The following is a 57,671-nucleotide window of genomic DNA, read 5'->3' as shown; positions in this document are numbered from 1 at the left end:
AGTGGAATCTTGATTCCACTGTCTGACTACGGCCAAGAAGGCGCCTCCGTCCTTTTCAAAGCCTGGGTGTGTATCAACCCCGACTGTGGCTTCTCGCTCCGCGTAGACAAGGGCGAGGTCAGCTACGGCAAGAAGATCGAACACAAACACTAGTAAAGCGGCGCCTGGGGCTGCCAACCCGTACGGAGATCGGGGCGATATCGAGGTGCCGGCCGGGTCAGGCAGTTCGGCCGTGGTGCGGCTTGCCGGTTCGGCTTCCGAGGCCGGGGGCGAGATGCTAACACGGCGCCATGGCAACCTTACTGCTAACCAATGATGACGGGATCGACTCGCCTGCGCTGGTGCCGTTGGCACGGGCTCTGACCAGGCTGGGTACGGTCAGGGTTATCGTTCCCGACTGCGAGCGCAGCTGGATCGCTAAAGCCATCAGCCGCTTCGAGCCGCTGCGGGTGCGCCGGGTCGAGCGCGACGGCCTGGCCATCGACACCGTCAGCGGCTCGCCCGCCGATTGCGTCAACCTGGCGGTACATACGCTGCACCGCGAGCGCCCGGCCTTAGTCGTCTCGGGCGTGAATCTGGGGCTCAATTATGGCACCGCGTTTCTGTGGTCGAGTGGGACCGTCGGGGCCGCGATCGAGGCTTCCATCGCCGGGCTGCCCGCGGTGGCGTTTTCCATGGCAGTTCCGGCCGACGCTTACGGACTGAGCGGTGCGCACCGGGCGGAGCTGCTCGGTTCGCGTGTGGAGGCCATGGCCGAGATCGCGGCCGAGGTGGTGGCGGACTTACTCGGGCGGGAGTTTCCGCCCGGCATCGACTGCTTCTCCGTGAACATGCCGGCAGAGGCAACGGTCAAGTCGGCGCGTGTGGTGACGCAGGTGACGCGCTGCCGCTACGGGCGGCTGTTTGTGCCGGGCCCGGAAGGTGACTACCTCCACCGTTTTAGCTCGCTCGAAGACATCAGGCCGGGCGGTGACATCGCCGCCGTCCAGAGCGGTGCGGTGGCGATCTCACCGCTGTGCCTCGACCCGTCAATTGCGCTTCCCGACGGCTGGCGGGCTCGGCTGGAGCGGTAAGGGAAGACCGCCGTCTCAGCGAGATCGCCCGGACTACAAACGTTCTACCGCGAACGCGCAAGCCGCCAGCGTCTGGTCGATGTCCTCGTCGGAGTGTGCCGTCGAGACGAAGAATTTCTCGTGAGCTTTGACCACTCCGGCGTCGAGTAGGTGGTCGATGAAGTGGAGGTTGCGCTGCCAGTCGGCAGTCAGCGTGGAGCGGTGGTCGGTGATTTCGCTGCTGGTGAACCAGGGCTGGAAGACCGAGGGCTCGCCGCAGACCCGGGCGGGAATGCCGGCGTCGTCGAGCTGCTGCTGCAAGCCACACATGAGGCGCCGGCCTTTGGCCGCCAGGCGATCGTAGCACCCGGGCGCGCGTAGCTCGTTGATACAGGCGAGCGCGGCACTGGCCGAGATCGGGTTGGCGCTGAACGTGCCGGTCAGCATGACCGCCTCGCTGCTGCCGAGTCGCTCGGGCCGAGCCAGGTCCAGGATTTCAGCCTTGCCGCACAAGACCCCGAGCGGATGCCCGCCGCAGATGCTCTTGCCCAACGCGCACAGGTCCGGGATGACGCCGTAGTATTCCTGCGCGCCCCCGAGTGCGAGCCGAAAGCCGGTAACGACTTCATCGAAGATCAACGGGATCCGGTAGTGGGCGGTAATACTGCGCAGCGCTTGCAGGAATCCTGGCCGCGGCGGAATCGTGCGCTGCAACGGCTCGATCAGCACGCCGGCCAACTCCTCGCGGTGCTGTTCGATGAGGGCGCTGGTGGTTTCGCCGTCATTGAACGGCGCGATCAGCACTTGCTCGGCGACGGCGGGCGGAATTCCCGCCGAGTTCGGCACCGCCGCCGGATAGTCGCGCGGCGTGCGTGTCCACTGATTGCTCATGAGCGCGTAATCGCTCATGCCGTGGAAGCCGCCTTCGAACTTGAGGATTTTGTTGCGCCGCCGGTAGGCACGAGCCAGCCGCAAGGCGAAGAAGACGGCTTCGGAGCCGCTGCTGTGAAAGCACACCGCCTCGGCACACGGCACCAGCTGCACGATCTGCTCGGCGAGCTCGATCGCGGGCTCGTTGACCATGAGGTAGCTGCTGCCGCGCTCGAGCTGAGCGCGCACCGCCGCCACCACTGCCGGGTGCGCGTGCCCGAGCAGCAGCGGACCCGAGCCGAGCAGGTAGTCGATGTACTCGTTACCGCTGCAATCAACGATGCGCGCGCCGCGGGCCTCCTTGATCACCATGGCGTACTGCGGCGACATCGAGGCGTTGCGCACGCCGGTCGGGAGCAAACGTTCGGTCAGCGCCAGCAGCCGCGCCTCGTGTTGGCTGCGCGGTTTACGGGTAAAGCGCAGGGGCGGTGTCGCTGAAGTCATGGGCCTACCCACAAGAGCATGGCCGCGGGCTGCTTACTCGGGTTTGAGGTCGAAATACTTCATGTAGGCGGCAAAGCGGTCGAGCACCTCGGCGCGGGTGATGCCGACGTCCTCCATGGTATGGCGCTTGCCGTGCTTGCCCTCCGGGGTTGATTGCTGCCACTGGCGCATGCGCTCTTCGGCGGCGGCGGAGAGCGACAGACCGAAGCGCTCGTAGATGCGGCGTACCGAGCCGATCGGGTCGGCGACGAACTCGTGGAAGTAGAGATCGAAGAACTGCGAGGGGTGGTGCTCACGGCGCACGGCAATGGCTCTCTCGGAGCCCGCGGCCCAGACTTCGAGTTGCTCCCGGCCGATGGCGGCGCGATCGATGTCCTGCTCGAAGATCGCCCGGAAGCCGGCGATGAGGTCGATGTACGACGCCAGCACCCGCGACGGATCGCGGTGGGTCTGCACAATGCAGGCGTCGGGGTAGACTTCGAGGAGCGCGCCCAAGTGCTTCATGTGCACCGGATACTTCAGAATCCAGCGGCGATCGGCGGGGGCGGTCGAGCCGATCAGCTTGATCAGATCGCGATGGCGCAGGTAGGCAGCGCGGTGGTGCCCGTTCTCGTACCACTTGGTGTAGCTCGGCACCGTCGCGTTGACCTCGTAGGCGTCGTCGGTGAAGCTCTGCGCCAACAGGTGGCGGCATTCCTCGGCCAAGTCGGGCGCCATGAGGTGGACGCCGCGTAGCGACGGGTCGAAGGCGTACATGCCCTCGATCTCGGCGGCCGACTCCTGAAAGTCGGGCAAGTCGCGCCATTGACTGCGCGGCGGACGTGGCTGCGGATGCGCCGCCAGCCAGTATTCGAGCACGTTGATGTCCGGGTCCTGCCCGAGCAGATGGTGCAGGGCGGTGCTGCCGGTGCGCACCAGCCCGAGCACAATGACGGGCCGGCGAATCTCGCGGGTGAGCACGGCCGCGTGCTGTTGCAATAACTGCTGCGAGCGCAGCCGCGTCTTCAGCGCCTGCACCAGAGTAGCGCGCGCCGCTTGGCGGCCGGCGGGGTGAAACTTGGCCTCACCGTCGTATGCCGCCAGCACCACCCGCATGCCTTCGAGATAGGAGCAGTCGCCGAAGTCGCCGGTCCCGCTCTGCTGCATCGCCTCTTCATGCAGTGCTTGCTCCGACTGCACGAAGCTGATGTCCGCGTTCATCGCCTGATCCATCCCCGCCGCCGCGCCACCTTCGAGACCTGGCGGCCACAGCGCGCAGCCCGGGCTATAGCGCGAATCCTCCGTCGGAGGGAAGGGCGTTACGACTGACCGCGGCGATATACGCAGCCTACATGCCCGGCGGAAAATACAAAGAAAACCCCGCGCCGAGGACCGAACCGCCTTCGAAGTTGGGCGGCAACTCGCCATTCGTGTAGATCAATGCCACCTGGGTCTTCGCGTCCTTGTACTCGAAAAGCAGGTGTTCCAGCTTGGCGAGGAAGAACGCTCCATAATCTTTTCCGCCCTGTCGAACCGACGGTGGCGCATCGAACTCGTAGTACGCGTCGTAGACCAGTGACAGTCGCTCACTTCGTAGGATACCGGTCTCCCACTCCGCTCTCGCGTTCAGTCGGTTCGCCTCCGTGTCATCACCGCGGACGGTTGCTCTGCCGGTCTGATCCATCTTTCCAACGTAGTCGTAGGACAAGGACACGTCGAGCTGCCTGGAGCCGTTGTTCTTTCCCGACCTCAGAAGGCCGAAAGGCAGATCGAGCAGTTGGCTCAGATATACGGTCGTGATGGATATCCCAGCGCCACCGGCAAGATCGTAATCGTCGAAGTCCTGGGTCGCTTCGTGTTTGAAGTGAAGGTTCCCGTCGATCCAGAGCGGGGAATCGTAGCGTTGGCGCATGCGCCGGAACTCGTCCAGGACCTTCTCGATTCCGTTGGGTGGCAGCCTTGCGACAATCTCCTCGTAAGCACCGCCCAGGTCGTCGCGGTAGCGCTCGAGATGGTCGGGAATAATAAGACATTGCAGCCCGTTTGCGACCTGAAGCGCAACCCCGGGTACGGCCAGGAATTTGCCAAGCTCCGCACCATAGTTGTGTTGCAACTTGGCATAGTCGTCCTGGGTGAAGCAGGCTTGGACAGCTGCCACGACCCCCGCGATGCCGCCGGCACCGGGAGCCGCTGCCGGCGCTTTTCGTTCAATGCGCCACAGTGGTGCGAGCGTCAGGCTTGCTTGGCTAAGGATGCTGTTGGCTCTGTTCTCGCGCGAGGTGACGGTCAAGAAGCCGTCACTCCGAATATCGAGTGAGGTGCGGCTCGTGAAGTCCAACCAGTCATCGAGTGCCGGCAGCGCTTTCTTGAGATCGACCTCCGTAAGGTTCTTCTTGAGCGCAAGTTTGTAGTCGATCCCCACATTGCCCTTGTCCTGGTCGAGAGCCTTCAGCGATACGCTCAGGTCTCGCGAATCAAACAGGACGATACCGTCCGAGCCGGCGCTATCTGCCCGGGCGACAGTGCTAGTGCCAAGAACGACGAGCAGCGCCCATGCCGGACCAAGTCGCAGGATCCCATTCTCAATGGCCTTCATGTTGTCCTCTCTTCATCTTGCACCCAAGCGGTTTTCGCCAGATTCTACGGTCGGGGTGGAAATTTCGACACGGCAACCCAACCGTCAACGACCTGCATATTGGTGCGGGTGTCATCTCCTAGCGAATCAGCAATCTTGCTCTCGTCGAGGTTAGTGATCTCATAAGCCACCAGGATTCGGGAGAAGGCAAAGGCAAACCGAGCTTTCGACCGTTGCCGCACCTGCTGGTCGATCCCCCACCGCAACGAGCCAACCGTACTGGTTAGGAACACCGACACGGAGTCGTACGGGTTCACATCGTCACCTGGAGCATCCGTCGTCCCAAAGTAGAGCATCTGCAAGAAGACACGTTTCTCAAGATCAGAAAATTCACCTGCCATGACTGAGCCTCCTTCGTCTCTCGTTAAGTAAGCCCGTTTCTGGGCGAGTTGGTTGAAGCCGGTAATCGTGTCAACCGTGCCCCACCCTGCGTCTCGTTGTAGACACCTAAGAACATGAGAGCGACAGCTGTCAACGTCATACGGGAAAACCCCTATGACCCTTGCTGCTCTATCTCATTCCTCATTCGGCAGGACGGGCTGCCGCGGCGATGGCGCGGCCGGCGCGCGGCAACTGGGCGGCGCCGCGTAGTGCCTTCGCGGCCGCCATCGCTCCGACACAGCATTCGCCAAGTTGCGGGTTTTGCGTGCCGGGATTTTTTTCGTGACTTCTGCGCTGCGCCTCAGCTATAAGCGATGGCCGTGATGTCTCGGATTGCATACCTGCTGGCAGTGGTGCTGGTGCTGGTTGGGGTGGCCTCGGCGACGCCGGCGCCGGCCTCTTTTGGCGCCCGGCGGACGTACTCGTTGAATGGGGCGCCGTACGCTTTCGGCTTGGCCGCCGGCCGCTTTGATGCCGATTCGACGCCGGACTTGGTGGTGCCGAGCATGGATGTCGACGGTATCAACTGGCTCAACCTCTTCCTGGGCCAGAGTGACGGTACCTTCGCGGCGCAGCCGCCGGTGGCACCGGCGGACTTGCAGCTGACCTTGAGCGGTGGCGTGCTGGACATCAGCGCGATCGCAGCAGGGCCGATCGCGCCGCCGGACACCGCCGCCGACTTGGTGCTGGTCGGTACCGACTCGCTCTCGCTAAGCTTCTTCCCGCTGGTGCAGGTGTACGAGAATGCAGCGCTGACGCTGCGACCGTTTTTCCCGGCGCGGCCGCCTTGCGGCGAGAATTACATCCCGCCGCAGCCCTGCTCTTTCGACTCGGCCGCGGTCGCGGACTTTAACGGCGATGGCTGGGTCGATCTGGTCGTGGGCGACTCTTTCACCGGCTACCTCACGCTGTTCAAGCGGACAGCGACGTCGCTGACGCGGCTGACGCCACTGCTCGGCACCGGATCGACACCGAAGGATCCGGGCGTGTCGATACCGGTGGCAGCGGTGGTGGGCCACTTCGATGCCGACGCGCTTCCGGATTTGGCGGTTGCCCTGCAGGGCGAGAACGCGGTGGCAATCCACCTCAACACGGCGGCTGTGGTCGGCACCCCGTTCGGTGCGGCAGCGCTCTTCGAGGCCGGGCTGGCGCCGCTTTCGCTCAGTGGCGGCGACCTCGACGGTGACGGCAAGCTCGACTTGGTGGTGCTGAACTCGGACGGTACGGCCAGCATCCTGCGCAACACCAGCACGAGCAACGGCACGGCGGCGTTCGCGCCGGCGGTTGTGTATACGTTTGGTGCGTTCCCCACTGCAATTGCCCTAGCCGACTTCAACCACGACGCGATCCTCGATATCGCCGTCACCGACGCCGGCTCCGATCAGGTGATGATCAGACTGGGTAACGGCGACGCGACCTTCGCCTCCACGATTACCCGTATCCAGACCGGACTTGAGCCGGAGGCGCTGGTGGCTTCGGACTTCAACGGCGACGGCTACGATGACCTCGCGGTGCTCGATACCGATGCTAGCCACGCGGCCTCAGTATCGGTGCTGCTGAGCAATGGTGTGTCTCCGCCGTTCACGCCGACGCCGACTTCCACCGCTACCGCTACCCCTACCCTCACCCCGACATCGACGATCACCCGCACCCCGACGAAAACCGGCACCGCGACGCGCACCAGCACCTCGACGAAGACGCCGACGGCAACGAAGACGGTAACCAACACGGTCCCACCAACCAGTACCGCCACACCGACAAAGACCCGCACCCCGACGAAGACCGGTACGGCCACGCGCACTAGCACGCCCACCCGCACCCCGACCATCACTCCGACGCCGACTCGTACCGCCACTCCAACGATCACCAACACTGCGCCGGCAACCGCAACACGCACGCCGAGCAATACCCCCAGTGCAACTCCGACACCCTCCGATACCCCCACCGTGCTCGGCACCGCCACGGCCACTGGGACTCCGCCGGCGTTGCGCACGCCGACGCCGACCCGGACGAATACTCGCAGGCCGACTCGGACGAAGACGAGCACCCCAACCGCAACGAAAACCGTGACGCCGACGCGTACGCCGACGCCGACCCGGACGAATACCCGCAGGCCGACTCGGACGAGGACGAGCACCCCAACCGCAACTAAGACCGTGACACCCACGCGCACGGCCACGCGCCGGCCTACCGCCACGCCCACAGGCGGTGTGGTCGTGAACACACGCACGCCGACAGCTTCACCGACGCGCACAGCTACCCGCCGGCCCAGCGTGACGCCGACCGCATCCTTCACACGCCGGCCCTCGGTTACCCCCACGCCCAGCCTTACCCGAGTGCCGACGCGGACTCCGACCCGTACCTTCGGGTTGTGAGCGCAGTACGCCGGCTTGTAAGGTCCGCGACGGGTTCTCTAGGCTCCCTCTTACCCCAGGGAGCGGGTCAGGCTGAGGGAATCCATTGCAAGCAAGCCCGAAGGCCAGCACCAGCCTTGTTGTCCCGCATCCTTCCGCACAACCATCGCAGGGGCCGGTCCCTTCGCGTCGGCACGAAGGTCCCTGCCGCACCGCGTAGCTACGGCGCCTCGTGGCGCCACGACCACTCGGCGCCGATGGCGCGAATCACGATGCGGTCGGCTTGCGCGCCGGCGGCCAGCAGCAGGCGGCGCATGGCATCGCCGACCGGCTCTCGGCCGAGGCGAAAGGTGTCCCAGTGAATCGGGATCAGGAAGCGTGCGCCGGACTCCTGAAACATCTGCCACACCTGCTCGGGGCTGGCGTGATTGCGAATCCACGGGTCATAGGCGCCGTTGCCGAAGATCGCGGCGCTCAACTCCGGCCCGTGCTGGCGAAAGCGAGCGAAGCTCGGCGTGTACGCCGTGTCGCTGGCGAACAACACATTAACGCCGGCTTTGCTCAAGAGGTAGCCGTTGTAGCCGCGCCACTGGCCCCAGGGTACGCGCTTGCCCCAGTGGTTCACCGCCACCGCCTCGATCGTCACCCCGTCCACCGTCACCCGTTCGCCCCACCCGAGTTCGATCAAGCGCTCGAAGCCGAGGTCGCCAAGCAAATCGCTACACTGCGGCGGCGCGATCAGCGTCGTAGCGCGCGGCAGCCGGCGCAGGCTGGGTAGGTCGAGGCTGTCGAAGTGCGGATGGCTGATCAGTACCGCCGCGGGGTGCGGTAGCCGCTCCAGCGCCAGCGCGGGCTTGACCAGCCGCTGGGGGCCGATGGTCAGAGGCCCGATGCTGACCCCGACCCGATCGTTGAAAGTGGGGTCGGTCAGGATAAACGTGCCGCTGAGTTTGATCAGCACGCTGGCGTGGCCGATGTAGCCCACCGCCAGGTTGTCGTCAGCCCAGCGCTCCGGCGCCAGCATCTGCGCGGGCAAGGGCACCTCCGCACTTACCGGCGCGGCCAAACCCAGGAGCGCCAGCAGCGGCAGCAGGTGTAACCGACAAGACGCGGTCCGCCAGGCGGGTTTTGTGCGCACGCCTGGATTATGCGGGCTGCTGGCGGCGGTGCAAGGGGCTGCGGGTGCGCGCTCAACTCCAAATGCCGCTTGACGCTTTGGCACCGCTGTGAGACAGCATGCCGTAACCGTGCCGGACAGGAGGGACCAAATGGTGCGCCGCTGTGCAATGCGTTCGGAATCGTTGCTGCCGTCAGCTCTGCTCGTCCTGATGGTCGCGAGTGGCGGGGGGCTCGCCCCGCGCCTGGCCATAGCAGTAGCCTGTGAGGACTTCGACGACCAGTGCATGGTGGCCGGCTCCGGCGTCTGCCAGCCCGACGGCAGCTGCCGGGGTACCCCGAAGGCCGACGGCACCGCCTGCGACGACGGCAACTCGTGCAGCAACTCGAGCACGTGCCAAGCAGGCGGCTGCGTCGGCACATCGTTCAAACCCGCCGGCACCGCGTGCACCATCCCCTTGCTCGAGAAATGCCTCACCGCCGCCCAATGCACCTTCTTCGGCGCCTGCATGCCGACGGACTTCGTCATGTGCGACGACGACGGTGACGGCAACGAGTGCACGATGAACATCTGCAACCCCGAGAACGGCAACTGCATGCACTACGTCGAGTCGTGCGACGGCGACTGCTCTAGCTGTAACTCCGAAACCGGCGAGTGCGACGGCCCACCCAAGTCGGACGATACCGACTGCAGCTACAACGACTGCACCGGCAATTATCGCTGCCGATCCGGCCTCTGCCAGAGCAGCGGCGAGCCGGTAGACACGCCCACCCGTACCGCCACCAGCGCGGTCGCTACTGCCACCGCGACCACGGCCGCAGAACTCACCGCGACGCCGACGCGAACGCCTACCCCCACTGCCACCGCGACCGTTGGCACACCGGCGGCCACTCCCACGCTCGGCCCTTGCATCGGCGACTGCGGCGATGACGGCGAAGTCACGGTCGATGAGTTGGTCAAAGGCGTCAACATCGCCTTGGGCACGGCCGAACTCAGCGGCTGCCCGGGATTCGACACCGACGACGACGGCGAGGTCACCGTCGATGAACTGGTGAAGGCGGTGAACGCGGCGCTCAACGGCTGCGCGGCGATTGGCGCCACCCCCACCGAAACCGTGACCACGGTGCCAACACCGACCAACACGGATCATCCCGAGGCCACGGCGACACCCACCGGTACCTTGCCCGAAGGGACGCCCACCAACACGCCGGCACTAACCCAGACGCCGACGGAAACACCAACGCGCTGCCCGAGCGCCACGCCGTGCCCGCCCGATACGGTGAAACAGTGCTCGGACCCCGAGGGTTGCATTTGCGCGTGCGTTGCCATCACCGCGACCCCGACCGCGACCGGGGAAGTCTCTCCGGAACCGACCGCCACCCCGACCAGCCCGCCGAGCGTGGCCCGGCGCGCCGCCGGGACGGTCGAGACCACCTCGACCGCACTGCTTGTGATTCCGAAGATCATCTCGGCCCTGCTCGGCCACTTCAGTCTCTCGGCCGGGGCCGCCACAACCTTCATCAACCTGCCGTTCAATTGCCCGGCGGGTGGGGGCGGACAGCTGACTTGTGACCAAGACATCGTCGGCTTTCCGCCTTCCTTCACTGCGCCGGTTTACGGGGTAACCCTGAATAATTGCGCGATCAGCACCAGCACCGGTGCAACCCTCTTGTTCGGCGGCACGATCAACGCCACCGGCCAACCAGGGCAGAGCTGCTTTGGTTTCCAAAGCCTCGACACCTTGGCCCTCAGCATCCCGAGCCTGACGGTTGGGGCGCAGGGCGCCGCGGGCAGCACCACCGCCACTTTCACCAACGTCAGCGGCACGGTTGAACTCGGCGGCTCCGATGCCGAGTGCTACTACAATGTCGTGAGCCTCCAGCTCACCGGCACCATGGAGGTGGTCACCAAGGATGCCGGTGGCAATACCCTGAACTCCACCACCGCGGCTTTCGCCGGCACCACGATCACCATTACCGTCGATCAATACAGCAATGATGGCCAGTGCGTGCCGGTGCTGTACTCGATGCTGGTTGAAGGCGGGATTGAGTTCACCAGCGGAGGGACGTCCTTCGACGCCACCTACGACAACTTCGAGATCATCAACGACGCCACCTCCGGCGTCAACCAGGTCGAGATCTCCGGCGATGTCACCTCGGGTTGTTTCGGCGGCACGGTGACTTTCTTGACCAGTGTTCCGCTGAATCTGACCGGCGAGACGCCTTGCCCCGAGGCGGGTACGGTCGAGGTCATTAGCACCGCCGGCGCTGACCAGGTCCGGTATACCGCCAGCGGCGGTGTCGAAGTCGACCTCGGGGCAGACGGCACGGTCGACGAGCAGTTCCCCACCTGCACCGACCCGCGCCTGTACGAGTGCCCGGCGAGTTGAGGAGGCGCGCGCAGCGGTGAAGAGTCGGGAAGGAGCTGAACGGCGGCAGGGAGATTAGGTTCGCGGTGTAATGCGGCCGTGGCAAGCATTCATCCGTGCCAGCGCGCTGTTCCTGGCGTTGCCGGGTCCGATCGTGAGTGTGGCGGCCGAGCCGCGCGTACGGCCGGACCTGCGTGCACGCGCCGCGCAACACGGCACGGCGCCGGTGATTGTGGGCCTGGCCGCGGCAACGCAACCCGAGGGATACGTTCGCGGCGCCGCGGCTATCGCCGATCAACGTGCCCGCATCCGCCGAGCACAGCATGGGGTACTCGCCAATCTGCCCGCGGCATCATACCGGCTGGTTCGTCAGTTCGAGGTCATTGCGTACCTGGCGCTCGAAGCGACGCCGGACGGGCTAGCTGCGCTCGCAGCGCAGCCTGAGGTTTCTTCGATCACCGAAGATGCACTGCTTGATCCGGCACTCGTCGAAAGCGTCCCGCTCCTCGGCGGCGACATCGCGTGGCAGGACGGCCTGACCGGCGCGGGCCAGACTGTCGCGATCCTCGATACCGGCGTCGAGAGCACGCATCCGTTTGTCAGCGGCAAGGTGGTCGCCGAAGCATGCTTCTCGAAGAAGTCCCTCTGTCCCAACAGCGCAACCACGCAGACGGGCGCGGGTGCAGCGGTCCCCTGCGACGGTCCGCTGACCTGCAATCACGGTACGCACGTGGCGGGTATTGCGGCGGGTAGCGGCCCCGATTTCGCCGGCGTCGCCCGCGACGCCTCAATTGTCGCGATCCAGGTCTTCTCCCGGATGACAGGCAGCGAATGCGAAGGTACCGGTGAAGACCCGTGCTATCGCACCACTGTCTCCGATGTTATCGCGGCGCTCGAACATGTGTATGCGCTGCGAACAACCTACGCGATCGCCGCCGCCAACCTGAGCTTGTCGGGAGGGAAATACACTTCGCAGGCAACCTGCGACCATGACTCGGCTGCTTACAAAGCCATCATCGACACCTTGCGCTCGGCCGGCATCGCCGCCGTGGCGGCCTCCGGCAACAGCTTCTACACCGACGGCCTCGGCACCCCCGCCTGCGTGTCGAGCGCAGTGAGCGTCGGTGCCACTACCAAGTCGGACACGATTGCGGGCTTCTCGAACTCGGCGGCGTTTCTGAGCCTGTTGGCGCCCGGCGACCACATCAATTCAGCGGCCCTCGGCGGCGGCTTTCGGTTTTCGTCGGGGACCTCGATGGCGGCGCCACACGTGGCCGGCGCGTGGGCGGTGTTGCGGCAAGCCAATCCGAGCGCAACGGTCGACTCGATCCTCACGCTACTCCAGAGCAGCGGCGTCCCCGTCGCCGATCCGCGCAATGGGGTGACGATACCCCGCATTGACCTCGATGCCGCGCTGCAAGTACTGCCCGGCGACTGCACTACTGCGCCGATCGCCGGCGGCGCGGCGAGTGCGGGTCCGCCCGCAGAGGCCGGAGCGGCCGGCGCTGGCGGGATTGGGGTCGTGCGGCGCCCGAGCGCAAAGACCGAGCCCCGCCCCGAGCACGCCGGTATAATCAAGCGAACGGCCGCGCCCGCCAACGGCGGTGGTGCGGCGCTGGACGTTGTTGCCGAGCGCGCCTACTTGCGCACCGGGCAAGATGCCGGCGATGAGTTGCCCATCCCCACCATCGGCCAGAACGTCTACTTCCACGCCGACTGGCGGGTCGACGGCAGCGGCGGTCCGATCACGATCTCCGCCCGTGCCGTGCGCGACGGCACGACCTTCTGCACCGCGTCGTTCGAGGTCTCAGGCGGTGAGGGCGGCGTCATCTTCTGCAACGCGAGCTGGCGCGTGGCCTCGGGTACCCACACCTTGCGTTGGGAGTTCGACTACGACCACCGCGTCAGCGAAAGCGACGAAGGCAACAACTCGGCCTCGGCGACCTGGGCCAGTTCGAACGGCTTCGACTTCGTTGCCCAGCGCGCCTTTCTGAAGACCGCGAGCAACGCCGGCGTCGAAGTAGTCACGCCGAGCACCGGGCAAACCGTTTACTTCCACTTCGACTTGCAAGTCGTCGGTCCCGACCGCCAGACCAGCATCTCGGTTCGCGCCTCGCTCGACGGCACCCAGTTCTGTGCCGGGAGTGTCGACAAAGGGCCGGGCCTCTATACGATTGGGTGCACGCAAGGTTGGACGGCGACGGCAGGCACGCACACGCTGCGCTGGGATGTTGACCACACCGGGGCCGTGCCGGAAACCAACGAGAGCAACAACTCGGCCTCGACCACCTGGAGCAGCGGCACGGTCGACCTCGCCGCCGAGCGCGCCTACTGGCGCTCGGCCAGCGCCGCGGGCGGCAGCGACATCACGACGCCGGAACCCTACCAGCGCATGTACGCGCACGCCGACTGGCGTGTGACCGGAACCGGTGGGCCGGTGGCCGTGAACCAGCGCGCACTGCTCGACGGCGCCGTGTTGTGCTCGTGCCAGCACACCGCCGCCACGGGCGACGCCTACACTTCGTCGTGCAAGCGCAACTGGCGCGTGCTGCCGGGCGCGCACACGCTGCGCTGGGAGATCGACTACGACAACACGGTCGGCGAGACCGACGAAGGCAACAACATCGCCGAGACCAGCACGGCGACCGCGGCCGCACAAGTCGATCTGATCGCCGAGCGGGCGTTCCTGCGCACTGGGGCCAACAGCGGCGACGAAGTCACGACGGCGACGCAGGACGAGCGCGTCTTCGCCCATTTCACCTGGAGCATCAGCGGCGCGACCGAGCCGGTCACGGTGCAGTTGCGGGCGCGCGAGGGCGGGTTCGAGTGGTGCCGCGCGACCTACACGACCACCTCCGCGCGCGTCACGCATTGGTGCGGCGCCGGTCTGAAGTTCAACCCCGGGGGTCATACGCTGCAGTGGGACCTCGATTTTGTCGACGAAGTGCCCGAGACCGCCGAGGCCAACAACACCGCCAGCGCGGACTTCACCGTCACGAGCTTGACCCCGGGCGCCACGGTGCCGCCGACGCGCACGCACACGCCGTCGCGGACTCCAACCAAGACGCCCACTTTTCCCACTCCGACGCGCTCACGCACTCCGACGCGTACGGCGACGATGCCGACGCCGACGATCACGCAGACGCCGAGCAAGACCGCGACGGTGCCCTCGCCCACACCGACCGCAACCGTCGACCCCGACGACCGCGACTTCTATCCGCGCGGCGATAGCGACTGTAGCATCGACGTCGTAGCGGCCGATCTGCTCGCCGCCGCGCGCGCCGTGGCCGGCGCCGGCGCGTGCGGCAACGACGATTGCAATCGCGATGGTCGCATCACCACCGCCGACCTCGAGTGCACGGCCGGCTGCATTTTCGGCGAGTGTCCGCCCCCGCCATCGGCGCCGCGCGCGACGGCAGTGCGCCCGGTGACGGCGCCGGCCATTTGGCCCTTCTCGGTGGTTCTCGTCGACGTGGTCAATCTCGGCGCCAACGAGGCTCTCGATCGCGTCGCCTTCAACGGCGTCGAAGCCGAGGTCATCGGGCGGGAAGGAACCGGCGCGCTGCGTGTCGTCGTGCCGGAGATGGAACCCGGCCCGACCGACGCGGTCGTGCTGGCGGGAGACGTTGCGGGTCCCCCGCTGCGAATCACAGTGAGTGCCGAACAGAGCATCGGCGTCGTCGACAACGCGGCAGGGACGCTCGATGTGGTCGATCAAAGCTCGGAGTTGCTGCTCGCACTGGACCTCGAAACTTTGGGCGAAGGGGGCGCAGCCGAGGAGGGAACAGCGGCCAACATCATTGCCCTCATTCCCCTGATCCGTGACCAGATTCAGGCGTATCAGAGTGCAGTGCGGCAGTTCGCGGCCTTGTTGCGTGACCCGGAACATGCAGGCTGGGCCGCGCTCGATCATGCCATCGAATCCTCCGGCCTGCCGGAGCGATTGAAGGCGCTGCTGCCCGATCTCGTGAGCACGGCCATCAGCGAGCGCGACAAGCTGCAGCGCGCCGCCGAGGTGTACGCCGAGCTGTCCCGCGTTCTCGATGCCGCCGGCCGGTTGAAGCGCACGCTCGATCCGTTGGTGGCCGCAGCCTTCGACCAAGCCCGCGCCGAGATGGCGCGCCTCGGCACGATCCTCGCCGATGAACTCAAAGCGCTGGGCGATCGAGTCGAGGCGAAGATCGGCATGGTGACCAAGGTCGCGTTCAGCGACGCCGCCGGCAACGCCCGCAACTACCCGACCGCCGGCGGCTCGGTCCGCGTGTTCCACAAGAGCTTCGGCCTGTTCGAAGAGGACGATCTGATCATGGATCTCGGCCGCGGCCTGATCCATCGCAGTCCTGAGGATTCGGGTGACGGCTTCTACGACTATCGTATCCCCGACCGCGTCGGCCTTTGCGGGCCGATCCGCTTCACGTACTCGGAGCTCAGCGGCTTGATCGGCCTGGGCGGCTTGCGCAGCGCGATTCAACCCGAGCTACTCGACGTCCCGAGCGAGCCCGCCACCTCGCGCGAGGCGCGTTCGCTGTTAGTGCGGGGCACGCTCGGGTGCACGGGGCGGGCGCTGTTCACGCGCCAGGTCTCCAATCCGCCGCCGCCGGGCGTGCACCGTATCGAGGCGTCGGCGCCGCGGGCGCCGCTCAACGCAGAACGGGCGCGTGTAACCATCCCGCTGGTGCCGCCCGACCACTACGACGTCAAGGTCCGGGTCGGCACCCTCGAAAGCGAGGAGCCCTCGGAGATCCAGATCGCCAGCGCGGCCACGGGCCTGGTGATCGCCTGCGGCCGGACGGAGATCGAGTTCTCCAGCGATCCGGCGAATCGGCAATCGACGCTCTGCACCGCGATCGCGCAGCCCAATATCGGCGACATCCCCAGTTCGCCGGGGTCGGGCTTCAAGTACCAATGGCGGACGGACAGCGACGCGATCGAAATCCAGCAAGACGATCCCGAGCTGGGCATCGTCACCGTGCTCGCCAAACGTCTCGGCACGGCACGCATTCGAGCAGAAGCGCTAACTGACAGTGATACCTTCGTTGCCGACACCATCGCGCCGTTGGCGATCACGGTGGCGGATACGGGCGCGCCGGCGGTGTCGCTCAGCACGGTGGAGAGCGATCTCCGGGCCGGCGGCTTCATCAAGTTCAAGGCAACCGCCACCGACACCGGGGCGCTCACCCGAATCGTCCTGACGGCAACGGGCGAGCCCGCGGGCACGCTCGATCTTCCCGCCGAGCTGCCGTGCGGGCGCACCGGCTCGTGTTCGCGCCAGTGGACGCTGAGCCTCAAGCGCGCCGAGGCCTTCAGCGACGGCCATCTCTATGCCCGCGCCGAGGCCTTCGACGAGGGCGGCAACAGCGCATCGTCGAACCTGTTGGAGTTCTTCGTCGAGCCGGCGCCCACGGCCATCGTACCCAGCGCCACACCGACCCCGACCGCACCCGGAGGCACTGCGACGCGGACGCGCACGCCGACGCCGTTAACGGGTGTGACCGGGGACGTCAAGTATGCGGGATTGCAGGCGGACGGGTATGTCCCCGCTGCCAGGGTGTCGGTCTTGGACCCGAGTCGGCAGCTGGTGGGCGAAGGGCTAACCGACATCAACGGGAAGTTCGAGATCACCGGAGTCCCAACCGGCGACGTCATCATCAGCGTCGCCAAGCTCGGCCTGGCTACGACGTCGTTCCGCTACAACATCCGCTACCCCGGCGTCGTCTCCAGCAACTGGACTGGTGTCACTTACATGTACCGCGCAAACGACGAGTGCCAGAGCGATCTGGTCTGGTTCGACATAGTCCAAGGCGCCCCGTACCGCTATGTCACGACGATCCCCCTCGGCGAGGCGGATTTCACCAGCGAATATAACCTGCGGATCAGCCATCCCGATGCGGCCACCGTCTGCCTTTCGGGCAATCCCGCACGGCCGACGATCCGTTGGAACCCCGCCTGGTACGACCCCTGCTGTCCGGTGACCGGCATGTCGGTGGCGGAGGTTTCCGATGTGAACGGCTCCAACAGGCGCGAGCTCTTCAGCGTCAAGCTGTCCGTGCCCATCGGCTCGCCCGAGCACCTCACGCCGCCGCTCGTGTACGGTGAAGATCCGGGCATCGGAACGGTGCGCGGGATTCCCGCACCCGACCTGCGCCGCGACGGTACACTCTACCAGGCCACCGTGCACGGCGTGCATTTGTTCTTCCGGCTGAGGCCGTAAGGATCGCGGCGGCATCTCGGTTGCCGTCTGGGGGTGCGACAAATCCGTCGGGAGTATGGTTGCATGTCTGCCACCCTTGAGCAGGGCGCGTGAAGCCCGCGCCCGCTTGGCGTCACCCAAGCAACCCTAACCCTCACCGGCGCGCTGCGGCGCAATGGTCAAGCATCCGGCAAGGGCGGGCCTGAGTTCTCGGCCGCGCCTGTCGCGCCTATCACGGCGCGTACTTCTTGTGCTGTGAGCAAGACGTTCGCGGAACGTTATTTCGACCACTGCCCGCCCATGGTTTCGCGGCGTAACCGTCCACCGCCGGCCGTGATCCCTTCCGGCATTTCGGTCGCCGCGTCGCGCCGGCGGCGGGGCGCTGGTCCAGCGCTGGTCCTGGGGCGAGTTGACTGCTACACCTCGCCCCTGTCATGCTCACGACCCGTGCTCGTTTTCTTGCCGCGGCCACCAACGTGGCTCACCTGCCGCACCATCGCTGGCCGGAGATCGCCTTCGCCGGCCGTTCCAACGTCGGCAAGTCATCGTTGCTGAACCGTCTTACCGGTCACCTCAAGCTGGCGCGCGTCAGCAAGACGCCCGGGCGCACCCAGCAGCTCAATTTCTTCGTCGTCAACGAAGCGCTGGTGTTGGTTGACTTGCCCGGCTACGGCTTCGCCCGCGTACCGCTGGCGGTGAAGGACCAGTGGCGTCAGCTGGTCGAAGACTACCTCACACGCCGGCCGGCATTGCGCGCGGTCGTGGTGATCATCGACATTCGCCGCGGTTTGGCGCACGAGGATCAACAGCTACTCGACTTCTTGGCGGCGCACGGGATCGCGGCCATTGTGGCGGCTACCAAGTCCGATAAGATCACTCGCAGTGAAGCAGCACGACAGGCTGCGGCACTGCGCCACGGCGACGGCCTCGACCTGCACCTGGTGTCGGCGCATCGCGGCGACGGCCTCGATCGCCTGTGGCAGGCGATCGAACAGGCGGCCGGTGCCGGCGACCCGCCGAAACACTCGACCGAGCGTCGAGAGAAGCCGCGAGCAACCCAGGTCCGCTGACCCGAAACTCGCTGTCTCGGCGCCATCGCTCTCCCGGCATCGCTTCGCCTGCCGCTCCCCGCATCTCTGCGGCTCTGCTCCCTCTCCCCACAAAAAAACGCGGGGAGAGGGAGGTACTGTCTCCGGTCGCCTCCCTGACCTGAAACACGCCCTTCGTCCCTCAGCCATGTCCGGTAATTCTTGCCGAGTTTCACCCCAAGGGTCCACGTCGCAGACGTGGGGGCATTGCTCTCCAGGTCATCATGCCGCCCGCCTGACTTTCTGTCAGGTGCGCTGACGCGATCTGTCAGGCACAGCGGCGGCCTCGATCCTAGCGTCGCTCGTGGAGCGTCTGGTCCCGCGGCATCCGGCGGTGGCATCGCGCATGCTGTGTCTGCGCGCCGGAGGTGACTGCCATGCGCCCGCGGAATCGAGCGAGAACTCGCGGAGAGCGCGCGGGGAGCGCAGGAGATCCATGCCGATCGTGAAAGGATGCTCCTCCAAGTGACGCGCGTACATTCGCTGCTGGCGGCTGGACTGTTGCTCGGCGCCTGCGACTTGCCGCCGGCTGTCGTCCAGCCGATTCAGTTCAGTCACAAGGCCCATATCGAGAAGGGCCTCGCGTGTGATGCGTGTCACCAGTCGGTCGAGAAAGCGGCCGCAGCCACCGTGCCAACAAAGGACACGTGCATGATGTGCCATCTGGCGGCCTTCACGGACAGCCCCGAAGAGGAAAAAGTGCGGCAGTACGCGGATAAGGGGGAGGAGATTCCGTGGCGACGTATCTACCAGCTCCCTGACCACGTCTATTTCTCGCACCGCCGACACGTGGCCGTGGCCGGAGTCGAGTGCGGGCAGTGCCACGGCGCGGTGGCGAGTCTCGCGGTGCCGGCATCCTATCCGCTCGTGACGCAGAGCATGGACTGGTGCCTCGCGTGCCATCGGACGCGTGGCGCGACGCAAGATTGCATCCACTGCCACAGGTGACCGGCCATGCTGAACCGAAGAGAGTTCCTGCTCGGCGGCGTCGGCGGCGCGACGCTCATCAGCTTCGGTCCCCTGCTGGGTTGTTCAAACCCGACGCGCCCGGCGCCGCTGATCCTAGCCAGGGAAGAGTCGTGGGCCAACAGCATCTGCCAGCTGTGTTCGTCGGGCTGCGGTCTACGGGTGCGGTTGGTGAACGGTCAGCCCGTAACCGTGTCCGGCAACGCCTTCCACCCCACCAACCGCGGCGGCCTGTGCGCACGCGGCGCGGCGAGCCTTCAGCTGTACTACGATCCCGATCGTCTGGCGGGTCCGCTGCAGCGCGATCGCAGCGTCATCGGCGGCTGGGCGCGGATCTCGTGGGGCGAGGCGATCAATGGCGTCGCCAGTCGGCTGCAAGCCGTCGCCGTCAGCCCTGGTCGCGTGGCGGTGATCCGCGGTGACGGTCAGGACATTACCTCTCAATTGCTGGGGCGTCTGGCCCGTGCGGCAGGCTCGTCCTGGGTTGTCGACATGAAGTCGCCGGCCGAGCAAGCGATGGAAGAGGTTCTCCAACAGATGCACGGGACGAGCGGGCGGCTCGTTTATGACCTCGCGAATGCGGAGGTTCTGCTGTCGCTCGACAGCGGGCTGCTGGAATCGTCGTCGAACACCATGAGCCTGCACCGAAGCTTCGCCGACATGCGCTCGGCCGGCGGGTATTTCGCTCATGCGGGGCCGCGTCTGGGTGTCACCGGCGGCAAGGCGGACGAGTGGCTGCCGATCCGTCCCGGCACCGCCGGCATCTTCGCCCTCGGCATCGCCCACATGCTCATCAAGGAAGGCTACTCCAGGAGCGAGTTCCTGCGCGACCATGTCACCGGGCTGGAGGACTGGACCGACGAGGCGGGTGTCCAGCATAGCGGTATTCGGTCGTGGATCTTGCGTGAATTCCCGCCACAGCGAGTGGCCGAGCTGACCGGTGCGGATTCGGACCAGATCATCCGTGTCGCTCGTCGTTTCGGCTCCGCCCGGCGTCCGCTGGCGATCGGGCCCTTTCACGGGGACACGTCCTTCCAGACGTTCGACGCCATCGCGGTGCACACGCTCAATGCCATCGCGGGGGCCATCGACGTTCCCGGCGGAGTCCTGCTCGCGCGGCGCGCCCCCTTCGACGACCTCGACGAACCCGCCGGGCCGCCCGCCGACGGGAGCGTCCGAGCGCATCGCTCTCCCACCGTCGAGGAGCTGACCGAATGGGTGCTGCAATCCAAGTCGCCGCCCATTGACGTCTGCTTCGTGCACGAGGCCGATCCCGTCTTCAGCAGCCCAGAGGGCGACAGACTCGCAGAGGCTCTGCGCAAGATCCCGTTCGTGGTGTCGGCGTCGGCAGTTATGAACGACACGGCCGCCCTGGCGAACCTCGTCCTGCCGAGCAGCTTATGGCTGGAGCGGCGCTGCGATCACCTCACGGTCGACGGCAGCGGCCAGCCGGTCGTCTCGACCAGCCCGCCGGCGGCAAAGCCGCGCGCCGACTCGCGCAACATGGCGGATGTCGTGCTCACCCTGGCCAAGGCCGTCGGTGGGCGGGTTGCCCAGCAGTTTCCGTGGCAGAGCTACGACGAGGTCACGAAGGACCGGATCGAGCTGCTGCTTCGTTCCGGCGTCGGCGACTCGTTCTCGGGCCGCCATCGCTCCACGTGGACGCAGTTGCTCGAACGCAGCGGCTGGCGCGCGGTCTCCTATCACACCGCGCAAGAGCTCCAAGCAGAGATGGAAGCACACGGCGGCTGGTGGGATCCCGCCTACTACTATGGCGAGTGGCGGCGGGTGGTTCCGCCTGCAGATCACCGGATCAACCTGCAGGCCGCGGAGTTCTCGACCAAGTCGCAGGTTCCCAGCGGCGTGGAGAGCCCCGAAGCCGGCCGGCTCTTATTGTACGTGTATCCGGAGTTGACGCTGACTACCCGCGGCGGTGGATCGTTGCCGTACCTGCAGGACCTCGGGTCGCCGCTGTGGCAGATGAGCTGGGTCACCAGCGCGGAGATCAATCCCAAGACCGCCGAGCATCTCGGCCTCACACAGGGTGATAGCATCAAGATCAAGAACGACCGCGGCGAGGTGACCGTTCGGGTGCGCGTGTCCCCGGGCATTCGGCCCGATGTCATCGCCGTTCATTCGGGTGGCGGACGGGTGCACGGCGGGCGCTACGCGGCGGGGATCGGCACCAACCCCTTGCGTCTGGTCAAGACGGAACCCGGCAGCGATGTGCGGCGCGTGCGGCGGGAGCCGACGTTTGTGCGCCTCGAGCGTCTGGCCTGAGGAGACCGGGATGGCCCGCTGGGGGATGGTGATCGATCTCAATCGGTGCACGGCGTGCCAGGGATGTGTCACCGCCTGTCATCAGGAGAACAACGTGCCCCCATCGACTCCGACACTCGCCGGCGAGAGCCGCTCCATTCGATGGATCGACATGATGCCGCTGTACGAAGGGGAGTACCCCCACACAACGCTCACGCTGCTGCCGATGATGTGCCAGCACTGCGAACATCCGCCGTGCATCAAGGTCTGCCCCGTTGGCGCGACGTTTTTCAGTGAGTCGGAAGGGATCGTCGGGCAGGTCTACTCGCGCTGCATCGGTTGCCGGTACTGTACCAACGCGTGCCCCTACACCGTGCGCCAGTTCAACTGGTATCCACCCGACGTGCCCGATCCCTATCGGGATGGCACCAATCCCGACGTCTCCGTCCGCTACAAGGGCGTGGTCGAAAAGTGCACGTTCTGCAACCATCGCTTGATGAAGGCGCGCGACACCGCGAAGGCGGAGGGCCGGGATCTGCTGCCGGGCGAATACACCCCCGCCTGCGTCGAGGCATGCCCCACCAAAGCGATGGTATTCGGCAACCTCCAAGATCCAGACACTGAAGTCTCCAAGCTGGCGCGTTCCAAGCGGGCCTTTCGGCTCATGGAAGATCTGGGGACAGAGCCGAAAGTTGTCTACTTGCGAGAGGGGCGCGGCCAGTGAACTCACACCACAAGCATATGCCCAGGCCCACCGATCCGCTCGGCCCAGACTGGGCGCTGGTCAAGCCGATCGTCGAATCCAACCCACGCTTCTGGTTCGTCGTCGGGGTGCTGCTCGCCGGCATCGCCCTCGGCGCGACGGCCTACATTCATCAAGTGCGCACCGGCCTCGGCGTGACGGGGATGAACCGGCCGGTCTACTGGGGCATCTACATCATCAACTTCGTGTTCTTCATCGGCATCAGCCACGCGGGCACACTGATCTCCGCGATCCTGCGACTCGCCAACGCCGAGTGGCGGCGGGCGATCACCCGCTCGGCCGAGGTGATCACCGTGATGGTGATTGTCTTCGGCGTGAGCAACGTCATCTTCGACCTCGGCCGTCCCGACCGCGCCTACTTCGTCGTCACGCACGGGCGCCTCCAATCGCCGCTGCTGTGGGACGTGTGTTCCATCAGCGTCTATCTGACGTGCAGCACCATCTATCTGTACCTGCCGCTGATTCCCGACATCGCCATTCTCCGCGACCAAGCGAACCGGCGACGCTGGCTGTACCGCATCCTCGCGCTCGGGTGGCAAGGCACGCCCGGGCAGCACCGCCTCCTCGAAAAAGGCATCGGCGTGCTCATGGTGATCGTGATTCCGATCGCGGTCTCCGTGCACACCGTGGTGTCGTTCGTCTTCGCCATGACGCTCCAACCCATGTGGCACGCCGCCATTTTCGGTCCCTACTTCGTCGTCGGCGCCATCTTCAGCGGCATCGCCGCGTTGATCATCGCCATGGCAATCATTCGCTGGGCCTATCACCTCGAAGGCTACCTCAAGCAGGTCCACTTCGACTACCTCGGCATCCTGCTCCTGGTGATGACCTTGCTGTGGTTCTACTTCACGTTCGCAGAGTATCTGACAACCTGGTACGGGGCCGAGCCCATCCACATGGCGGTGTGGTGGTCGAAGGTTTCCGGCAAGTACTCGCCGCAGTTCTGGACAATGTTCGCCTGCTGCTTCGTCATTCCCATGATGATCCTCACGCGGCGGAAGACCCGCACGGTTGCGGGCACCGTCGTCGCCTCGATCGCCATCACGATCGGCATGTGGCTGGAACGCTTCGTCATCGTCGTGCCCACCGTCTCCAACCCGCGCCTGCCGCTGGACCGCGGCATCTACCACCCCACCTGGGTCGAGTGGTCCATCCTCACCGGGTGTTTTTGCTTCTTCATCCTGCTCTACGTGTTGTTCACTCGCTTCTTCCCGATCGTTTCCATCTGGGAAATCCAGGAAGGTCGGATGAACGCCACGAAGGAGTTGACGGAACGGGTCGCGGGTTATCTGCCCGATCTACCAGCCCAGGACGCCGCAGCGCGCGGCGGCATCACCGTTGCTGCGACCGAGGGAGGTCTGGCATGAGAGCGGTCCTCGTCGCCCTTCTCCTCCTTGCACCGGCGGTCCTGGTGAGGCCAGGGTTGGCCCAGGATGTGGAGCCGCAACCCAACTCGGGCGAGCAGGAATTGGGTCGGGTCGCCCGCGAGGCCAAAGAGAAGATCTTCACCGGCGACGCGGAGATGGGCTGGGAGCTGTTCCGCGAGAAGAACTGCATGCGCTGTCATGCTGTGTGGGGCGAGGGTGGGGAGGTCGGACCGGATCTAGGGCGAACCCGGGCTTTCGGGCACGTTACCGCCGGCCAGCTCGCGGCGACGATGTGGAACCACGTGCCGCGCATGTGGGAGAAGATGGAGGAAGGCGGGATCCGGCTGATCCCCATCTCGCCCGAGGAGATGAGCCACTTGTTCGCCTTCCTGCTGTTCATTCGGTACGCCGACGAGCCGGGCGACCCGGTTGAGGGCAAGAGCCTCTTGGCCAAGCACAAGTGCGATACCTGCCATTCCATCGACGCGCAGGGCGGAACAGTCGGGCCCGATCTCGCCAAGTGGACCCGCTTCGTCAACCCGGTCGTGTGGGCACAAAAGATGTGGAAACATGCCACCGAGATGAAGGAGAGGATGGCATCCATGGGGATCGCTTGGCCGCAGTTCAGCGGCCAAGACTTGAATAACATCGTCGCCTATATTCGCTCCCGGACGGCGGGCGAGGCGAAGGAGTACATCGAGCCTGGCTCCGCGGCGCGGGGGGAGAAGCTGTTCGAAGCGCGCGGTTGCGGCTCCTGCCACACGATGGGCGGCGCGCCGGGAGTCGGGCCCGACTTGCTGAGAACCGAGCTGGCAAACAGCTTGTCGGGTATTGCCACGCGGATGTGGAATCACGCCCCGAAGATGCAGCAAGAGATTCGCAGGCGGAATCTGACCGCCGTGGACCTCACGGCGCAGGAGATGGCGGACATCACGACTTACTTGCTGACTCGACGGTATTTCCTCAGCGAGGGCGACCCGGACGCGGGGCGCAAGGTGTTCTTCTCAAAGCAGTGCGTGATGTGCCACGCCATTCACGATACCGCGGGCGGCCGCACTGGGCCGAACCTGGGTCCGATCAAGGGGAACGCGTCACCCATTCTCATGGCCCATGTCATGTGGCGGTACGGGCCGGCCATGCTCAGTCAAATGGCCGAGCGCGGAGTTCGGTGGCCGCACTTGGACGGACAGGAAATGGCCGACCTGATCGCGTTCATTAACCGCGAGAGCTTGCGTAAGACGCCCCCATAGGCCCTCACGGCCCGTTGAAAAACCGCCCGTGCTTCGAGACGCGCCCTGCGGCGCGCCCAAGAGAAAGCACGAACGCTCCGGAGCGGGAGCCAGCTCCCGCACTCCACACCCGAGCACTCTAGCGAGCGGCGGGCTGAGGCCACAGGCAAAATGCCTTCCGCGAATTGCCTCCATCCGCGAATCGCTTCCTCGCTTCGTTTCTCCCACAGACCGCTAGACAGCGGCACCGGCAGATGCGCTATAAGGGCACCATGGAACTCAACCGGCGCCTCAGCCGCGCGCGGGTCGGCCGTGCCCACCTTCTGGGGTGAGCGCGTCGTGGCTAACCGAGGCATTCGCCCGAGTACCACCCGCAGCACGGCGGCCTTGTGGGCTAAGTCGCTGCTCAACGCCTGCCTGTTCTTTCTGCTCTTCATGGTCGCCTTACCGTGGGCGGCGCACTGGTTGTTGCCGGCCGCGATCGCTTTGCCGGGCTGGCTCAGGGCCGGTGGCGGCGGTCTGTTCTTCTTTGGCGGCGTGGTGGTCTGGGCGGTATGCTTGGATCTCTTCAGCCGGCGCGGGCGCGGCACGCCGTTTCCACTCGATGCACCGCGCCTGCTGGTTACCAGCGGGCCGTTCGCCTGGGTGCGCAATCCCATCATGGCTGCCGAGCTGTCGGTCATCTGGGGCGAAGCGTTGTACGTTGCCGGCGTGGGGTTAGCACTCTACGCCGCGCTGTGCACGCTGGCTGCTCACTTGGGCGTGGTGTTGATCGAAGAGCCGGAGTTGCGCGCGCGTTTCGGCGAATCGTACGACGCCTACTGCCGGCGTGTACCGCGCTGGTTGCCGCGACTACGGGGGAGAATATGACGCCGCCTCAGGCGGTGCGTCGCGGTTCGCATCTGAGGCGGCGGCGCGGCTGCGCGTGAAACGTTCACTGGTTGGCGGGGGAGCCCGGTGGAATTCAGCTCGGTGCAGACAGTGGCAGCAGCGGTTGACTGGTTCGCCGCCTGGCTGCCGGCCAGCACTGACGATATCACCAGTGCTGCAACCGTGTTGTGCTCGTCGGCGCGGGCTCACGCCCTGCGCCGGGCGCTGGCGCACGAACGCCAAGAGACCGGGCGGCTGGCCGGCGTACGCTTTCTCGAAGCTGCCGCGTTGGCGCGCGAGCTGCTGGCGCGCTCCGGCCAGGTGCGCGAGCCGGGCTGGGAGATGGTCCGCCGGCTACGCATCCATCAGTGCTTCGACTCCGGTGCCCTGCGCGACCGGCTCCGATACTTCGACGCGAACCAGCTGCGCTCGGGCCGCGGCTACGCGGACGCCTTCGCGCGCGTGATTGCTGACCTCGACAGCAGCGGGCTGAGCGCGGCAATGACGGAGCAGGCGGCGCGCGACTTGAGCGCAACCGACGCCCTGAGCGCGCGCCGCTTGCACGACGTTGCCGCGGTCTGGGCGGCAGCGGACCTCGATCTTGCCGCCCGCCGCAGCACCGCGCGCTTGCTGGTAGAAGCCGCGACGGTGGTGCGCGCAGCGCCGCTGCTGGCGGCGCCATTCGGGCGGGTGGCTGCCTTCGTCACCTCGTCGCCGACGGCGACATTGCTCCAATTCCTCTCCGCCTTGCCCGCATGCTCCGTGCTCTTTCTCGATGCGCGCCCGCTGCGAGCCGGTACGCAGCGCTGGCGCCAGCTGATCACCAGCACGCCAGCAATCAGCACGGGCACGGCACTCTTGCCGCGAGCCGCTACTCGACCCGGGCCGCAAACGCCGCGAAGTTCCTCGCGCGGCGCGCCCGGCCCGCAGCAGCTGGCGTTGCCGCTCGGCGAGGTCGAGCGATTGTCGGTCAACGAACTCGCGCTGGTGCGCCAGTTCGCATTCGCGCCGGCCGAATTGGTGGCCAACCCCGATCGCCCGCGCTCAAACGGACCCGACGGCTCGGTCGATCTGGAGGAGTACCCCGCTATCGAAGACGAGGTCGAGGCCGCAGCGCTCTGGGTCGGCGAGCAAATCGCCCTCGGCACACCGCTGGAGTCGATCGCCGTAATCGTCCCGGCGCTCGATCCGCACGCGCGGCTCCTGCTCGACCGTCTGGCACGCCTCGGCACCGCAGCGCCGCAGACCGCCAGTGCAGAGGGCGAAGCGCAAGCTCGCAACTTGTGGAGTTCAGACACCGTGCCGGCCTATGTCGCCGGCGGCGTGCCGCTGCGGGACACGGCCGCGGGCCTGCGCCTGAGTGCCCTACTGCACGCCCTGCTTGCCGGCCTCGAAACCGAAGCCATGATCCCGGTGGTGCGGGCGCTACGGCGCAGCGATGACGAGCCCCGGCGGCTGAGCCCGTCGCGGGTGGCGGAGATCGTGTACGGTGCGGGCATCGTCGGCGGCAGCCCGGGCGACGCGGCGGGCGCGCTCGAATGGTTGCCGCGGTTACAGCGACGGCGCGCCTGCTTGCAGCGGCTGCTGGCGGAGCTACCGGCCACACCTACGGGCGAAGCGGAAAAACGCCAACACCTGTACACGCGGCGCGAGAGTGAACGCTGGCTGGCCGAGGTCGAGCCGCTGTTGCCGGCACTGGCGGCGCTGCAGCAACTGGCGGCCATGGCCATCGACGGCACCGGGCTGCGCCGGCTGTGGCCGGCTACGCAGGAGTTCTTCACCACCCACCTGCGCGTGCCCCCCCAGCCGGAAGACTGCCTGGCCATACTCAGCGAAGCCGTAGCCCCGGTGCTGGCCGACGCAGTCGCCGACGCCGTGTGTGGTTTCGCCGCCCTCGCCTATCTGCTCGAGGCGCTGCGCAGCACGCGCGTACCCTACGGCCGCTTCGGCGAGGCGCGCCTGTTCATCGGCACCGCCGCGGCCGCCGCCGGCATCGCCTTTCGCGCCACTCGCATCCTCGGGCTGGCCGAAGGCATCGTGCCGCGCACCCCGCACGACGATCCGATCGTGCCGAACGAGGTCCGGATGCTGCTGGAGGAGCAGCTCCGGCGCGAACATCCACAAGTGGTGATTCCGCGCTTGGAGGACAGCGTACTCGAAGACGTGCATGCATTCGTGCGCGTAGTCAGCGGCACCAGCCAACGGCTGGCGCTGTCGGTTGCCCGCCAATGGGTGGACCGCAGCGAGCGCGAGGTTTCGGGAATGATGCTGGAAATCGCCGCTGCGCTGGCGCGTCGCCCGCAGTCGCCCAGCGACGGCGATGTCCCCAACGCCGCCCGCCTGCGGGCGGACTACTTCAGCCCCGGGCGCGGCGCGCGCCGTACCTACGCCGCCCGCGCCGCGCAGGCGCGGGCCCTGCTCAGCTGCGCGCCGCACTCGACCGGCAGCGCTTGGCGCGTACCCGCGGGCTGGTGCACCGGCGCGGCCACCCGCCTGGATCGCACGCGCGCGCTGGCCGCCGCCGACAACGGCGCGCTTAGCATCACGGCCGCAACCTGGTCGGCCCTGCCGGTTCCCGGCCTCAGCGCCGCGCGTCCGATCTCCGCTTCGGCATTGACCACCTTGTTACAGTGCCCGCACCGCTTTCTCTTGCAGTACGTTCTCCACCTCGATCAGCCGGCGCGCCGGCCGTCGACCGACACGATCGCGGCCGACGCCTATGGTTCGTTGTTTCACGCCACCGCTGAGGCCTTCTTCCGCGCCCACGGTGCAGCCGTATGCGCGCGCGAAGGCAGCCTCGAGCACTGGCGCGACCGCGCGAGGGAAATCGCGAGCGAGAAGTTCGCCGCCTGGGGCGATGAGTACCCGTTGCGCGGTCACGACGCCGTCGCGCGCGAAGAACAGCGCCTGCGGCAGCAGCTCGCGTTGCTGGCCGAGATCGAATGGCGCATGCCGCGGCGGACGTTCGGCGACACCGAAATGCCCTTTGGCGACCCGGAGCCGATCCCGCTCGCGCTGCCGGGGGGGGCGCTCTATGTCACCGGCCAGATCGATCGGGTGGACCGTCTGCCCGACTCGACCTGGTCGGTGCGTGATCTCAAGACCGGCCGGCTGCACGACCTCATCGAAGAACCACTCAACCCCACTCGCGATCTGCAGATCGGCCTGTACACCCTGGTGATGGACAGGCATTCGCCCCCGATGCGTGTGAGCCACGCGGCCTACGTTCACCCTCAGGCCGGACACGAGCCCGAACGCGCCTTCGAGCATTCGCTGCTCAAGCAGCTGCGGGTGCAGACCGGGGAGTGGCTCGGCGTCGCCCGCGGGCTACTTGCAGCCGGGGTGTTTCCGCGGACGACACAGGTGTCCGATTGCAGCTACTGTCCGCTGCGCTCGGCCTGCGGCGACGGCGCACCCGGGCGTGGCGCCGCCGAGCTGCTGGCGGCGCCGCTCTCGCCCGAGCTGGCGGCGTTCATTCAACTGCGGCAGCAGGGGCCGGATGATGAAGGCGATCGCTGACCAGGCCGCCCGCGCCGCCATCGTCGCCGAACGGGCGCGCAATGTGGCGGTGCTGGCCGGCGCCGGCACGGGCAAGACCAAGACCATCATCGATCGCGCCGTCGAGCTGCTGGCGCCGCGCGCTCAGGCGGTACCGCCGCTTGCGATCAAGCGGCTAGCGGCCATCACCTTCACGCGCCGTGCTGCCGGCGAGCTGCGCTTTCGCTTGCGCGAGCAGCTGCTGCGCGAACTCGAACAGGCAGCCCGTACTGCGGATCAGCGCGCCGCCTGGCTGCGTGATGCCATCTCCAACCTCGACGCCGCCTTCATCGGCACCATTCACGGCTTTGCCGACCGCTTGCTGCGCTTGCGGCCGGTCGAGGCCAAGCTCAGCCCGGCGTATGCCTTGGTCGAAGATACCTCCGAGCTGGTGCGCGAGACCTTCAGCCGGCTGCGCCGGGCGGCAGAGGCCGGCAACCTGGCGGCCGCGCTCGGCGCCGCCCCGCTCGCCCCCGCGTTGATCAGCGAAGCCGCCGAAACCCTGCGCGCCGCCGCGCGCGCCGGCTTGCAAATGGAGCGCGCCGAGAACGCTTACGGGCCGCTGCCCTCGGTCGAGGCCGTGCTGGCGAGCATGATCGACACCCGCGACGTCGATTTCGCCCTGCCCCCGATTCCCGATCCCGGCGCCGCCGCGGCGCGCGCGGCGGTCGATCGCTTGGTCCAGATGCTCGCCCAGATGCGCGGCGACAGCTTCGGCCACAACCGGCTGCGCCGGCTCGGTCACGCCCTGCAACGGCTGCACGCGATGCGTGATCCCGACGATGGCGCCGAAGCCTTCCACATCGTCCAGCAGGCCGGGCGCGGCCGCTCGCTCTACAAGCAGCGTGACTTCAACAACGACGCCCTGGGCTGGTCGATCTACAGCGCCGTGCGCCCGGACAACCACAAGGCCGGCAGCCTGGCGGAGCAGTTGCGCGGCCCGCAGCGCTGGCTGGTGATCCGATTGGTTCGCCTCTTCCCTGTGCTGCGGGCGATGTACGAACGCGTCAAGGACGAGCACGAAGTCGTCGACTACCTCGACTTGTTGGTCAAACTGCGCGAAGTGCTGCGCACCGACCGCAGCGCGCGCGGCTTTTATCAGGGGCTGTTCGATCACCTCTTCGTCGACGAGTTCCAAGATACCGATCCGCTGCAGTGCGAGATCGTTTTCTTTCTCTGCGAAGACGGCACCGACGCCGACCGCTGGGACCAGGCCCGGCTGGTTTCCGGCAAGCTCACGATCGTGGGTGATCCCAAGCAATCGATCTATCGCTTCCGCCGCGCCGACATCGTGATGTACGACCGCGCGGCGCAGCGGCTGCGCGCCGGCGGCGCCTTCGAGCAGCGGCTCGACACCAACTTTCGCAGCCGCCCTGACCTGATCGAGTTCTTCAACGGCCAGTTGGCCAAGCTCCTCGGGCGCGAAGGCGACAACCCGGTCGAGGCCGGCAGCGGGCGCGCACGTTACGAAGACCTCGCACCCGATCCGCGGGTGGCGCCCGCGGGCGCCGCGGTCCATACCCTGCCCTACGCCGGGGCCGGCGGCGCGGCGCTGCTGGCGGGTAACGGCCGCGCGCTCGAAGCCATGGCGGTGGCGCGCTACGTCCGCTACCTGCTCGCCGCCGGCACCAGCGTGCGCGACCCCGACAGCGGAGCCGGGCGGCCGCTGCGCCCCGGTGACATCGCCGTGCTCGCCTGTGTGACCACGAATCTCCGCCTGTTATTGGAGCAGTTCGACGCACTGGCGATCGCATACAGCGCCCGTGGCGGAGTGCTGTTCCTCAGCCATCCCCTGGTCCGCCAGTACCTGCTCGGGCTGCGCGCCCTGGCCGACGCCGACGACGGGGTGGCGCGCGCGGCGCTGCTACGCACGCCGTTCTTTGCGCTCGACGGCGACGACCTAGTGGCCGGCCTCGCCGGCAACGCCAGCGCCGGGGCGGCAGGGGCAGCCAGCGTGGGTTGCGGCGAGGCCCAGGCGCTGATCGCAGAGCTGCGCCGCCAGCGCTGGCAGCGCTCCCCCGGGGCCACCGCCCGCGACCTGATCGAGCGCACCGCGCTTGGCCGCGCGGTCGTCACCGGGAGCAACGGCCGGCAGATCCTGGCGGCGTTGTACGAGGTCGCCTGGGAACTGGAGCGCCGGGCCGCGCTGGCGGGGGTCGATTACGACGTGGCGACTGCGTTGGTGCGCACCTGGGCCGAAGCCCCGGTGTTCCTCGATGCGCCGGAACCGTTGGGCGATGAGGCGGTGCGGGTGATGAGCATTCACCAGGCCAAGGGGCTGGAGTTTCCGGTGGTGATCTTGTGGGACGGGTTTCAGACCCTCAGCGATCGCGGCGGTGGGTTGTGGCGCGTCGAGCGTGACGGCGCCGGCTGGGCGCTCAATCTCGGGGCGATGGCCGTCGAGCAACCGCCGGGCAGCGGGCTGATCGAGCGCGAGAAAGTGTTCGGCGAGTCGGAGCGGCGGCGCATGTACTACGTTGCCGCCACCCGCGCGCGCGATCTGCTGGTGTTGCCGCTGCCACTCACTAAGAGTGATCGGCTGCCCTATGCGAACAAGGCGCTGGCTGAGGGCGCGGCGCAGGAACAGCTCCGCGAGTTCGCCCGCTTCCAGCCCGACACCGTACCCGAGTGGGCGCAAGGAGCCGACAGCACCGCCGCCGCGGAGATTTGCGCCGACCAAGCCTTGCAGGCCGAGCTCGACGCCCGCGCCGCCGAGTTCCGGACCGATCTCGCCGCCGCCGCGCGACCGGTAGCCGCGCCGGCGCCGATGACGGCTGCGGCCAAACTCGCCGATCCGCCAGACGACGCGGAAACCGAGCGTGCGCGCAAGACCGGCGGCGCGCGCTTCGGGGCACAGTTCGGCATCGTCGTGCACCGCGCGCTCGAGCTGGTGCTTTCGGGATCACAGCCGGCGCCGCGCCCGGCAGCGGCCGTGGCCGCCGCCCAGGCGCACTGCACCGAACACTTTGACGAAGCCGTCGCGGACGTCGAACGCGCCCTCGCCGCGCTGCGCGCCGCCGGCATCACTGCCACGGCCGGCTGGCAGCTGTGCTGCGAATACCCGGTCTACGACCGCCAGCCCGGCCGGCTGCTCGGCGGCTTCATTGATCTGCTGGCGCTCTCGGCGCAGGCCGCCGCCGTCATCGACTTCAAGTCCGACCAGCCGCAAGCCGGCGCGCTAGCGAGCGTGTATCCGACTTACGCCGAACAGCTGCGGCTGTACGGGCGCGCGCTCGAGCGTAGCGGCCGTTTGCAGGGGCGGCGATTGCAGTTGGGACTACTGCTCACCGCCAGTGGAGAGCTGCGCTGGCTGTAGCGCAGCCGCCGGTGCGCTACTTGTCCCCGGCGACCGCCCGGTTGATCAGGCTGGCGGCCACGCCCGCGCCGAAGCCGTTGTCGATGTTCACCACCGTGATGCCGGCGGCGCACGAGTTGAGCATCGCCAGCAAGGCGGCCAGGCCGCCGAAGCTGGCGCCGTAGCCGATGCTGGTCGGCACCGCGATCACGGGCACGCCGACTAGCCCGCCGACGACGCTCGGCAGCGCGCCCTCCATGCCCGCGACCACGATCACCACGCTGGCGCGGTTGAGCAACTCCTGCCGGGCGAGCAAGCGATGGATACCGGCGACGCCGACGTCGTGGAGGCGCTCGACACGGTTGCCGAGCAGCTCGGCGGTCAGCGCCGCCTCTTCGGCAACGGGCAGGTCGGAAGTGCCGGCGCAGACGACGAGAATCGTGCCGCGCCCGGTGATTTCCACCGGGTGGCGCAGCAGCGTCGCCACCCGCGCGTGTTCGTTGTAAAGCAGCTCGGGCAGCGCCGCCGACACCGCCGCCGCGGTCGCCGCCTCCAGCCGCGTGATCAGCACGTTCTGCTCGCCCTGGCCCAGGCGCAGCGCGATCTCGGCGATCTGCGCGGCGGTCTTGCCGGCGCCGAAGATCACTTCGGGAAACCCTTTGCGCAGCGCGCGGTGATGGTCGATCTTGGCGAAGCCGAGGTCCTCGAACGGCATTCCCTTGAGCTGTACCAGCGCCTGGTCAGGGCTCAGCGCCCCGTGGCGGACTTGTTCCAGCAGCTCTCGCAAGCGATTGGGGTTCATCAAGGTCAGCGCGGCCAAGCCTGGGTCATGAGGCAAAATGGTCCCAGCCGCCGCCACCGCGGACGTGCACTTCGCGACCGGCGCCTTCGAGTTCGACGCCGAAGCGCCGGGGAAGACAGCGGCCGATGCGGGTCACGCGGCAGCCCAGCCGCCGGCGCAATTGCTCCAGTGCCGCAACCCGGCGCGCCGGCACGATGAAGAGGAGTTCATAGTCGTCACCGCCGCGCAGCGCCAGCTGCAGGGCTTGCGCCGGCGGCAGGCGCCGCAGCGCGCTCGCATATGGCAGCCGATCGACCTCGACCACAGCGCCGCAGCGGCTGGCCGCGGCGATGTGCCCGAGGTCTTGCAGCAGGCCGTCGCTGATGTCGATCATAGCTGAGGCGAGGTTGTGTTGGGCCAACACCGCGCCGGCAGTGAGCCGCGCTTGCGGCTCGCGGTAGCGCCGCACCGCGACGCCGGTGCGCTGGCCCTGGCGCAGCTGCCGCACACCGAGAGCGGCGTCACCCAACGTGCCGGTGACATAGATCTCATCGCCCGCGCGCGCGCCGGCGCGGGTGATGATGCGCCGGCCGGCTTCGCCGAGAACCGTGACCGAAATGAACAGGTGTGCCGCGCCGGTGACGTTGCCGCCGACAACTGCCACACCGGCGGCACGCCCCGCGGATTTGATGCCGTTATGGATTGCCAACAAATCCCGCACCGGAAAATTCGGCGGCACGCCCACGCTGATGACGCAAGCGGTCGGCCGGCCACCCATGGCCGCGATGTCGCTGAGATTGACCAGGAGGCTGCGCCGCCCCAGCTGCACGGGCGTCAGCCAGCCGCGCTCGAAGTGGACCTCTTCTACTAGTGCATCGGTGGTGATGAGCAGCCGCCGCGAGCCGCAGCGTACCACCGCGCAATCGTCGCCCGGCCCGACGATGACATCTCGCCGGCGTCCCAAGGTCGGCAGCAGCCGATCGAGGAAGCCGAACTCACCGAGGGCTTTGAGTGTTTGGGCACGCGGCAGCGGCATCAGATCAGCTCGGAACCGACAAGTTCGGCCAGGTGTTGGTCATCTTGAGCCACAGTGGGTTGCAGCGTCAAGCCGGCGGCGGCGCACGATCATGGCTCGCCCGCCTCGACTTCTTCGAGCTTGCCGGCGTTGAGGCGCAGCAGATAGAGCGCTCGGGTGGCATTACCGTCCCGCACGCGCAGCTCGCCGGAGGCGCCGGTGACGTGCTCCAGGCCGCGCAGCGTGTCGGCGACGGCTTCGCGGCTGGTGGCGCCGCGCTGCAGCACTTCGCGCAACAGCGCCGCCGCGTCGTAAGCCTGCGCCGCGAAGATGTCCGGCACGGCCTGGTGCTGCTTGCGAAAGGCCTCGACGAACAAGCGGGCGGCCGGGCGCGAGCTGTCGGGGAAGAAGCCGGTGACGAGCAGGGCGCCATTGAGCTGGGCGCGCGCCAATTCCTCCGGGTCATACCACTCGTGCGTGCCAAGCAACGCGATCTCGGGGATGGCTGAGCGCAGCGCGGTGCCGATGGCGGTGGCGGCAGCAGCGGAGTCGGGGACGAAGACGGCCTCGATCGTACCCTGCGCGTGGCGCTCGCGGGCGCGCGCGATCGGCGCGCTGGCGTCACGCTGGCGCGGATCGTAGGTGTCCGCCCAGGTCACCCGGCCGCCGCCGTGTTCGAGCGCGCTGCGGAACTTGGCGGTGAACTCGCGGCCGTATCTGTCGTCAGGCGCGAGCACAGCGACATGGCGCCAGCTCTGCCGCAGGGCTTGGCGCGCCAGCGCCTCGGCCTGCTGTGTGCGTGTCATCGCCGCCTGCAGCACGTAGCGGCCGGTCAGCCCCTCGCGCTGGGCCAGCAGCAGCAGCGGCAGGCGCGCGCTTTCGGCCAAGGCGGCGACGGTGGCGGCGACCTCGCCGCGCAAGGGGCCGATGACGGCAACCACGTCGGTACGGCCGGCCAGCTCGGCCACGGCGGCGCCGGCGGCCTCTGGATCACTGCTAGTGTCTTTGACCACCAGCCGATCGCGTTCGCTGCCGAACGCCAGCCGAATGCCCTGCAGCGAGCGCTCGCCGAACTCCTTGTAACGGCCGCTGAGCGGCAAGAGGCAGCCGATGCGCACGCCGGCCGGCGCCCGGCCCGGCGCCGCTGCCGGGGTGCCGGCGGCGGGTACGGGGGGTACGGGGGGGCGTTCGATCCAGTCACGAATCGCCGGCTCGGCAATCAGCTCGAGCGCGCGCGCTCGTTCGGTCTCGCCGAGCGTTTCGATGGTGCGGTCGAAGCGCCGGCGTAAAGCGGCGCGCTCGGGCTCGCCGGCCACGCGCCAAGCCTCGGCCCAGGCTTGCAGCGCGCTGACGCGGTTGTCGAGTTCCAGATGCACATCGCCGCGCAGCGCTTCGGCCTGCGGCCAGGTCTTGGCGGGATAGCCGGCGGCCAACTCATCGAGGGTTTGGAGCGCCGTGCGGTAGTCCTTGAGGCGGTACTGGCACAGCGCCACCTTGTACCAGGCACGCGGGACGTAGGCTTCGTCCGTAGGTTGCCGCAGGAAGCTGCGATAGGCATCGATCGCGCGTTCGTACTCGCCGCGCTGCAAGGCGTTCTCGGCGCGGGTGAATACGGCCGGAGCCGTGGCTGGCGCGGGCTGGTTGAGCGGGGAACAGCCGGTGAAGAGAGCAGCTAAGACCAACCACGCCGGCCAACGCGGCGATCGCGGAGCGGCACAGCGCGGAGGAACCGGCGCGCGCGGGACCGGCTGCGGGAAGCTGGCCGGTCGTGCATCGCTCATCTCCGGTCTCCCAATTTCCATTCGTGCGGAGGCCCCTGGGGCAAGGCTCAACCGAACATTTCCTTGACCTTATCGAGGAAGCCCTTGGTCATCGGCTGCACGTCTTCGCCGCTGAGTTTGGCGAACTCCTCGAGCAACTCACGTTGCCGAGCGGTGAGCTTGCGTGGGGTTTCGATGGTGACGCGAACCAGCTCGTCACCACGGCCGTAGCCGCGAACGTCGGGGACGCCCTTGCCTTTGAGGCGGAAGACGCTGCCCGACTGCGTGCCGGGCGCGAGCTTCATCTTCACCTTGCCCTCGAGCGTCGGCACCTCGATCTCGGCGCCGAGTGCGGCTTGTGGGAAGCTGAGCGGCACCTCGCAAATGATCTCGTTCTCCTGGCGGCGAAACAGCGGGTGCTCGCCGACGTTGAGGACGACATAAAGATCCCCGGCGGGCCCGCCGCTGAGTCCGGCCTCGCCCTCGCCGCGCAGCTTGAGGCGGGAGCCGGTGTCGACACCGGGCGGGATCTTGATGCTGAGGGTCTGGGTTGTTCGTGCCACCCCGGAGCCGCCGCAGCGGCGGCAGGGATCCTTGATGATCGAGCCCTGGCCGTTGCACTGCCCGCAGGTCTTGGCGATGGTGAAGAAGCCTTGCTGGAAGCGTACCTGTCCCGAGCCACGGCAGGCGGAGCAGGTGGAGCGGGCAGCACCGTCCTTGGTGCCCTGACCGCGGCAGGCTTCGCAGGCCACCAGGCGAGGCACCGAGATGGTTTTATCGGCGCCGAAGATGGCCTCTTCGAAGCTGACGTCGAGATTGTAGCGAAGATCCTCGCCGCGGCGGGAGCGGGTGCGGCCGCGCCCGCGGCTGGCGCCGAAGAAGTCTCCGAAGATGTCACTGAAGATGTCCTCGAACCCGGCGGCGGCGAAATCGAAGCCGCCCGGGCCCATGCCCTGTTCGAAGGCCGCGTGGCCGAAGCGATCATACTGCGCTCGGCGGTCGGCATCGCTCAGCATTTGGTAGGCCTCGGAGGCCTCTTTGAAGCGCTCTTCCGCGGCTTTGTCGCCGGGGTTGCGATCGGGGTGGTGCTTGAGGGCGAGCTTGCGATAGGCCTTCTTGATCTCGTCCTCGCTGGCGCTACGGCTGACACCGAGCACCTCGTAGTAATCACGTTTCTGGGCCACTGGGATTGCTTATCGTATAGCGCGGGGGAATGGTCATCGCATATCGCAGATCAGGCCTCGCCGATAGGGTAATCAGCAAATACAAAAGCCCTCCCTCGCAGTCGAGGGAGGGCTTTTGCGCCCATGGGCTGAGTGCTGCCGGCTACTTGACCTCCTCGAAGTCGGCGTCGACCACGTCTTCCTTCTTGCCCTTGCCGCCGGCTTCCTGGCCGGGGCCGCTGTCGCCGGGATGGGCCTCGCCATCGCCGCCCGGGCCGGCTTGGTGCGCGGCCTTGGCATACATTGCCTCGGCGAGCTTGTGCGAGGCGGTGCTGAGCTGCTCGAAGGCGGTCTTCATTTCGGCCGCGTCGTCACCTTCGAGCACCTTCTTGGCATGCTCCAGCGCCTGATCGATGCTGCCCTTGGCGGCGGCATCGAGTGCTTCGCCGTGTTCCTTGAGGGTCTTCTCGGTGGTGTAGACCAGGCTGTCGAGCTGATTGCGGGCCTCGGCCGTCTCGCGCCGCTTGTGGTCCTCGGCGGCGTGTTCCTCGGCGTCGCGGACCATCTTCTTGATCTCTTCCTCGCTCAGGCCGCTGGAGGCGGTGATGCGGATCGACTGCTCCTTGTTGGTGCCGAGGTCCTTGGCATGGACGTGGACGATGCCGTTGGCGTCGATGTCGAAGGTGACTTCAACCTGCGGCACGCCGCGGGGCGCAGGCGGAATGCCGATGAGATCGAACTGGCCGAGCAGCTTGTTGTTGGCCGCCATTTCGCGTTCGCCCTGAAAGACCCGGATGGTGACCGCGCTCTGGTTGTCGGAGGCGGTGGAAAAGATCTGGCTCTTCTTGGTCGGGATGGTGGTGTTCTTCTCAATCAGCTTGGTGAAGACGCCGCCGAGGGTCTCGATGCCGAGCGACAGCGGGGTGACGTCGAGCAGGAGCACGTCTTTGACTTCGCCCTTGAGTACGCCGGCTTGGATGGCGGCGCCGACGGCAACCACTTCGTCCGGGTTGACGCCCTTGTTGGGTTCCTTGCCGAAAAGCTTGCGGACATGCGCCTGGACCGCCGGCATACGGGTCATGCCGCCGACCAGTATCACTTCGTCGATATCGCTGGCGCGCAAGCCGGCGTCCTTCATCGCGGTCACGCACGGGTTGTCGAGCTTATCGAGCAGATCGGCACACAGCGCTTCGAGCTTCGAGCGCGTCAGCTTGATGTTGAGGTGCTTGGGCCCGCTCTGATCAGCCGTGATGAAGGGCAGGTTGATGTCGGTCTCCATCGAGGAGGACAACTCGCACTTGGCCTTCTCGGCGGCTTCCTTGAGCCGTTGCAGCGCCATGCGGTCCTTGCGCAGATCGATGCCCTGGTCCTTCTTAAACTCGTCGGCGAGGTAGTCGATGATGCGCTGATCGAAGTCCTCGCCGCCGAGGAAGGTGTCGCCGTTGGTTGACTTGACCTCGAAGACGCCGTCGCCGAGTTCGAGAATCGAGATATCGAAGGTGCCGCCGCCGAGGTCGAAGACGGCGATCTTTTCATCCTTCTTCTTGTCCAGCCCGTAGGCCAGCGAGGCCGCGGTGGGTTCGTTGATGATACGCAGCACGGTGAGGCCGGCAATGCGGCCGGCGTCTTTGGTGGCCTGGCGCTGGCTGTCGTTGAAGTAGGCGGGTACGGTGATGACCGCCTCGGTGAGCTTCTCGCCGAGGTAGTCCTCGGCAGTTTGTTTCATCTTCTGGAGGACGAAGGCCGAGATTTCCGCCGGGCTGTACTTCTTGCCACGGATCTCGGCCCAGGCATCACCGTTGTCTCCGCGCACGATCTTGAACGGCGAGACCTTGATCGCCTTCTGGACCTCGGAGTCGTCGAAGCGCCGGCCGATGAGGCGCTTGACCGCAGAGATGGTGTTGTCGGGGTTGGTGATGGCCTGGCGGCGGGCGATCTGCCCCACCAGCCGTTCGCCGGAATCGGTGAACGCGACCACCGACGGGGTTGTTCGGCCGCCTTCGGAGTTGGCGATAACCACCGGGTCGCCGCTTTCCATAACGGCAACGCAGGAATTCGTCGTTCCCAAATCAATGCCGATCACTTTAGCCATGTAAGGCCCTCGCTTTCGTGGCCAGCTTCATGCCGGGCATGGCTGGGGTTAATCATCGTTCTCGCCGTTGGCAACCGGCTTGCAGGGCCGGGCCGAAACCGTGACTTGAGCCGCCCGCAGCAGCCGTTCGTGCAATAGGTAGCCCGGTTGGTACTGTTCCACCACGCGGTTCGGTTCCTCGTCGGGCAATTCGACTCGGGCTAGAGCTTCATGTCGGGCTGGATCGAAGAGCTGGCCGCCGGCATCGATGCGGGCGACGCCGTGCTTGGCCAGTAGGTCGAGCAGACCAAGCAGTACCAGGGAGACCCCCTCGATCAGCTGCTGGCCGTCGCCACCGCCCTGCGCGTGGCTGACGGCGCGTTCGAGATTGTCGACCACCGGTAACAGGTCGCGGATGAGCGGTTCTTGGGCAAAGCGCATCAACTCGGCGCGTTCGCGTTGGGAGCGCTTGCGGAAATTATCGAGATCGGCCGCCGCCCGCAGGTAGCGGTCGTAATGCTCCTTGGCCTCGCCTTCCTTTTGCGCCAGCGCGGCCTTCACCTGTTCGAGTTCGGACTCAGGGGCCGGCGCGTCGGGAGGCTCGGGCTTGGGTTGATCCTCCGGACTCATGCTCCTCCTCGTGGTCGGGTTGCGGATGGGCGGCCACTGTGTGGGGCCAGATCAGCAGCCGGCGGAAGCTAATGACGGGCCATTCCCTTGTCAAGGTGAGCGGCCGATGCTTAGTTGCGGTGCATGCGGCCGGCGCAGGCCAGCTTGGCGGTCATCCTGCGGAGCCGGGTCTACCGCGAGAGCGACAAGATAGTGACCTTCTTGACCCGCGACTTCGGCAAGCTCACGGGCATTGCCAAGGGGGCCAAGAACTCGCGCCGGCGCTTTGCCAACTGCCTCGACCCGTTCACCCGCGTGCGGGTCTATTTTAGCAGCCGGCCGGCGGCCGGCCTGGTGTTCATGGAGAGTTGCGACCTGCTCGGGCCGGCAACGGCGTTCGCCGAGCCGGCGAAGTTCGCTTACGCCAGCTATCTCATCGAGCTGGTGGATCAACTGACGGGCGAGGGTCATGCGGTCAGCGAGGTCTACGACCTACTCGCCGGCGCCTTGAGCGCCTTGGAACATGGCAGCGCCACCGCCGCGTTCCTGCGTGCCTTCGAGCTCCACCTGCTGCAGCTGGCCGGCTACGAGCCCCACTGTGAGACCTGTGCGGGATGCCACCGGCCGCTGGCGGATGCGGCCAGAGTCTTTCTCGATCCACTGCAAGGGGATTTCGTTTGCGATCCTTGCCGGTCGGCGGAGCGGTCGTGGTTGCCGCTCGAGGGCGCCACCATCGCCGCTCTCGGCCGGCTGAAGCAAAGCGCGCTGGGCGAAGCCGCCGCGCTGCGTTTGCCGGCGCCGGTAGCGGCCGAAGCGGCGCAAGTGCTGGCACGCCTGTTGGCGTTGCACGTGGCTCGGCCGTTGAAGTCGGTGGGCTTGATTGCCAGCCTGACCGCGCCGCGACGCTAGCGGCGCCGCACCCCACGTTGCCGCCCCCGGCAGCGCGTGCTACACCGAGCCGCTTCTAGTGGGCACAGATGTCAACCAACGTAACGATGGAAAAGGTCGTGAATCTCGCCAAGCGGCGCGGGTTCACGTTTCAATCGAGCGAGATCTATGGCGGCCTGGCGAGCTGTTGGGACTACGGCCCCATCGGGGTCGAACTCAAACGCAACGTCAAGGACGCCTGGTGGCGCGATATGGTGCGCAGCCGCTGCGACATCGTCGGCATCGACTGCGCCATCTTGATGCACCCGCGGGTGTGGGAAGCCTCGGGCCATATCGCCGGCTTCACCGATCCGCTGGTCGACTGCAAAAAGTGCAAGCAGCGCTTCCGCGCCGACAAGCTGATGGACTGCCAGTGCCCGGAGAAGCCCTCGAAGCATCCCGGCGAGTGCGGCGGCGAGCTGACCGAGGCGCGGCAGTTCAACCTGATGTTCAAGACCTTCATGGGTCCGGTGGAGGAAGACGCCGCCGTCGTCTTCATGCGCCCAGAGACCGCGCAGGGCATCTTCGTCAACTTCCTCAACGTCCTCAACAGCTCGCGCCAGAAGATTCCCTTCGGCATCGCCCAGATCGGCAAGTCGTTCCGCAACGAAATCACGCCCGGTAACTTCCTGTTCCGCACCCGCGAGTTCGAGCAAATGGAGATGGAGTTCTTCGTCAAGCCGGGCGAAGACGACCACTGGTTCCAGCATTGGCTCGACCAGCGCTTCAACTGGTACCTCAAGTACGGCATTCGGCGCGAGCGGCTGCGCTTGCGCCACCATCAGCCCGATGAGCTGGCGCACTACGCCAAGGGCTGTGCCGACGTCGAGTACGAGTTTCCCTTCGGCTGGTCCGAACTCGAAGGCATCGCCAACCGCACCGATTTCGATCTCAAGCGGCACGCCGAATACAGCGGCAAGGAGCTCAGCTATTACAACGAGGAAACCAAAGAGCGCTTCGTCCCCTACGTCATCGAGCCGGCCGCTGGTGCCGACCGCGCCACGTTGGCCTTCCTAGTCGATGCCTACGACGAAGACGTCGCCGAGGGCGAGACTCGTGCGGTGTTGCGCTTTCACCCGCGGATCGCCCCGGTTAAGGCCGCGGTGCTGCCGCTGCTGCGCAAAGACGGGCAGCCGGAGAAGGCCCAGCAGGTGCTCGATCTGCTCAAGCAGCATTGGGTGGTGCAGTATGATCAGGCCGGGTCGATCGGACGGCGCTATCGCCGCCAAGACGAGATCGGCACGCCTTACGGCATTACCGTTGACCACCAAACCATGCAGGACAACACGGTCACGCTGCGCGATCGTGACTCGATGCAGCAGGAACGCATTGCGATCGATCGCCTGGTGGACGAACTGAGGCGACGGATTGAGGTATGACACCTGCGGCGAAGAAGCGAGCTGAGAAGAGCACGGGTTCTAAGCAGAGGAAAGGCCAGCCGGTGGCGAACAAAGCCACGGGCAGGAAGCCAGCGGCTAAGGCGGTGCGGGGAAAGGCCCGCAAGGCGTCGAAGCCTGCGGGGGCGCGCGCGGCTCGCTCCGGCAAACACCCGAAATTCGTTTATGCCTTCGGTGGCGGCCAGGCCGAGGGCGGGGCCGCAATGAAGGCGCTGCTCGGCGGCAAGGGCGCCAACCTCGCCGAAATGGCCGGGCTCGGCCTGCCGGTACCTCCCGGCTTCACCATCTCGACCGAAGTCTGCACCTACTACTACGCTCACAAACGCAGCTACCCGCCGGCGTTGCGCGAGGAGGTCGCCAAGCACCTCGCCCAGGTCGAAACCGCCACCGGCAAACGCTTTGGTGATCCGGCCAACCCACTGCTGGTTTCGGTGCGCTCGGGTGCCCGCGCCTCGATGCCGGGCATGATGGACACTATCCTCAACCTCGGCCTCAACGACGAAACGGTCGCGGGGGTGATCCAGCGCACCGGCAATCCGCGCTTCGCCTATGACTCGTATCGCCGCTTCGTGCAGATGTATGGCGACGTCGTGCTCGACTTGAAGCCGCAGTCGAAAGACGAGAGCGATCCTTTCGAAGAGATCCTCCACCGCAAGAAAACCGCCCGCGGCGTGACGCTGGATACCGAGCTGAGCGCCGGTGATCTGCGCGAGTTGGTCGGCGAGTTCAAGGCCGCCATCCGCGAGCGCAAAGGCGTCGAGTTCCCCGAGGATCCGCAGGCGCAACTGTGGGGTGCCATCGGTGCGGTGTTCGGTTCGTGGAACAACGACCGGGCCATTGCTTACCGCAAGCTCAACGCCATCCCGGAGTCGTGGGGCACAGCGGTCAACGTGCAGGCGATGGTGTTCGGCAACATGGGCGCGGATTCCGGTACCGGCGTCGCCTTCACCCGCGATGCCGCCACGGGCGAGAACATCTTCTACGGCGAGTTCCTGATGAACGCCCAGGGCGAGGACGTAGTGGCCGGCACTCGCACGCCACTGCCGATGGCCGCGCTCGAGGACGAGAACCCGCGTATCTACCAGCAGCTCGAAAAAGTGCGCCGCACGCTCGAGCGGCACTACCGCGATATGATGGACATCGAGTTCACCATCGAGCAGGGCGTGCTCTACATGCTGCAGTGCCGGGTGGGAAAGCGCACCGGTGCCGCCGCGATCAGGATCGCGCTCGATATGGTCAAGGAGCGGTTGATTACGCCCCCTCAGGCGTTGCTGCGCGTCGAGCCCGAGCAGCTCAACCACCTGTTGCGTCCGACGTTCCTGGCCGCGGAGAAGGAACGCGCCGTGCGCGAGCAGCGCTTTCTTGCCAAGGGGCTCAACGCTGGCCCAGGCGCCGCCACCGGTAAGGTCTATTTCAACGCCGAGGATGCCGTGGCTGCCGCCAGCCGCGGCGAGAAAGTCATCCTGGTCCGTATCGAGACCTCGCCCGAAGACATCAGCGGCATGGCCGCCGCGCAGGGCATTCTGACCGCGCGCGGCGGTATGACCAGCCACGCTGCGCTGGTCGCCCGCCAAATGGGCAAGGTCTGCGTCGCCGGCTGCGAGTCGCTGCTGCTCGACTACCGCGCCCGCGAGCTGCGGGTAAACGGGCGCGAAGTGGTCATTCGCGAGGGCGATGACGTCTCCATCGACGGCACCACCGGCGAAGTCTTCCAGGGCCACATCGACACCGAACCGAGCGAAGTGGTACGGGTGCTGGTGGACAAGTCGCTGGCTGCGGCCGACGCGCCGGTCTTCCAGCAGTACGCGCAGTTGATGACGTGGGCCGATCGCGCTCGCAAGCTCAAGGTGCGCGCCAACGCCGATCAGCCCGATCAGTGTGCCAACGCGGTGGCCTTCGGCGCTGAAGGCGTCGGGCTCTGCCGCACCGAACACATGTTCTTCGGTGAAGGCAAGATCGGACCCATGCGCGAGATGATTCTGGCCGAATCAGCCGCTGAACGCCGGGCGGCACTGGCCAAGCTGTTGCCGCTACAGCGCAGCGACTTCGAAGGCATCTTCCGGGAGATGAACGGCAAGCCGGTGACCATCCGCACCATCGATCCGCCGCTGCACGAGTTCCTGCCGCACGAGGCCGGGGAGCAGGCGGAACTGGCGGCGCAGATGGGCATTGCCGTCGAGCGCGTGCGCGCGCGGGTCGAGGCGCTGCATGAATTCAATCCGATGCTGGGTTTCCGCGGCTGCCGGCTCGGCATCATCTACCCCGAGATCACCGAAATGCAGGCGCGCGCGATCTTTGAGGCCGCCGCCAACGTCCGCCGCGACGGCATCAAGGTCGAACCCGAGGTGATGATCCCGCTGGTCGGTCACGTCAAAGAGCTGAAGCTGCAAGCCGACATCGTGCGCCGGGTGGCGGCGGCGGTGATGCAGGAAAGCGGCGCGCGCTTCAAGTATGCCGTCGGCACCATGATCGAAATCCCGCGCGGCGCGCTCACCGCCGGTGAGATCGCGGCCGTGGCCGAGTTCTTCTCCTTCGGCACCAACGACCTGACGCAGACGACGCTGGGGGTCTCGCGCGACGACGCCGGGCGCTTCCTGGTGCCCTACGTGGGCCAGTTCGAGATCTATGCCAAGGACCCCTTCGAATCGATCGACCAGGGCGGCGTCGGCGTGCTGATGCGCATCGCCGCCGAGCAAGGACGGCGGAGCCGGCCGGGGATGAAGCTGGGTATCTGCGGCGAGCACGGTGGCGACCCGGCCTCGGTGATGTTCTGTCACCGCATCGGGCTCGACTATGTCTCTTGCTCGCCGTTTAGGGTGCCGATCGCGCGGCTGGCGGCGGCCCACGCCGCCTTGAGCGCAAGCCAGAGCGAGAGCGAAGCTTGAGCGGCGGCCGCGCGCGGCTTTCATGCGCCCGGAAACTGCTGGGCAATCATGAGGCCGGGAGCTGCAAATCGGCGCCGCCGGGGGTGGCGTCCGGCACCTGGGTGAGGGCGGCGGCCGCGTCTTTGCGCGCACCGTGCTCAACCGTGCGTGACAAGACTTCGTTGCTGGTCGGGCCGCTCTTGTTGCCGAGAAACGGCTTGATGATCAAGTAGCCGACGTCGCGCAGCTTCATGTGGCGGGTGAAGCGGCGCAGCAGCCGCAGGGTTTGCAGCGGGTAGTGCATCAGTTTGTAGCCGAAGAGCCGCCGCAGCCCGGCATTGCGCTCAGCGTTGATGACCTCGCCCGGCAAACAGGTGGGGTCGATCTCCGAACACTTGAAGTACTTGTACCAGTCGGCATCGTCGTTGACCAAGCCGCGCTCGACGTATTCCTGCCACAGCGGCGTGCCGCGGTAGACACACAAGCGGTTGAAGGCGAAGGTGTCCAGCGGCAGCTTGGCCGCGAAGGCGAAGGTGGCGCGCATGTCGGCGACGGTTTCGCCCGGAATGCCGACCACGCAGAAACCGTGCACGATCTCGATGCCGGCGCGCTTCGCGCTGGTCACCGCGCTTTCGACCTCGGCCAGCGTCTGCTCTTTCTTCAAGCGATCGAGCACCGGCTGACTGCCGCTCTCGATCCCGAACATCAGCGTGCGGCAATGCGCCTCGGCCATGGCCGGAAAGAGGTGCTGCACGCTCGAATCGACGCGGCCCTCGCAGCCCCACTGAATGGTGGTCCCGGCGGCCGCCAGGCCCCGGCAGATGGCCTCGATCCGCTTCGGCTGCAACAGGAAGTGATCGTCGACGAAATAGACCGTGCCGTAGCCCTGCCGCTGCAAGTGCTCGAACTCCGCCACCACGTGTTGTGGGCTGCGGGAGCGCCACTTGCCTTCATTGAAGATCGGGATGTCACAGAAGGTGCACCGCCAGGGGCAGCCGCGCGAGGTCTGCATGGTGGTGAAGCGCTCGAGCGACAGCACCGCGGGCACATCGAGCGGCATCGACTCGATGAAGTCGAGCGGGAGACTCTCGCGATCGGGAAACGGCCACTGGTCGAGGGCGCGATCCAGGGGCCGGTCTGGGTTGCGAACCACCGCGCTGTCTTTGGCCCAGGTCAGCCCCGCCACTTCGCCGGGATCATCGCGGCGCTCGAGCAGATCGAGGATCAACTGCTCGCCGTCGCCGCGGCAGACGAAGTCCACCTCCGGGCACTGTTGTTTGACCCGCTCGGCGTTGAGGGTGGCGAACACGCCGCCGAAGGCCAACGGCACGCGCGCATCGGCGGCGCGAATCTGGCGCGCCAGGATCTTCGCGTACGGGTAGCTGGTCGTGCTCAAGAAGCTCAGCCCGACGAGGTCGGGCTGCTGCCGGCGGATAGCGTCGATGATGGTCGCGGTGGGGGTTTCCGGGTTGGCCTGATCGAACATGACGCAGTCGTGGCCGGCACGCTTGAGCACGGCCGAGAGCGACATGATACCGATCGGTGGGAAGCCCATCACCCGCAGGTTGCCGCTCCGGGCGCGGCCTTCGGTCGGCAGCGCGTAGAACTGCGGATCGCGAATGTGCACCAGGATGACGCGCATCGCTTACCGCCCACCGGCGGCGGCCTTGCTGGCGGCAGGTTTGGCGAGCGCGGCCCGGGCTCGTGTACGCGGCGCAGACGGGGCGGGCCGGGCACACTGACAGCGGCTGCAGTAACAGGTCGGCCCATGGCAGCGCGCGCAAATCGGCAGATCGGGGGTCAGTGGTGCGCCGCAGCCGGCGGCTTTGCACCGGCTCCAGTGCTTTCCAAGATGGGCTTCGGGATGCGCCGCTACCTCATTGAGCGCGGCCTCGGCGAGGAACAATACTCCGCGCTTGCGCGAACGGACGCGGTAGGCGTCGGCCGCGCTCGACCATGGCGCCTCAACCTTGACGTGCTCGCCGGTATCGCGAATCGTAACCCACTGCCCGGGACCGAATCGGGGCAACGGCTCTTTCTTGGCCATGGTGAACCTCCTTGAAGCGGGGTGGAGCCGCAGCGGTCGGGGTACACGCGTCGGCATGGGCCTGGCGCGGCAGCGCCCGGCCGAGGTGGCGCTCGATGGCGTGCAATTGCGCGCGTTCTTCCGGGGCCGCGAAGCTCGAGGCGTGGCCATCAGCCTCGGCGCGTGCGGTGCGGCCGACTCGATGCACGTAGTCCTCGGCGGTTTGAGGGAGATCGTAGTTGATCACGCGGCCGATCCCGGCGACGTCGATGCCGCGCGCGGCGATGTCGGTGGCCACCAAGATGCGGTAGCGGCCGCTGCGAAACCCGGCCAAGGCCTCGCGCCGCTGCGACTGCGAGCGGTCGGCGTGCAGGCGCTCGACCGCGTGGCCGGCGTTGCGGATGCTGCGGGCTAGGCGGTCGGTGCGATGTTTGGTGCGGGCGAAGACCAGCACATTGCCGGCATTCTGGCCGATCAAGGACAGCAGCAACGGCGTCTTGTTCTCGTGCGCGACCAAGTACACGTCCTGGGTCGCGCGTTGCGGCGGCAGCGCCTGGCGGCCGGCCTCGACCCGGACGGGGCTGCGCAGATGCATTCGGGCAATGGCGCCGAGATCGGGCGGCAGCGTCGCCGAGAACAGCAGCGTTTGCCGCGGCACCGGCAGCGTTTGCATGATGCGATCGAGCTGCGGGCGAAACCCCATGTCCAGCATCCGATCGGCTTCGTCGAGCACCAAGATGCGCACCTGTGCCAACGCCAGTGTCCGGCGCTCGAGGTGGTCCACCAGGCGTCCCGGCGTGGCCACGATGATGGCCGGGCGGCGGCGCAAGGCGCTGATCTGCGGCCCGTAGGCGACGCCGCCGACCACCAGTGCGGTGGGCAAGCCGCAGCCCAGGCGCTGCGCCCAGCCGTGGGTCTGCTCGGCCAATTCGCGCGTCGGGGCCAACACCAAGGCGCAGCCGTACTCGCCGCCGCGCCGGGCCGCGTGCAGGCGTTCGACCACCGGAATGATGAAGGCGGCGGTCTTGCCCGTCCCCGTCTGAGCGGCGCCGACGAGATCGTGTCCGGCCAAGGCCGGGGCAATGGTGCCGGCTTGAATCGGGGTGGGGGTGCTATAACCGGCCGCTTGCAAGGCGGCTCGCATTGCCGCTGAGAGCGGCAGCTGTTCGAAGGTTGCAACTGCTGAATTCACGAGTAGTGAGGTCCTTTCCTCTTTGTCAGGGCGCCTCCCGTGATGGGAGGCGCGTAGTACCGGAGCGCCGGCGCGGGCCCGGCGCGTCTACGAGTCAGCCGGCTTTGGCGCGCGCGGTGCCACGCCGCTGGTTACGCTGCGGCGCCGCGATCGGCACCACGTAGACATGACCGCCTCGTGAGTGGCTGCGGATATCGAGCTGTTCCAGCAAGGCTTCGAGCGCCGGCTCGTCGGCTTGCGCCACTCCGATGAAGAACACGATGCTGCTGCGCCGCCGCGTGCGCCGCTCGGAGAAGAAGCGCAACCGCTCGTGACAGCGCCGGCTGCGCAGATCACGCCGCAGCACGGTTTCACCATACACCATCCGGCCGCGCACGGGGCTGACGCGGACGATCTCGGGCACATACAGCGCGCTGCGCTTCATCGCGCACGAGTAACCCAAGCGGGTCAAGTGCGCCTCGAGTTCGCGGCGCAGGTGCAGGCGTGCCGCTGAATCGGCCATGTCACCGGCGCGGCGCCTCCGCCGGCGGGGTGTGGCTCGCGTCAACGTGGCGCTGGCGGCGCAAGTAGACCGCGGCGATCCACCATTCACGGCCATCGACGAGACGGCGGACCTGGTAGGTGGCACCCTCGCGCGCGCGCGGGTGCCAAGCCACGATTTCGACCTCTTCGCCGTCGGCCAGGTCGTTCGCCAAAGGATTGCCGTGCTGGTCCGCTAGTGGTACCGGCGCTGGCGGCTGCCCGACTGAGTGCCGCCAGTTGACGAAGGCGCGCCAGCCAACGCAAAACACCGGTTCCTGCTTGCTGCGGCGGGTGGCCGGCTTCGAGGTCGGCAAGTGATTGAATGACATGCGTGCTCCAGGGGCGCGGCGGGCGGCAAGGCCGCCCGGCCGGCGCCGGCTGCTGTGCCTAGTGGCGGGTCCAACCGCCGCGTCCCCCACCACCGCCGCCACCACCACCGCCGCCACCGCGGGTGTTCTCACGCTCGCGCGCCTCGTTGACCTTGAGAGAGCGGCCCTTGAACGGCTGTCCGTCGAACTGCTGGATCGCCTTCTGCGCATCGGCAGCCGAGGCCATTTCCACGAAGCCGAAGCCGCGGGACTCGCCGCTGAAGCGGTCGCTGATCACCGCAGCCGACTCGCAGGCGCCCGCCTGTGCGAACAGATCCTCCAGGTCCTTGTTGGTGACGTCGTATCCGAGATTGCCGACGTACAGTTTCTTGCCCATGTTCTACTCTCCTGGTTGTGGGGTCGCCGCGGCGGCCCAGTTGGTGTGACGCCCATTCGTCGGGTTCCGGCGCAGCGGACTCACGAGACCACGCCCCACGGCCAACAGCACCTGTTGCCGCCGCCGAGTCTATCTGAAAGTGGGTGCGGGAGGCGAGCCGGAGATCCAGGAGGCCGGATTCTCGCGCCGGACAATCAGGTAGGGAGGTCGCCTTATAGCAGGGCCGGGCCCCTTGCACAACACCGCCGGAGATCTCCCGAATCCGGCGCTGACGGCGGGCGGCCTAAGGCTGGAGACGGCGTACCCTCGGCTCGGCCGGCCTTCTGCCGTCGCGTTGTCCCCACTGCGGACTGAGGGCTGCCCGTCTCCAGCTGGCTTCAGCTCCCCACCCTGCTGGTTTCCGGATATCATTGCGGGGCAAGGTGGATGGCGGCTAGCGCTGGATTAGGGAGCGCTGATCGCCGCGAGGGGCCGGCGGCCGCCGCCGGGCAGTCTCTAGCGGGGCAATCTGGCTGCGACGGCGCGGCGAGTGCTGTTTAGACGGCGGTAGATGGCCTTGTTGCGGGTGTAGATCTGCACGAACTCGTCGAAGTAGCGGTCGTAGAGCGCGCGGTGAGCGGGCGTGGGCGTGTACTCGTGCTGGCACGCCGCGCGTTCGGGGACGTCGTCATACGACAGCAGCCCCAGTCCGACCGCGGCGATGAACGCCGCGCCGCGCACGTTGGCCTGGATCGGCTCCTTCATCTGGCGAACGGGGCGGTCAAGCACGTCGGCGAAGATCTGGCACCACACCTGCGAGTTGGCCCCGCCGCCCACCAGGTTGATCGCTCGCACCTGCCGGCGCAGAAACTTCTCGAACGGCCGCAATAACCAGCGCGTGTTCAGCGCCACGCCTTCGAGCATCGCCCGAATGATGTCGGCGCGCGAGTTCTCCAGCGACAGGTTGAAGATGGCGGCGCGTACGTTGGCATCGTCAACCGGCGCGCGCTCGCCGTAGATCCACGGCGCGTAGATCACCCCGTTGCTGCCGGCCGGGGTGCGTTCGGCGATCCGATCCATGAGCTTGTACACGTCCGGGACCTTTTCCTCCTGCAACAGTTCATCGCGGTGATAGAGAATGCGATCGCGGAGAAAGCTCAAGTTACCGCCCGCAGTGGCCTGCAACGCCGTAAGCAGGTAGCGGCCAGGCACGGCGCACGGCAGCGCAGCCAGCGCCGACACAATGTCGGTCTTCTTGAACGGCACGTGAGCTGCGAGCCAGGACGAAGTCCCGACGTACAGGTGGGCCTCGTAGTCGCGCACGGCGCCGGAGCCGACGGCCGCGGCGGTGTTGTCGATCGCGCCGGCGACCACGGCGACGTCGGCGCTGAGCCCGAGTTCGGCGGCCACCTCCGGCCGCAGCCTACCGATGACGTCGGTGCACTTGACGATCTCGGGAAACTTCTCGCGCGCGATGCCGCAGCGATGCAGCAGCGCGTCGCTGTAGACGACGTGCGACGGGTCGCGGTTGTCCGTGACCCACGACGTCAGGATGGAATCGGAGGTGGCGACGAAGCGGCCAGTGAGCCGCAGGTTGAGGTAATCGAGCGCGTTGAGGAACTTGAATGTCCGCTCATAGACGTCGGGATGCTCGTGCTTGACGAAGAGCATGTGCGCGGCCGGGTCCTTGCCGGCGAGCGAGGGCGCGCCGCCGGTCAAGCGAATCCATCGCCACAGCCGCAGCGGATGATAGCCCGCGATCCGGATCGGGCCGCCGGTGATGCGCTGGAGATGCGACGCGCCGCGCATGTCCATCCACAGAATCGCGTTCATCAACGGCCGGCCGCCGGCGTCGACCGCGACGGTGCATTCGCCCTGCGTGCTGCAGCAGACCGCGACGACTTGCCCCGGCGCGACCAGCCCCTTGCCGATGAGTCGCTTGGAGACCTGTAGGAAGGCGTTCCACCAAGCGTGCGGATCCTGCTCGGCGCCACCGTTGGGAAACAACAGCGTCTCGACGGCTTCGAACTCCCAGCCGACCACTGCACCGGAGACCGACACCAGCGCCGCCTTGGAGCCCGAGGTGCCGAGGTCGACGGCGAGGATGCATGCGTCGCGGGAGGTCACAGTTTCTCTGGCGCGTAGCCGGTCAGCGCCTTGCGAGCTCTTGGGTTGCGCTCATAGATCATTAGCCCTCCAACTTGCACTTCCCTCTGCGGCCGCGACGCAGCTTGGAGAAATCCAGCTCCGGAATCTCGCGCAGCGACTCCGCGCTCGGCCCCTTGCTTCTACTCGCCGTTCTCATATGCCTGATATGCCTGCGGGGACGGGCACACGAGGTCGTCACCGCTTGAGATTACACCGAATGCCCGAATGCTCACGGGCAGCGGGCGAGAGCGTGGCTCACGCTGCGCACGAGTTCCGCGACGTCGTTGCGGCGGTCGCCATTGGCGTCCGCCGCAGCGCAGACATCGAGAGGGGCGTTACCGAGCGCGACATTGACGCCGAGCACAAGTTCGTCGACAGTCACCGTTCCGTCACGGTCACAATCGCCGACACAGACGAACGGCGCAGGGGTGGCGCCGAACTCGAATGCTCCGATGTCGCAGCGCGAATCGCTGCCGGTGGAACGCGGCGCGCCGCGTTGGTCTGTGTGGAGTAGTGTTTCGCTCGCGTCGGCGCAGCCGTTCGGGTCACCCGCGTCGATTGCCGGGCTGCCTGCGAGCAACGCGTGCGTGTCCGTGGCGCCGCCGTTGTTTTGCAGCCGCCCGAGCCGCGGATCGACGCCGATGATGTTGCCGGCGAGATCCCCGGTGATGGTGCAATCGCTGGCGTCTCCAACCAGGTTGTAGCCAGAGGAAGCGACGGTGCCGATGCAGTCTGGTCCGGCGCCGTCGGCAAGATTCCCGGCAATGATGGTGTTTTGCACGACGGGCTCAGGGCCACTGGCGACGCCGCCGCCACTGCCACCATCCTCGCCGGCAGCGTTACCCACGACAGTATCATTGGCGAGCGTGAGCGTGCCGCGGTTGGCGATGCCACCGCCATCGCCGCCGGACCAGTCGGTGCGGTTGCCGGCACGGTTGCTGCTGACCGTGCTGTTGGTCACGGTGAGCGTCCCGGAGTTGAGTATCCCGCCACCGTCACCGGCAAGGTCACCGGCACCCGCGATGTTACGGGCAATTATACTCGCGGCGATCTCCGCCTGTGCGGCGTTGACGATGCCGCCGCCATTGCCGCCGTAGGAGGCGTTGCCTGCGGCATTGTCGGCGACGGTGCTCCTACTGATGACCAGGATGCCGCTGCTGAAGATACCCCCGCCGCTGCCACCGAAGCCGCTGCCGTCACCGTTGCCGGCGCGGTTGCTTCGAACGGTGCTGTCGATGATCCTAGTCTGGCCCAGGTTGTAAATCCCGCCGCCGTCACCGCCGTCATCTACGACTCTGAGGTGATCGCCCGCGGCGTTTTCGGCCACAATGCTGCTATCGATGTTCAGGGTGCCGAAATTGGACACGCCACCGCCGGATCCGGCTCGTCTGCCCTCTGGAAGACTCCTATCGTGGCTGTCACGGATTGCATTCGCCACGATGGTGCTGCCGCTGACGTCCATCGTTCCTTGGTTGCTGAGCCCGCCACCGCTTCCGGTAAGGGCGGTGCTGTTGTCGCGAATCTCACACGCAATGAGCGTTGCGACACCTCCGTTCGCGATGCCGCCGCCGCTGCCGTCGCTCCAATCGTCAACGAAGCCGGTGAGACCGGCCGCATTGGCGGCGATGGTGCTATTGGTCAGCGTCATCGAGCCGCTGTTGTTGATCCCGCCGCCGTTCCCGCCGCTGCACCCGGCGCAAAACCCAGCGCGATTGTTGGTCACCGTGATTTTGTCCGCTATGAGCGCGCGCATATTTGCGATCCCACCGCCCACTCCGGAGGCGCCGTCGTCGCTCCCACCGGCTGTGTTGTTGCTGATGGCGCTATCGCGCAGGGCGAGGCTGCCGAAGTTGTAGATGCCGCCGCCATCGCCGCCCCCGCCAGCGCCGCCGAAGCCGGTGGCATTGTGATCGACTGTGGTATCGACAATTGTAGCCGTGCCGTAATTTGCCATGCCGCCGCCGGCACCGCCACCAGCGCCCCCCCTGCTGGTGAGGTTCCCGCTGATGGTGCAGTGCGCCGCCGTCAGGGTTCCACTGCTGAAAATCCCGCCGCCATCGCCGCTGCCCTTTGCACCCGCGGTGTTATCGCTTACGGTGCTGTTTGCGAGGGTCAACATGCCGCTGCTGAAGATGCCGCCGCCGCTGCCGCCCTCATCACTGCCGCTCCCGGTAGCGTTGCCACTTACGCCGCTGTTCACCAAGGTAAGAACCCCGGCGTTGAAAATCCCGCCACCGTGGCCAATGCAGTCGTTGAGTTGATCGGGCGTGCGCCCGTTGCGAAGCGTGACTTCGACGAGCGTAAGATTGCCTCCCGCGGCGACGTGGAAAAGCCGAAAAGCTGGGGTTTGTTCATCGTTGCTCCGGGCAATCGTCGCGCCGTTACCGATGATGACGACGATATCGGTAATGGACGGTAGGCCATTGGGCGCCTCAACGCCCAGGTCGGTCGTGACGTTGTCGACTTCGGTGAGCAGATATATGGCGTTGGTCGCCAGTTCGATGACGCCGTTGCCGGCGGGGCAGCCGCCGGCGGGCGTACGGCTCTGCGCCGTTCTGATGGCATCGCGTAGCGTACACGGCCCGTCGGGACTCGCCGTGATAGCGACGGGCTCTGCAAACGCGGCGCGGCTCGCGACCGCGCTGAAACTGACCACAAGGGCCGCGAGCAATCGCGCGCGTACGATAGCCATCATCTGCGACAATTGTCAGTGTGTCGTCGTTTTTCAAGCGCAATCGGCATCAGCAGGTCCAGTACGGCCTCTGGAAGGCAGAGCCGCGGTGCAAGAAACTGCGGGTGGTGCGCCTCGCGGCCGCTTGAGCTGTCCCATCAAGCTTTGCTCACACCCCTTCGACGCTTTCCAGCACGCGCCGGAAGCCGGCTACGGCCTGTTCGATCACCTCGTCCGTGTCGGCCATGCTGCTGTAGAGCCGGCTGCCGGCGAGGGTGATGATGCCCTCGGCGGTGTACGCGGCGCCCATCTCCTCGGCGATCTTCCGCCGCTGCATGAGTTTTGGAAAGAACTCCGGATCGCTCACGTCGAGCAACAGCACGCCGTGGGTTTCGAGATGAAGGATGGAGCCGTGGTTGTATACGAAGAACGGCAAGTCGAGTGCGTCGATCGCCTGTCGCAGGCCGGCGCACAGCTTGTCGCCGGCTTGTCCGGCAAGGATAGGCGCGTTGGTGCGCTCCATTTCGAGGATGGCGAAGTAGCCCGCGGCCGCGCTCAAAGGGTTCGCGGAGAGAGTGCCACCCACGAGGGTCTTCTGCTGCCCGCCACCGATGCCGGCAGCGAACGTCTTCATGATGTCGGCGCGACCGCCGACGCCGCCCGCTGCCGGGAAGCCCCCGGCGACGCACTTGCCGAACACCGTGAGATCCGGCTTGACGTTGAAGTAGCCCTGCGCGCCACCGAGTCCAATGCGGAACCCGGTGACGACTTCGTCGAAGACGAGTAGCGCGCCGTATTCGTCGCACAGCGCGCGCACGCGCGCGTTGAAATCGCGCTGCACCGGGCGAGAGCCGCTTTCCGGACCCAGCGGCTCGACAAGGACGGCCGCCGTGCCGCCTTGCGACTTGTTGCGTTCGAGCAGCGCGCGCAGGCCGGCTTCGCCGTCGAGGTCGTTGGGGTAGAACTCCTGCGTGTGTTGCAGCGTACTCTCGGGAATGCCGGCGGACTCGAACGTGCCGCTACCGGGGATGCGCGTGCCGAATACGAGCTGGTCGCTCCAGCCGTGGTAAGCGCCGCCCACCTTGATGATCTTGGTGTTGCCGGTGAAGTTGCGCGCCGCGCGGATGGCCGCCATGCACGCCTCGGTGCCGCTGCCGAGCATGCGAAACATCTCCACGCTCGGCATGTGCCGGTTGATCAGCTCGGCGAGCTTGTACTCGTACTCGTGAAACAGGCCGGTCACCGGCCCGCACTGGTTCAGGACCTCGATGACCCGTTGGCGCACCGGGGCGTAGTTGCTACCCAGCACCGTCGGGCCACCGGCCTGCAGGAAGTCGATGTAGCGATTGCCGTCAACGTCCCACAGATAGGCACCGTCGGCGCGCGCGATGTTGAGCGGGAAGGGGTAATTGAACGCGAGGTTGTGTTGCACGCCGCCGGGGATGTACTTCGCGGCTTCCGCCGTCGAGGACTTGGAGCGCGCGCAGCGGGTTTCAAAGTAGTTGAGGTAGTCCTGCATCCGGTCGCGCCGAACCGGCCGTGGCCGCTCGGCCACCAGTTGTTTGCCCTTGGTGATCAGCTCATCCGTGTCGGGCCATTGTGAGATGGCGTACAGGCGGGTGTCAGTCATCGCGTTTCTCCTCTGAGCTTGGTTGCAGGCTCGACCTGATGGCGCAGTTGCACCCGCCACCGCGACCGGCGCATGCCTGAGGTTGTTGCGGCTCTCGCGGCAACGGCGGAATTCACTCGTCCGTGGCCCGCTTGCGCACGATGGTCAGGCCGTCCGACACCGGCAGCATGACTGTCTGCACCTGCGGGTCGGCTGCCAGCAAATCATTCAAGGCGCGCATCGCGGTGGTGTCCTCGGAGGTGTCGTGCGGATCCGTCACCTGTCCCATCCACAACACGTTGTCGAAGAGGATCAGGCCGTTGGGCCGCAGGCGTTGCAGGATCTCTTCGTAGTAGGCGCGATAGGCGAGCTTGTCGGCGTCGACGAAGGCGAAGTCTATGGTCTGCGCCACGGGCAACGCGCGCAGCGTCTCGAGTGCGGGGGCGAGGCGCAGCTCGATGCGGTCGGCGAGTCCGGCGCGCGCCCAGTAGCGCCGGGCGATGCTGGTCCACTGGTCACTGACGTCGCAGCAGAGCAAGCGGCCGCCGGGGGCCAAGCCGCGGGCGATGCAGATGGCGCTGTAGCCGGTAAAGGTGCCGACTTCGACGGCCGAGCGTGCGCCGATGGCGCGCACTAGAAGTGTCATCAGCGCGCCCTGCTCGGGCGAGATCTGCATCAAGCTGAGCGGCCCGAGCTCAGCGGTCTCCTGCGCCAGCTCGGTAAGCACCGACTCGCGCGGCGTGCCGTGATCAACGAGGTAGTGGTACAGCTCCGATGTTAGTGCCGTGTACTTGGTGTCCATTCGCTGGCCCTCCCGCCAGTGTCGCAATCATAGCGAAGTTGCGCCGGCACGCCACCCTCAGCGCAACCCCTTTCGGGCTGGTTGAGCACGAGGCGCAGCAGCACCGTGGAGTCGAGGCAAACGTTCACCTCGCGCCGCGCCCTCGGCCAAGCGGCCCGGCTGGCGGGGGTGAATCACCTCGACTTCATGGCGCCATTGACGGCGCGTGGGCTGCCGGCTTTCGACTTGTCTCCGGACGCGCCTATGCTTGGTTTCGTAGCCGATTTTGCGTAGTGGGGGGCGCTCACCGGAACGCGCAGCGGATTCCGGGGTCCCGCCTCGGCTCCTGCGACTGCTCCGAGAGAGGGGAAGTGGTCATGAACTGCGCGGAGGGTCCCCGCGTACCACCCCTCAGGGTCAGCGCTAGTCCGCCGATGAGAACGAAATCGACATGGGTGCGCGACAAATTTGTGGGTAACGTGGTTCGGTGTTATGGCCGTCATTCCCGCGAAAGCGGGCCGTCATTCCCGCGAAGGCGGGAATCCAGTTTGGCGTTTGGCGCTATGGACAAGCAGTTCTGCGTTTACTTCCTGGCCAGCAAACGGAACGGCTCGCTGTACATTGGGG

General features: G+C 66.7%; 37 protein-coding genes (1 of these 37 running past the window's edge). 17 read left to right on the top strand and 20 right to left on the bottom strand.

What is annotated here, in order from left to right; all coding sequences use genetic code 11:
- Both HY699_14235 and surE read left to right on the top strand, forming a co-directional pair.
- Positions 1-153, top strand: partial view of a hypothetical protein gene (locus HY699_14235; protein MBI4516965.1) — the 3' portion only. Its footprint begins 30 nt before the window's first position; the window shows 153 of its 183 coding nt (coding positions 31-183); the start codon falls outside the window, past its left edge; its stop codon occupies positions 151-153.
- Positions 154-290: 137 nt separating this feature from the next.
- Positions 291-1,073, top strand: coding sequence for a 5'/3'-nucleotidase SurE (gene surE, locus HY699_14230; GenBank protein MBI4516964.1), 783 nt, complete (start codon positions 291-293; stop codon positions 1,071-1,073).
- Positions 1,074-1,106: 33 nt separating this feature from the next.
- Here surE and HY699_14225 read toward each other — a convergent pair whose 3' ends face one another.
- The 4 genes from HY699_14225 to HY699_14210 all read right to left on the bottom strand — a co-directional run bounded on the left by HY699_14225 (position 1,107) and on the right by HY699_14210 (position 5,381).
- Positions 1,107-2,426 carry an aminotransferase class III-fold pyridoxal phosphate-dependent enzyme gene (locus HY699_14225; protein ID MBI4516963.1) on the bottom strand — a complete coding sequence of 440 codons (1,320 nt, stop codon included), beginning with the start codon at positions 2,424-2,426 and terminating at the stop codon, positions 1,107-1,109.
- A 33-nt stretch (positions 2,427-2,459) separates the two neighbouring features.
- Complete coding sequence (locus HY699_14220; GenBank protein ID MBI4516962.1) at positions 2,460-3,626, bottom strand: sulfotransferase; 1,167 nt, start codon at positions 3,624-3,626, stop codon at positions 2,460-2,462.
- Positions 3,627-3,753: 127 nt separating this feature from the next.
- The gene (locus tag HY699_14215; protein MBI4516961.1) at positions 3,754-5,001 is read right to left on the bottom strand and encodes a hypothetical protein; all 1,248 of its coding nucleotides are present in this window, start codon (positions 4,999-5,001) and stop codon (positions 3,754-3,756) included.
- Positions 5,002-5,045: 44 nt separating this feature from the next.
- On the bottom strand, positions 5,046-5,381 hold the full coding sequence (locus tag HY699_14210) for a hypothetical protein (protein ID MBI4516960.1): 336 nt from the start codon (positions 5,379-5,381) through the stop codon (positions 5,046-5,048).
- A gap of 363 nt (positions 5,382-5,744) precedes the next feature.
- Between HY699_14210 and HY699_14205 the strand changes: the two genes are divergently transcribed.
- Positions 5,745-7,796, top strand: a complete 2,052-nt coding sequence (locus HY699_14205; GenBank protein ID MBI4516959.1) for a VCBS repeat-containing protein — start codon at positions 5,745-5,747, stop codon at positions 7,794-7,796.
- 199 nt (positions 7,797-7,995) lie between these two features.
- On the opposite strand, the gene HY699_14200 is transcribed toward HY699_14205, so the two are convergent.
- Positions 7,996-8,913 carry an MBL fold metallo-hydrolase gene (locus HY699_14200; protein ID MBI4516958.1) on the bottom strand — a complete coding sequence of 306 codons (918 nt, stop codon included), beginning with the start codon at positions 8,911-8,913 and terminating at the stop codon, positions 7,996-7,998.
- A gap of 130 nt (positions 8,914-9,043) precedes the next feature.
- On the opposite strand from HY699_14200, the gene HY699_14195 reads away from it, so the two are divergent.
- The 11 genes from HY699_14195 to HY699_14145 all read left to right on the top strand — a co-directional run bounded on the left by HY699_14195 (position 9,044) and on the right by HY699_14145 (position 32,845).
- Positions 9,044-11,281, top strand: coding sequence for a hypothetical protein (locus HY699_14195; GenBank protein MBI4516957.1), 2,238 nt, complete (start codon positions 9,044-9,046; stop codon positions 11,279-11,281).
- A gap of 70 nt (positions 11,282-11,351) precedes the next feature.
- Positions 11,352-17,471 carry a S8 family serine peptidase gene (locus tag HY699_14190; protein MBI4516956.1) on the top strand — a complete coding sequence of 2,040 codons (6,120 nt, stop codon included), beginning with the start codon at positions 11,352-11,354 and terminating at the stop codon, positions 17,469-17,471.
- Positions 17,472-17,884: 413 nt separating this feature from the next.
- A complete protein-coding gene (locus tag HY699_14185; protein ID MBI4516955.1) occupies positions 17,885-18,520 on the top strand; it encodes a YihA family ribosome biogenesis GTP-binding protein in 636 nt (211 codons plus the stop codon).
- A 483-nt stretch (positions 18,521-19,003) separates the two neighbouring features.
- A complete protein-coding gene (locus HY699_14180) occupies positions 19,004-19,486 on the top strand; it encodes a cytochrome c3 family protein (protein ID MBI4516954.1) in 483 nt (160 codons plus the stop codon).
- Between the two features lie 6 nt (positions 19,487-19,492).
- Complete coding sequence (locus HY699_14175) at positions 19,493-21,784, top strand: molybdopterin-dependent oxidoreductase (protein MBI4516953.1); 2,292 nt, start codon at positions 19,493-19,495, stop codon at positions 21,782-21,784.
- Positions 21,785-21,794: 10 nt separating this feature from the next.
- The gene (locus HY699_14170) at positions 21,795-22,487 is read left to right on the top strand and encodes a 4Fe-4S dicluster domain-containing protein (GenBank protein MBI4516952.1); all 693 of its coding nucleotides are present in this window, start codon (positions 21,795-21,797) and stop codon (positions 22,485-22,487) included.
- 17 nt (positions 22,488-22,504) lie between these two features.
- The gene (gene nrfD / locus HY699_14165) at positions 22,505-23,893 is read left to right on the top strand and encodes a polysulfide reductase NrfD (protein MBI4516951.1); all 1,389 of its coding nucleotides are present in this window, start codon (positions 22,505-22,507) and stop codon (positions 23,891-23,893) included.
- Positions 23,890-25,143 (top strand): c-type cytochrome, encoded by a 1,254-nt coding sequence (locus HY699_14160; protein MBI4516950.1) that lies wholly within the window; start codon positions 23,890-23,892, stop codon positions 25,141-25,143. The genes nrfD and HY699_14160 overlap by 4 nt, the downstream gene beginning before the upstream one ends.
- Before the next feature lie 318 nt (positions 25,144-25,461).
- Entirely contained in the window at positions 25,462-25,992 is a 531-nt protein-coding gene (locus HY699_14155; GenBank protein MBI4516949.1) for an isoprenylcysteine carboxylmethyltransferase family protein, read from the top strand.
- Between the two features lie 111 nt (positions 25,993-26,103).
- Positions 26,104-29,511, top strand: a complete 3,408-nt coding sequence (locus tag HY699_14150; protein ID MBI4516948.1) for a PD-(D/E)XK nuclease family protein — start codon at positions 26,104-26,106, stop codon at positions 29,509-29,511.
- Positions 29,492-32,845 carry a UvrD-helicase domain-containing protein gene (locus HY699_14145; protein ID MBI4516947.1) on the top strand — a complete coding sequence of 1,118 codons (3,354 nt, stop codon included), beginning with the start codon at positions 29,492-29,494 and terminating at the stop codon, positions 32,843-32,845. Before HY699_14150 ends, HY699_14145 begins: the two co-directional genes overlap by 20 nt.
- A gap of 16 nt (positions 32,846-32,861) precedes the next feature.
- On the opposite strand, the gene larB is transcribed toward HY699_14145, so the two are convergent.
- From larB to HY699_14115, 6 genes are all read right to left on the bottom strand, one after another.
- Positions 32,862-33,626 (bottom strand): nickel pincer cofactor biosynthesis protein LarB, encoded by a 765-nt coding sequence (gene larB, locus HY699_14140; GenBank protein MBI4516946.1) that lies wholly within the window; start codon positions 33,624-33,626, stop codon positions 32,862-32,864.
- Positions 33,627-33,651: 25 nt separating this feature from the next.
- The gene (gene thiL, locus HY699_14135) at positions 33,652-34,641 is read right to left on the bottom strand and encodes a thiamine-phosphate kinase (GenBank protein ID MBI4516945.1); all 990 of its coding nucleotides are present in this window, start codon (positions 34,639-34,641) and stop codon (positions 33,652-33,654) included.
- Between the two features lie 89 nt (positions 34,642-34,730).
- A complete protein-coding gene (locus tag HY699_14130; GenBank protein ID MBI4516944.1) occupies positions 34,731-36,401 on the bottom strand; it encodes a penicillin-binding protein activator in 1,671 nt (556 codons plus the stop codon).
- A gap of 47 nt (positions 36,402-36,448) precedes the next feature.
- Positions 36,449-37,570: a molecular chaperone DnaJ gene (dnaJ, locus tag HY699_14125; protein MBI4516943.1), complete on the bottom strand. Its 1,122-nt coding sequence runs from the start codon at positions 37,568-37,570 to the stop codon at positions 36,449-36,451.
- 136 nt (positions 37,571-37,706) lie between these two features.
- Positions 37,707-39,635, bottom strand: coding sequence for a molecular chaperone DnaK (dnaK, locus tag HY699_14120; protein ID MBI4516942.1), 1,929 nt, complete (start codon positions 39,633-39,635; stop codon positions 37,707-37,709).
- A gap of 48 nt (positions 39,636-39,683) precedes the next feature.
- Positions 39,684-40,244, bottom strand: coding sequence for a nucleotide exchange factor GrpE (locus HY699_14115; GenBank protein ID MBI4516941.1), 561 nt, complete (start codon positions 40,242-40,244; stop codon positions 39,684-39,686).
- A 123-nt stretch (positions 40,245-40,367) separates the two neighbouring features.
- Here HY699_14115 and recO point away from each other — a divergent pair, with 123 nt between their 5' ends.
- The 3 genes from recO to HY699_14100 all read left to right on the top strand — a co-directional run bounded on the left by recO (position 40,368) and on the right by HY699_14100 (position 45,432).
- Complete coding sequence (recO, locus tag HY699_14110; GenBank protein ID MBI4516940.1) at positions 40,368-41,132, top strand: DNA repair protein RecO; 765 nt, start codon at positions 40,368-40,370, stop codon at positions 41,130-41,132.
- Positions 41,133-41,200: 68 nt separating this feature from the next.
- On the top strand, positions 41,201-42,529 hold the full coding sequence (locus tag HY699_14105; GenBank protein ID MBI4516939.1) for a glycine--tRNA ligase: 1,329 nt from the start codon (positions 41,201-41,203) through the stop codon (positions 42,527-42,529).
- A complete protein-coding gene (locus tag HY699_14100) occupies positions 42,526-45,432 on the top strand; it encodes a pyruvate, phosphate dikinase (protein MBI4516938.1) in 2,907 nt (968 codons plus the stop codon). The genes HY699_14105 and HY699_14100 overlap by 4 nt, the downstream gene beginning before the upstream one ends.
- 46 nt (positions 45,433-45,478) lie before the next feature.
- Here HY699_14100 and HY699_14095 read toward each other — a convergent pair whose 3' ends face one another.
- From HY699_14095 to HY699_14055, 9 genes are all read right to left on the bottom strand, one after another.
- Entirely contained in the window at positions 45,479-47,053 is a 1,575-nt protein-coding gene (locus HY699_14095) for a B12-binding domain-containing radical SAM protein (protein ID MBI4516937.1), read from the bottom strand.
- A 322-nt stretch (positions 47,054-47,375) separates the two neighbouring features.
- A complete protein-coding gene (locus tag HY699_14090) occupies positions 47,376-48,581 on the bottom strand; it encodes a DEAD/DEAH box helicase (GenBank protein MBI4516936.1) in 1,206 nt (401 codons plus the stop codon).
- Positions 48,582-48,723: 142 nt separating this feature from the next.
- Positions 48,724-49,131, bottom strand: coding sequence for a hypothetical protein (locus tag HY699_14085; GenBank protein ID MBI4516935.1), 408 nt, complete (start codon positions 49,129-49,131; stop codon positions 48,724-48,726).
- A 1-nt stretch (position 49,132) separates the two neighbouring features.
- Entirely contained in the window at positions 49,133-49,480 is a 348-nt protein-coding gene (locus HY699_14080) for a hypothetical protein (GenBank protein ID MBI4516934.1), read from the bottom strand.
- A 58-nt stretch (positions 49,481-49,538) separates the two neighbouring features.
- Positions 49,539-49,856 carry an RNA-binding protein gene (locus HY699_14075; protein MBI4516933.1) on the bottom strand — a complete coding sequence of 106 codons (318 nt, stop codon included), beginning with the start codon at positions 49,854-49,856 and terminating at the stop codon, positions 49,539-49,541.
- Between the two features lie 495 nt (positions 49,857-50,351).
- Positions 50,352-51,941, bottom strand: coding sequence for an FGGY-family carbohydrate kinase (locus tag HY699_14070; protein ID MBI4516932.1), 1,590 nt, complete (start codon positions 51,939-51,941; stop codon positions 50,352-50,354).
- 271 nt (positions 51,942-52,212) lie between these two features.
- The gene (locus tag HY699_14065; GenBank protein ID MBI4516931.1) at positions 52,213-54,678 is read right to left on the bottom strand and encodes a hypothetical protein; all 2,466 of its coding nucleotides are present in this window, start codon (positions 54,676-54,678) and stop codon (positions 52,213-52,215) included.
- Between the two features lie 145 nt (positions 54,679-54,823).
- Positions 54,824-56,284, bottom strand: coding sequence for an aminotransferase class III-fold pyridoxal phosphate-dependent enzyme (locus tag HY699_14060; protein ID MBI4516930.1), 1,461 nt, complete (start codon positions 56,282-56,284; stop codon positions 54,824-54,826).
- 112 nt (positions 56,285-56,396) lie between these two features.
- Positions 56,397-57,065: an O-methyltransferase gene (locus HY699_14055; protein MBI4516929.1), complete on the bottom strand. Its 669-nt coding sequence runs from the start codon at positions 57,063-57,065 to the stop codon at positions 56,397-56,399.
- Positions 57,066-57,671 lie beyond the last annotated feature (606 nt).

The sequence above is a fragment of the Deltaproteobacteria bacterium genome (assembly GCA_016210005.1).
Lineage (GTDB): Bacteria > Desulfobacterota > Binatia > HRBIN30 > JACQVA1 > JACQVA1.
The sequence above is the reverse complement of the archived record's forward strand: the minus strand, read 5'-3'. Positions and strand labels throughout refer to the sequence as shown.

Bases quoted from the DNA above. Each gene is read 5' to 3' on its own strand.
- surE (MBI4516964.1), top strand. From the start codon at position 291: ATGGCAACCTTACTGCTAACCAATGATGACGGGATCGACTCGCCTGCG.
- HY699_14225 (MBI4516963.1), bottom strand. From the start codon at position 2,426: ATGACTTCAGCGACACCGCCCCTGCGCTTTACCCGTAAACCGCGCAGC.
- HY699_14220 (MBI4516962.1), bottom strand. From the start codon at position 3,626: ATGAACGCGGACATCAGCTTCGTGCAGTCGGAGCAAGCACTGCATGAA.
- HY699_14215 (MBI4516961.1), bottom strand. From the start codon at position 5,001: ATGAAGGCCATTGAGAATGGGATCCTGCGACTTGGTCCGGCATGGGCG.
- HY699_14210 (MBI4516960.1), bottom strand. From the start codon at position 5,381: ATGGCAGGTGAATTTTCTGATCTTGAGAAACGTGTCTTCTTGCAGATG.
- HY699_14205 (MBI4516959.1), top strand. From the start codon at position 5,745: ATGTCTCGGATTGCATACCTGCTGGCAGTGGTGCTGGTGCTGGTTGGG.
- HY699_14195 (MBI4516957.1), top strand. From the start codon at position 9,044: ATGGTGCGCCGCTGTGCAATGCGTTCGGAATCGTTGCTGCCGTCAGCT.
- HY699_14190 (MBI4516956.1), top strand. From the start codon at position 11,352: ATGCGGCCGTGGCAAGCATTCATCCGTGCCAGCGCGCTGTTCCTGGCG.
- HY699_14185 (MBI4516955.1), top strand. From the start codon at position 17,885: ATGCTCACGACCCGTGCTCGTTTTCTTGCCGCGGCCACCAACGTGGCT.
- HY699_14175 (MBI4516953.1), top strand. From the start codon at position 19,493: ATGCTGAACCGAAGAGAGTTCCTGCTCGGCGGCGTCGGCGGCGCGACG.
- HY699_14170 (MBI4516952.1), top strand. From the start codon at position 21,795: ATGGCCCGCTGGGGGATGGTGATCGATCTCAATCGGTGCACGGCGTGC.
- nrfD (MBI4516951.1), top strand. From the start codon at position 22,505: ATGCCCAGGCCCACCGATCCGCTCGGCCCAGACTGGGCGCTGGTCAAG.
- HY699_14160 (MBI4516950.1), top strand. From the start codon at position 23,890: ATGAGAGCGGTCCTCGTCGCCCTTCTCCTCCTTGCACCGGCGGTCCTG.
- HY699_14145 (MBI4516947.1), top strand. From the start codon at position 29,492: ATGATGAAGGCGATCGCTGACCAGGCCGCCCGCGCCGCCATCGTCGCC.
- larB (MBI4516946.1), bottom strand. From the start codon at position 33,626: ATGAACCCCAATCGCTTGCGAGAGCTGCTGGAACAAGTCCGCCACGGG.
- thiL (MBI4516945.1), bottom strand. From the start codon at position 34,641: ATGCCGCTGCCGCGTGCCCAAACACTCAAAGCCCTCGGTGAGTTCGGC.
- HY699_14130 (MBI4516944.1), bottom strand. From the start codon at position 36,401: ATGAGCGATGCACGACCGGCCAGCTTCCCGCAGCCGGTCCCGCGCGCG.
- dnaK (MBI4516942.1), bottom strand. From the start codon at position 39,635: ATGGCTAAAGTGATCGGCATTGATTTGGGAACGACGAATTCCTGCGTT.
- HY699_14115 (MBI4516941.1), bottom strand. From the start codon at position 40,244: ATGAGTCCGGAGGATCAACCCAAGCCCGAGCCTCCCGACGCGCCGGCC.
- recO (MBI4516940.1), top strand. From the start codon at position 40,368: ATGCGGCCGGCGCAGGCCAGCTTGGCGGTCATCCTGCGGAGCCGGGTC.
- HY699_14105 (MBI4516939.1), top strand. From the start codon at position 41,201: ATGTCAACCAACGTAACGATGGAAAAGGTCGTGAATCTCGCCAAGCGG.
- HY699_14100 (MBI4516938.1), top strand. From the start codon at position 42,526: ATGACACCTGCGGCGAAGAAGCGAGCTGAGAAGAGCACGGGTTCTAAG.
- HY699_14095 (MBI4516937.1), bottom strand. From the start codon at position 47,053: ATGCGCGTCATCCTGGTGCACATTCGCGATCCGCAGTTCTACGCGCTG.
- HY699_14090 (MBI4516936.1), bottom strand. From the start codon at position 48,581: ATGCGAGCCGCCTTGCAAGCGGCCGGTTATAGCACCCCCACCCCGATT.
- HY699_14085 (MBI4516935.1), bottom strand. From the start codon at position 49,131: ATGGCCGATTCAGCGGCACGCCTGCACCTGCGCCGCGAACTCGAGGCG.
- HY699_14080 (MBI4516934.1), bottom strand. From the start codon at position 49,480: ATGTCATTCAATCACTTGCCGACCTCGAAGCCGGCCACCCGCCGCAGC.
- HY699_14075 (MBI4516933.1), bottom strand. From the start codon at position 49,856: ATGGGCAAGAAACTGTACGTCGGCAATCTCGGATACGACGTCACCAAC.
- HY699_14065 (MBI4516931.1), bottom strand. From the start codon at position 54,678: ATGATGGCTATCGTACGCGCGCGATTGCTCGCGGCCCTTGTGGTCAGT.
- HY699_14060 (MBI4516930.1), bottom strand. From the start codon at position 56,284: ATGACTGACACCCGCCTGTACGCCATCTCACAATGGCCCGACACGGAT.
- HY699_14055 (MBI4516929.1), bottom strand. From the start codon at position 57,065: ATGGACACCAAGTACACGGCACTAACATCGGAGCTGTACCACTACCTC.